This is a genomic window from Fodinibius sp. Rm-B-1B1-1 (assembly GCF_038594945.1).
In the GTDB taxonomy this organism is placed as follows: domain Bacteria; phylum Bacteroidota; class Rhodothermia; order Balneolales; family Balneolaceae; genus Fodinibius; species Fodinibius alkaliphilus.
This window is the reverse complement of the sequence record NZ_JBCFYD010000001.1, coordinates 865,072-922,742: the sequence shown is the minus strand read 5'-3', so window position 1 is coordinate 922,742 and position 57,671 is coordinate 865,072. Positions and strand designations below refer to the sequence as shown.

At 42.4% G+C, this 57,671-nt stretch carries 53 protein-coding genes (2 of these 53 only partly in view); 27 read left to right on the top strand and 26 right to left on the bottom strand.

What is annotated here, in order from left to right; translation table 11 throughout:
• Positions 1-1,715: the 3' portion of an alpha/beta hydrolase family protein gene (locus tag AAFH98_RS04255; RefSeq protein WP_342521438.1), read on the top strand. The gene continues 346 nt to the left of window position 1, outside the view; the window shows 1,715 of its 2,061 coding nt (coding positions 347-2,061); its start codon lies off the left edge, out of view; the stop codon is at positions 1,713-1,715.
• Positions 1,716-1,860: 145 nt separating this feature from the next.
• On the opposite strand, the gene dtd is transcribed toward AAFH98_RS04255, so the two are convergent.
• The gene (gene dtd, locus AAFH98_RS04250; RefSeq protein WP_342521437.1) at positions 1,861-2,301 is read right to left on the bottom strand and encodes a D-aminoacyl-tRNA deacylase; all 441 of its coding nucleotides are present in this window, start codon (positions 2,299-2,301) and stop codon (positions 1,861-1,863) included.
• Between the two features lie 455 nt (positions 2,302-2,756).
• Between dtd and purM the strand changes: the two genes are divergently transcribed.
• From purM to AAFH98_RS04220, 6 genes are all read left to right on the top strand, one after another.
• Positions 2,757-3,761: a phosphoribosylformylglycinamidine cyclo-ligase gene (gene purM / locus AAFH98_RS04245; protein WP_342521436.1), complete on the top strand. Its 1,005-nt coding sequence runs from the start codon at positions 2,757-2,759 to the stop codon at positions 3,759-3,761.
• Between the two features lie 128 nt (positions 3,762-3,889).
• Positions 3,890-4,495, top strand: a complete 606-nt coding sequence (locus tag AAFH98_RS04240; protein ID WP_342521435.1) for a hypothetical protein — start codon at positions 3,890-3,892, stop codon at positions 4,493-4,495.
• Between the two features lie 6 nt (positions 4,496-4,501).
• Entirely contained in the window at positions 4,502-4,801 is a 300-nt protein-coding gene (locus AAFH98_RS04235; protein WP_342521434.1) for a winged helix-turn-helix domain-containing protein, read from the top strand.
• Between the two features lie 13 nt (positions 4,802-4,814).
• A complete protein-coding gene (locus AAFH98_RS04230) occupies positions 4,815-5,009 on the top strand; it encodes a hypothetical protein (RefSeq protein WP_342521433.1) in 195 nt (64 codons plus the stop codon).
• A gap of 87 nt (positions 5,010-5,096) precedes the next feature.
• The gene (locus AAFH98_RS04225; RefSeq protein WP_342521432.1) at positions 5,097-5,675 is read left to right on the top strand and encodes a hypothetical protein; all 579 of its coding nucleotides are present in this window, start codon (positions 5,097-5,099) and stop codon (positions 5,673-5,675) included.
• A gap of 21 nt (positions 5,676-5,696) precedes the next feature.
• Positions 5,697-6,806, top strand: coding sequence for a hypothetical protein (locus AAFH98_RS04220; RefSeq protein ID WP_342521431.1), 1,110 nt, complete (start codon positions 5,697-5,699; stop codon positions 6,804-6,806).
• 88 nt (positions 6,807-6,894) lie between these two features.
• On the opposite strand, the gene katG is transcribed toward AAFH98_RS04220, so the two are convergent.
• Positions 6,895-9,144: a catalase/peroxidase HPI gene (katG, locus tag AAFH98_RS04215; protein WP_342521430.1), complete on the bottom strand. Its 2,250-nt coding sequence runs from the start codon at positions 9,142-9,144 to the stop codon at positions 6,895-6,897.
• Positions 9,145-9,370: 226 nt separating this feature from the next.
• On the opposite strand from katG, the gene AAFH98_RS04210 reads away from it, so the two are divergent.
• The 5 genes from AAFH98_RS04210 to AAFH98_RS04190 all read left to right on the top strand — a co-directional run bounded on the left by AAFH98_RS04210 (position 9,371) and on the right by AAFH98_RS04190 (position 13,977).
• Entirely contained in the window at positions 9,371-11,731 is a 2,361-nt protein-coding gene (locus tag AAFH98_RS04210; RefSeq protein WP_342521429.1) for a glycoside hydrolase family 31 protein, read from the top strand.
• A gap of 73 nt (positions 11,732-11,804) precedes the next feature.
• Complete coding sequence (locus AAFH98_RS04205) at positions 11,805-12,014, top strand: hypothetical protein (RefSeq protein ID WP_342521428.1); 210 nt, start codon at positions 11,805-11,807, stop codon at positions 12,012-12,014.
• Between the two features lie 2 nt (positions 12,015-12,016).
• Entirely contained in the window at positions 12,017-12,499 is a 483-nt protein-coding gene (locus tag AAFH98_RS04200; protein ID WP_342521427.1) for a nucleoside deaminase, read from the top strand.
• A 145-nt stretch (positions 12,500-12,644) separates the two neighbouring features.
• Entirely contained in the window at positions 12,645-13,403 is a 759-nt protein-coding gene (locus AAFH98_RS04195; protein ID WP_342521426.1) for an alpha/beta fold hydrolase, read from the top strand.
• Between the two features lie 43 nt (positions 13,404-13,446).
• On the top strand, positions 13,447-13,977 hold the full coding sequence (locus AAFH98_RS04190; protein ID WP_342521425.1) for a DinB family protein: 531 nt from the start codon (positions 13,447-13,449) through the stop codon (positions 13,975-13,977).
• Between the two features lie 53 nt (positions 13,978-14,030).
• On the opposite strand, the gene fabF is transcribed toward AAFH98_RS04190, so the two are convergent.
• The gene (gene fabF, locus AAFH98_RS04185; protein ID WP_342521424.1) at positions 14,031-15,281 is read right to left on the bottom strand and encodes a beta-ketoacyl-ACP synthase II; all 1,251 of its coding nucleotides are present in this window, start codon (positions 15,279-15,281) and stop codon (positions 14,031-14,033) included.
• 203 nt (positions 15,282-15,484) lie between these two features.
• Positions 15,485-15,850 (bottom strand): nuclear transport factor 2 family protein, encoded by a 366-nt coding sequence (locus tag AAFH98_RS04180; protein ID WP_342521423.1) that lies wholly within the window; start codon positions 15,848-15,850, stop codon positions 15,485-15,487.
• A 153-nt stretch (positions 15,851-16,003) separates the two neighbouring features.
• Here AAFH98_RS04180 and AAFH98_RS04175 point away from each other — a divergent pair, with 153 nt between their 5' ends.
• Positions 16,004-16,354 (top strand): AtuA-related protein, encoded by a 351-nt coding sequence (locus AAFH98_RS04175; RefSeq protein ID WP_342521422.1) that lies wholly within the window; start codon positions 16,004-16,006, stop codon positions 16,352-16,354.
• A gap of 187 nt (positions 16,355-16,541) precedes the next feature.
• Here the strand turns inward: AAFH98_RS04175 and AAFH98_RS04170 are convergent, their stop codons facing one another.
• The 4 genes from AAFH98_RS04170 to trhA form a co-directional block, all read right to left on the bottom strand.
• A complete protein-coding gene (locus AAFH98_RS04170; protein ID WP_342521421.1) occupies positions 16,542-17,138 on the bottom strand; it encodes a MarC family protein in 597 nt (198 codons plus the stop codon).
• A gap of 26 nt (positions 17,139-17,164) precedes the next feature.
• Entirely contained in the window at positions 17,165-17,740 is a 576-nt protein-coding gene (locus tag AAFH98_RS04165; protein WP_342521420.1) for a DUF2911 domain-containing protein, read from the bottom strand.
• Positions 17,741-17,787: 47 nt separating this feature from the next.
• Complete coding sequence (locus tag AAFH98_RS04160) at positions 17,788-20,760, bottom strand: hypothetical protein (RefSeq protein ID WP_342521419.1); 2,973 nt, start codon at positions 20,758-20,760, stop codon at positions 17,788-17,790.
• Positions 20,761-20,827: 67 nt separating this feature from the next.
• Entirely contained in the window at positions 20,828-21,493 is a 666-nt protein-coding gene (gene trhA / locus AAFH98_RS04155) for a PAQR family membrane homeostasis protein TrhA (protein WP_342521418.1), read from the bottom strand.
• A gap of 200 nt (positions 21,494-21,693) precedes the next feature.
• On the opposite strand from trhA, the gene AAFH98_RS04150 reads away from it, so the two are divergent.
• Both AAFH98_RS04150 and AAFH98_RS04145 read left to right on the top strand, forming a co-directional pair.
• Positions 21,694-22,215, top strand: a complete 522-nt coding sequence (locus AAFH98_RS04150) for a ComEA family DNA-binding protein (protein WP_342521417.1) — start codon at positions 21,694-21,696, stop codon at positions 22,213-22,215.
• 3 nt (positions 22,216-22,218) lie between these two features.
• Complete coding sequence (locus AAFH98_RS04145) at positions 22,219-22,653, top strand: hypothetical protein (RefSeq protein WP_342521416.1); 435 nt, start codon at positions 22,219-22,221, stop codon at positions 22,651-22,653.
• Positions 22,654-22,675: 22 nt separating this feature from the next.
• Here AAFH98_RS04145 and AAFH98_RS04140 read toward each other — a convergent pair whose 3' ends face one another.
• Positions 22,676-23,083 (bottom strand): hypothetical protein, encoded by a 408-nt coding sequence (locus AAFH98_RS04140; protein ID WP_342521415.1) that lies wholly within the window; start codon positions 23,081-23,083, stop codon positions 22,676-22,678.
• An 84-nt stretch (positions 23,084-23,167) separates the two neighbouring features.
• On the opposite strand from AAFH98_RS04140, the gene AAFH98_RS04135 reads away from it, so the two are divergent.
• Entirely contained in the window at positions 23,168-24,724 is a 1,557-nt protein-coding gene (locus AAFH98_RS04135) for a S41 family peptidase (RefSeq protein WP_342521414.1), read from the top strand.
• Positions 24,725-24,781: 57 nt separating this feature from the next.
• On the opposite strand, the gene AAFH98_RS04130 is transcribed toward AAFH98_RS04135, so the two are convergent.
• Positions 24,782-25,276: an SRPBCC family protein gene (locus tag AAFH98_RS04130; protein WP_342521413.1), complete on the bottom strand. Its 495-nt coding sequence runs from the start codon at positions 25,274-25,276 to the stop codon at positions 24,782-24,784.
• A gap of 11 nt (positions 25,277-25,287) precedes the next feature.
• A complete protein-coding gene (locus AAFH98_RS04125; RefSeq protein ID WP_342521412.1) occupies positions 25,288-25,653 on the bottom strand; it encodes a nuclear transport factor 2 family protein in 366 nt (121 codons plus the stop codon).
• Positions 25,654-25,848: 195 nt separating this feature from the next.
• Between AAFH98_RS04125 and AAFH98_RS04120 the strand changes: the two genes are divergently transcribed.
• The gene (locus AAFH98_RS04120; RefSeq protein ID WP_342521411.1) at positions 25,849-26,739 is read left to right on the top strand and encodes a DUF72 domain-containing protein; all 891 of its coding nucleotides are present in this window, start codon (positions 25,849-25,851) and stop codon (positions 26,737-26,739) included.
• A 61-nt stretch (positions 26,740-26,800) separates the two neighbouring features.
• On the opposite strand, the gene AAFH98_RS04115 is transcribed toward AAFH98_RS04120, so the two are convergent.
• Positions 26,801-28,105 (bottom strand): Nramp family divalent metal transporter, encoded by a 1,305-nt coding sequence (locus AAFH98_RS04115; RefSeq protein ID WP_342521410.1) that lies wholly within the window; start codon positions 28,103-28,105, stop codon positions 26,801-26,803.
• A 248-nt stretch (positions 28,106-28,353) separates the two neighbouring features.
• Between AAFH98_RS04115 and AAFH98_RS04110 the strand changes: the two genes are divergently transcribed.
• From AAFH98_RS04110 to AAFH98_RS04100, 3 genes are all read left to right on the top strand, one after another.
• Complete coding sequence (locus tag AAFH98_RS04110) at positions 28,354-29,493, top strand: baeRF7 domain-containing protein (protein ID WP_342521409.1); 1,140 nt, start codon at positions 28,354-28,356, stop codon at positions 29,491-29,493.
• Between the two features lie 160 nt (positions 29,494-29,653).
• Positions 29,654-32,269, top strand: a complete 2,616-nt coding sequence (locus AAFH98_RS04105; protein WP_342521408.1) for a M14 family zinc carboxypeptidase — start codon at positions 29,654-29,656, stop codon at positions 32,267-32,269.
• Positions 32,270-32,398: 129 nt separating this feature from the next.
• Positions 32,399-33,088 (top strand): DUF748 domain-containing protein, encoded by a 690-nt coding sequence (locus tag AAFH98_RS04100; protein ID WP_342521407.1) that lies wholly within the window; start codon positions 32,399-32,401, stop codon positions 33,086-33,088.
• Between the two features lie 90 nt (positions 33,089-33,178).
• Here the strand turns inward: AAFH98_RS04100 and metK are convergent, their stop codons facing one another.
• From metK to AAFH98_RS04075, 5 genes are all read right to left on the bottom strand, one after another.
• Entirely contained in the window at positions 33,179-34,327 is a 1,149-nt protein-coding gene (gene metK / locus AAFH98_RS04095; protein WP_342521406.1) for a methionine adenosyltransferase, read from the bottom strand.
• Between the two features lie 162 nt (positions 34,328-34,489).
• Positions 34,490-36,202 carry a fasciclin domain-containing protein gene (locus AAFH98_RS04090; protein WP_342521405.1) on the bottom strand — a complete coding sequence of 571 codons (1,713 nt, stop codon included), beginning with the start codon at positions 36,200-36,202 and terminating at the stop codon, positions 34,490-34,492.
• A 165-nt stretch (positions 36,203-36,367) separates the two neighbouring features.
• Positions 36,368-37,369, bottom strand: a complete 1,002-nt coding sequence (gene ruvB, locus AAFH98_RS04085; protein WP_342521404.1) for a Holliday junction branch migration DNA helicase RuvB — start codon at positions 37,367-37,369, stop codon at positions 36,368-36,370.
• A gap of 72 nt (positions 37,370-37,441) precedes the next feature.
• Entirely contained in the window at positions 37,442-38,263 is an 822-nt protein-coding gene (locus AAFH98_RS04080; protein WP_342521403.1) for a tetratricopeptide repeat protein, read from the bottom strand.
• A 101-nt stretch (positions 38,264-38,364) separates the two neighbouring features.
• Entirely contained in the window at positions 38,365-38,910 is a 546-nt protein-coding gene (locus AAFH98_RS04075) for an RNA polymerase sigma factor (RefSeq protein ID WP_342521402.1), read from the bottom strand.
• A 148-nt stretch (positions 38,911-39,058) separates the two neighbouring features.
• Between AAFH98_RS04075 and AAFH98_RS04070 the strand changes: the two genes are divergently transcribed.
• On the top strand, positions 39,059-39,811 hold the full coding sequence (locus AAFH98_RS04070; RefSeq protein WP_342521401.1) for a segregation and condensation protein A: 753 nt from the start codon (positions 39,059-39,061) through the stop codon (positions 39,809-39,811).
• Between the two features lie 21 nt (positions 39,812-39,832).
• Positions 39,833-41,539, top strand: a complete 1,707-nt coding sequence (locus tag AAFH98_RS04065; protein WP_342521400.1) for a M28 family peptidase — start codon at positions 39,833-39,835, stop codon at positions 41,537-41,539.
• 308 nt (positions 41,540-41,847) lie between these two features.
• Here the strand turns inward: AAFH98_RS04065 and AAFH98_RS04060 are convergent, their stop codons facing one another.
• From AAFH98_RS04060 to AAFH98_RS04045, 4 genes are all read right to left on the bottom strand, one after another.
• Positions 41,848-44,760 (bottom strand): CHAT domain-containing protein, encoded by a 2,913-nt coding sequence (locus AAFH98_RS04060; RefSeq protein WP_342521399.1) that lies wholly within the window; start codon positions 44,758-44,760, stop codon positions 41,848-41,850.
• A 338-nt stretch (positions 44,761-45,098) separates the two neighbouring features.
• Positions 45,099-48,188, bottom strand: coding sequence for a CHAT domain-containing protein (locus AAFH98_RS04055; RefSeq protein ID WP_342521398.1), 3,090 nt, complete (start codon positions 48,186-48,188; stop codon positions 45,099-45,101).
• A gap of 98 nt (positions 48,189-48,286) precedes the next feature.
• On the bottom strand, positions 48,287-49,240 hold the full coding sequence (gene ftsY / locus AAFH98_RS04050) for a signal recognition particle-docking protein FtsY (protein ID WP_342521397.1): 954 nt from the start codon (positions 49,238-49,240) through the stop codon (positions 48,287-48,289).
• A gap of 80 nt (positions 49,241-49,320) precedes the next feature.
• Positions 49,321-49,911, bottom strand: a complete 591-nt coding sequence (locus tag AAFH98_RS04045) for a CDP-alcohol phosphatidyltransferase family protein (protein ID WP_342521396.1) — start codon at positions 49,909-49,911, stop codon at positions 49,321-49,323.
• A gap of 78 nt (positions 49,912-49,989) precedes the next feature.
• Between AAFH98_RS04045 and AAFH98_RS04040 the strand changes: the two genes are divergently transcribed.
• Positions 49,990-50,568 (top strand): NUDIX hydrolase, encoded by a 579-nt coding sequence (locus AAFH98_RS04040; RefSeq protein ID WP_342521395.1) that lies wholly within the window; start codon positions 49,990-49,992, stop codon positions 50,566-50,568.
• Between the two features lie 47 nt (positions 50,569-50,615).
• Here the strand turns inward: AAFH98_RS04040 and AAFH98_RS04035 are convergent, their stop codons facing one another.
• A complete protein-coding gene (locus tag AAFH98_RS04035; RefSeq protein ID WP_342521394.1) occupies positions 50,616-50,909 on the bottom strand; it encodes a hypothetical protein in 294 nt (97 codons plus the stop codon).
• A 181-nt stretch (positions 50,910-51,090) separates the two neighbouring features.
• Positions 51,091-51,501 carry a helix-turn-helix domain-containing protein gene (locus AAFH98_RS04030; RefSeq protein WP_342521393.1) on the bottom strand — a complete coding sequence of 137 codons (411 nt, stop codon included), beginning with the start codon at positions 51,499-51,501 and terminating at the stop codon, positions 51,091-51,093.
• A gap of 354 nt (positions 51,502-51,855) precedes the next feature.
• Between AAFH98_RS04030 and AAFH98_RS04025 the strand changes: the two genes are divergently transcribed.
• The 3 genes from AAFH98_RS04025 to AAFH98_RS04015 are packed head-to-tail and all read left to right on the top strand — an operon-like array spanning position 51,856 to position 55,042.
• Entirely contained in the window at positions 51,856-52,329 is a 474-nt protein-coding gene (locus AAFH98_RS04025) for a DinB family protein (RefSeq protein WP_342521392.1), read from the top strand.
• A gap of 44 nt (positions 52,330-52,373) precedes the next feature.
• The gene (locus AAFH98_RS04020) at positions 52,374-53,678 is read left to right on the top strand and encodes a two-component system sensor histidine kinase NtrB (RefSeq protein ID WP_342521391.1); all 1,305 of its coding nucleotides are present in this window, start codon (positions 52,374-52,376) and stop codon (positions 53,676-53,678) included.
• Positions 53,679-53,683: 5 nt separating this feature from the next.
• Positions 53,684-55,042, top strand: coding sequence for a sigma-54-dependent transcriptional regulator (locus AAFH98_RS04015; RefSeq protein WP_342521390.1), 1,359 nt, complete (start codon positions 53,684-53,686; stop codon positions 55,040-55,042).
• A gap of 15 nt (positions 55,043-55,057) precedes the next feature.
• Here the strand turns inward: AAFH98_RS04015 and AAFH98_RS04010 are convergent, their stop codons facing one another.
• The gene (locus AAFH98_RS04010) at positions 55,058-55,738 is read right to left on the bottom strand and encodes a hypothetical protein (RefSeq protein ID WP_342521389.1); all 681 of its coding nucleotides are present in this window, start codon (positions 55,736-55,738) and stop codon (positions 55,058-55,060) included.
• Positions 55,739-55,752: 14 nt separating this feature from the next.
• On the bottom strand, positions 55,753-56,349 hold the full coding sequence (locus AAFH98_RS04005) for a YceI family protein (protein WP_342521388.1): 597 nt from the start codon (positions 56,347-56,349) through the stop codon (positions 55,753-55,755).
• Positions 56,350-56,727: 378 nt separating this feature from the next.
• Here AAFH98_RS04005 and AAFH98_RS04000 point away from each other — a divergent pair, with 378 nt between their 5' ends.
• Positions 56,728-57,096 (top strand): response regulator, encoded by a 369-nt coding sequence (locus AAFH98_RS04000; protein ID WP_342521387.1) that lies wholly within the window; start codon positions 56,728-56,730, stop codon positions 57,094-57,096.
• 272 nt (positions 57,097-57,368) lie between these two features.
• Here the strand turns inward: AAFH98_RS04000 and AAFH98_RS03995 are convergent, their stop codons facing one another.
• Positions 57,369-57,671, bottom strand: the final stretch of a protein-coding gene (locus AAFH98_RS03995; RefSeq protein WP_342521386.1) for a hypothetical protein. Its footprint extends 1,026 nt past the window's final position; only the last 303 of its 1,329 coding nucleotides appear in the window; its start codon lies beyond the right edge, outside the window — the gene reads right to left on this strand; its stop codon occupies positions 57,369-57,371.

The following is a 57,671-nucleotide window of genomic DNA, read 5'->3' as shown; positions in this document are numbered from 1 at the left end:
GGATTAAAGAAATTGGCCGCGATTCATCCCGACAAATAACAAAAGAGCGTGCAGGAGTACAGCAATTTTCTATCGCTCCTGATGGTAAAACTATTGCTTACACCACGGTAGATATGAAAGCCATGGCAAAAGCAAGAAAGCAGGCCCAATCGCAAAAAATACAGGGAGTAGAAGTCGATCTGCTAACATTCAGCGCTCATAAAATTAATAACCTCCAGCGAAATAGTTCTCCACCTTCTATGCAGGCATTTATTTCAGATCTGGATGGAGGAGGTAAAACACTTATTAGCGATACACTATCCGTTAAAAATTTTAAATGGTCACCAACTGCTAAAAAAATTGCTCTTACCACAATTAAATCGCCGATGCAATCTACTGGCCTTCCTACCCGAAGTAGTGATTTAGCTATTTACCAAATTAATAATGACCAACTTGAAATAATTACTGAAGCCAAACAAAACCCAACCAGCTTTTTTAAGGATGTCATTTCTTTTTCGACCCCCTTTTGGTCGCCATCCGGAGATAAGCTGGGCTTTGTGCGATATGATTTCTCCGATCGATGGTCAACCACAGGCGAAATTGGTTTGTATGATCTTAAAAGTAAAAGTACAAAAATGATTACCTCAGCCAATAAGCAGGAATTCTATAAACCAAAGTTTCACTGGATTGAGGACAATTATATCCATATAGAGCAAACCACAGAGGCGCAACACGGACTTTTTAAACTCTCGATTGATGATGCAAACCTTAGTACCATAAATGTTTCTGATGATCATAAATCAAATTTTTCATTCAGCTCCGACGGACAATCATTGATCTGGGTTCAACAAAGTATTAACCAGCAACCGGAAATATTTTATGCAGATCGGAATTTTGATAATATGAAACAAATATCGGACTTAAATGGAGATCAAAACTTCCAGCTGCCAGAAATAAAATCTATTGTCTGGCAGTCAGATGATGGTACCGAAGTCCAGGGATGGTATATTTATCCTGTAAATCTAAATAATAAACAGTCTCCACCGGTTATTACACTACTCCACGGCGGGCCCGGACTTCCAGTTACTAATAAATTTCATCCCTATCTACAACAGTGGCCTTTTCCTATTCAGAGTTTAACTGCAAAGGGATATGCTATTTTTATACCTAATTATCGACATACCAAATCGTTTGGCAAGGATTTTATGATCCCTTCGAAAATCGATAAAGAACCAATAGAAGACGTGATTTCAGGAATTAAATATTTAGTTAGTAATAACATGGCTGATAAAAATAATTTAGGAATCTCCGGTCATAGTCACGGTGGTTGGTTAGGTCCCATGGTTGCAGCGGAAAACCCTATATTTAAAGCCGCTTCTTTTGCCGAAGGATTTGGAAATTATTTATCTCTGTATGGTCATTTGGACGGTGCGCGTAACAAGGAACTTCATGAATATTATTTAGAATTCGCTCCGTATGATAATCCAGATCGATATTTAGAACTCTCTCCTATTTTTGAAGATAGTTTAACTACTAAAATTCCAACCTTGTTGGAGTTTGGGCAACATTCTCCCGTTGCAAAACAAGGTGTAGAATTTGCTAAAGCATTCTGGCGACAAGATACCCCTCACAAGCTCACTATCTATCCCGGTGAAGGACATAGCATCCGATCTCCAGCCTTACAAGCTAATGCCATGAAACGTAATATAGATTGGTTTGAAAAATGGATGGATTAATAACTATAAGAAATATTGTATCTCCATTTCATCCTGCGTACCCCGACCTTTCGGGGTTTCAGGATCTCTTATATCATGTATGCTGCAGATGCTGAAATAAATTCAGCATGACACTTATCTTTATATACTAAAGTGTAACCTAATCTCACCGCTCCATAACCAATGTTACCGGTCCATCATTATGAAGTTGGACATCCATATAAGCCCCAAATTGACCTGTTTCTATATTGAGGTCGGAGTGCTTTTCAAAATAAGCTACCATATCCTCATAAAGTTGATCGGCTTTATCCGGTCCTGCTGCCTCAAAGTAACTGGGTCGATTCCCCTGCTCATAATCCCCATACAGAGTAAACTGAGGAACTACCAGAATTTCACCCTTCACATCCTGTACCGATAGATTCATCTTCCCATCTTCATCATCAAATACACGCAGTTTCAATATTTTTTCAGCCAGCCACTGCATCTGCTCCTCGGTATCATCCTCATGGACGCCCACCAACAACATCAGGCCATAACCAATCGCACCAACTCGCTCATCATGCACAAAAACACTCGCTTCGGATACCCGTTGTAGTACTATCTTCATATCTAAGTCTGTTAATAACCCTGTGGATAAGTATGTGTATAACTTCTTCTTAAAATAGATCAACCAAAACCAACAAAATTTCTCCACAGCTTTCAACAATAGAATATTATTTTCCACAAGTTATACAGTAAAAATTAGCTGTCGATAACATTTTTTACTTGACATTCATTTTACTGTAGATTGTGGAAAACTCAAATTAAATTCTGCTAAGTCCTTGATTTTATTGATACTCTTATCCACAAAATAATCCACAATTAAAGACCAGTCACTTAAAAATTGTGTGTTAAAAAGTTATCCACTTATCCACAGTAACTACTATGTACTACAAATATTATTTATTTAATGTTATTTATGGTTTCCGGTGGATAATGTGGAGAAATATTTCTTAAAAACGAGAATGAAGTTGGCTATATTTATTTGAGTCAAAAAACTGAACAAATTTTCCCATATCTCCAATGAGCAAAAAGAAATTTACCTACAAAGATGCTGGCGTTGATATTGAAGCCGGAGAAGAAATGGTTGAATCCATAAAAGGCCTTGTCAAAGAAACCCACAGCGATGCTGTATTACATAATATTGGCGGTTTTGGAGGATTCTTTCGTCCCAATTTAAGCAGCTACGAAGATCCCGTATTTGTCAGTAGTGTAGATGGAGTAGGTACTAAGCTGATTGTGGCATTCAAATCCAAGAAGTATGATTCTGTGGGACAGGACCTGGTTAATCATTGTATTAACGACATTGCTGTTTGTGGAGCCGATCCGCTCTTTTTCCTCGATTATTTTTCCACCGGAAAACTTGAGCAGGAGGTTGGATACCAAGTCGTAAAAGGATTCTCAAAAGCATGTAAAGAGAATGGTGTAGCCCTTATTGGCGGTGAAACAGCCGAAATGCCAGATATCTATAGCGAGGGAGAATTTGACCTGGCGGGAACTATTGTAGGTATGGTTGATCGCAAAAAAGTTATTGATGGCTCAGATATAGAAAAAGGAAATATTCTGTTAGGTTTTCGAAGTACTGGTCTTCATACCAATGGATATTCTTTGGCGCGTAAAGTGCTGTTTTCTGAATATGAAGTTTCAGATTACGTGGACAAATTGGGAGCCACTGTGGGAGATGCCATGTTGGAGGTTCATAAATCTTATCTTCCCATCATCCGGAAATTACGGGATTTAGATGGTGTAAACGGCTTTTCTCATATCACTGGTGGAGGTATTATTGGGAATACCAAGCGTGTAGTCCCTGATGAACTAACTATTCAGTTAGACTGGGGGGCATGGCATAGACCCGCCATTTTTGAGCTCATCAAAGACTTAGGTAACGTACCTGAAGACGATATGCGGGCTACTTTTAACTTGGGTATTGGGCTTATTGCAGTTGTTGACCCTAAAATAGCAGATCAAGTAAAAGAAAGTGCTGCCGAGATCGACGAAGATATTATTGAACTGGGAGAGATAAATTAGCAGGCTCTGTTTATCCATAGATTAGTAAAGACTTTTCAATAAGAGCGCTGAAATAGCTAAAATTTAATTTATGAATCTATTGTTTAATTAAAGTATCTGTATTAACTTTGAAATAAAAAGTACTTTGTATGAAAGAAGAACGGGATTACATTCAGGATATCGCAGAGATTCGCTCAATGATGGAGCGTTCATCCAAATTTCTGTCGCTCTCAGGATGGGCAGGGGCAATGGCAGGCATCTATGCATTGGCGGGGGGGTATGTGGCTTACAACATGTTAGACTTTAATCCGGATACCATTTATTACAGCTCCCCCAATCTGTCTGCGGTTATTGCAGTAGCAGTTTTAGTAATGGTGCTGGCAATCGGCACGGCAATTTTTCTCTCCTATCGAAAAGCGAATAAGCGGGACGAAACAGCGTGGAATGCCGCATCTCGAATGTTGTTAGTCAACATGGCAGTTCCATTAATAGCAGGCGGGATATTAATATTGATTTTATTGTCAAAGGGGCTTGTAGGGTTGGTCCCGCCCTTAACGCTGCTTTTTTACGGTCTTGCGTTATATATGGGCAGCAAGTTTACTTACGATGATTTGAAGTTTTTGGGACTCATCCAGATGGGGCTTGGATTGTTAAGTGCCGGGCTTATTGCATACAGCTTGTTTTTTTGGGGGATTGGATTCGGAGTAGTTCATATCGTTTATGGAATTTATATGCATTTGAGATACGAGCGGTGATAAACTGTGAAACTATCAATCGACGATTTACATAAGGCGTTCGAGAGCCGGGTCAGGCTCGGAATCATGTCGGCGTTGGCTGTAAATGACAGCCTTGATTTTACGTCGCTGAAGGAGTTTCTGGATGTGACGGACGGCAATCTGGCCACCCACATCAAGAAGTTGGAGGAAGAAGGATTTATTGAGGTGCAGAAGTCTTTTATCGATAACAAACCCAATACGAGTTACTCCATGACCACAGAGGGACAAAAAGCATTTGAAGATCATCTAAAAGCACTGGAAAGCATTATCAATTCACAAAAATAATGGAGATAAATCTATGAAATTAGACAGTCAGAAAAAGGGAAATACGCATACAATACTATCGATTTTGATTACCGTGATCGGTTTGGCGTTGATGGTATTTATGATCACAGTGGAAAGTGAACCGGGCGCTATTCCATTGTTGCTTATTGTAATTGGTATCGGATGGTATGTTATATCGAGATTCAGAATGCGGTCGCAACAAACATAACCATGGGCCGGTAAAAATTTTTACTTATGTACTTTGTAATTAAAAGTACTTTCAAATAACAAATAAATAAACCAAGAGGTTATTCACATGGAAACAACTAACAAATTATTCAAAGCCGCTAAAATGCCTGCGATCGTTACGGTTTTATTGCTATTGGTGCCTTTAGTGGCAATGCTTTTCACCAATGAGGTCGTCTGGGATGAGACTGATTTTATTGTGATGGGTATTCTCATATTCTTCACCGGCTTTTCCTATAAGCTGGTTACAATGAGTTCGGGGGATTTTCTGTACAAAGCAGCTATGGGATTGGCATTTATAACGGCACTTTTCCTGGTTTGGTCAAATCTTGCCGTTGGCATTATCGGATCTGAAGACAACGCAGCTAATCTGATGTACTTTGGGGTAGTCCTGTTTCTGATCATAGGCTCCTTCATTGCCCGCTTCCAGTCAAAAGGAATGGCGTATGCTTTATTTGGAACGGCCTTTGCCCAAGCATTAACTATCGGAATCACACTTGTAGTCGGAATGCAAGATTATCCGGGAAGCTCAGTATATGAAATCATCATGGTAAATGGATTTTTCATGACCCTGTTCTCGGTATCTGGCGGGTTATTCTGGCTTGCAGCTGAAGAGAATAACGGAATGGATGTGGAAACATCGGCTTAACTCATAAAATAGAGCTATTCGATGAAACTACTTGAAAAATTTCCTAAAACAATAAAGAAATACAACGAGGCCATAGTCGCCTTTGCTCTTGCAGTAGCAGCTGCCGCGTTTATTAAATTGCCGACACTTTTTGGGATTTCACTGGGCCAGAATGAGAGTTTCTACCTCCGCAATATGAGCCTCTTCGTACTACCACTACTGACCGGCTATTTCATCTGGAAACGGCGCCCCGACACCCGTATCCTTCCCTGGATAGCTCTGGTATTTATTGCGGCAGGGATATTTGCCAACGTCTATGCATTCGATCGGCAGAGTGATACTGAGCTACTTTTGGCACTGCACCTGCCTATCACACTCTGGTTGGTCGTGGGCATCGCTTATACAGGTGGCCGGTGGAGCCAGGTTGGCAGGCGCATGGACTTTATACGATTTTCGGGGGAACTTTTCATCTATTACGTTTTAATTGGTCTCGGCGGTGGCGTTTTAACACTATTCATGGCATTGATTTTTAACACCATTGCAATCGATATTGAGCCGTTTTTTGAGTCGTGGCTACTGCCATGCGGCGCAGTCGGAGCCGTCATCATTGCAGCTTGGCTGGTCGAGCTCAAACAGGATATAGTGGAAAGTCTGGCATCTATGTTGGCACGGCTTTTCACTCCTCTGTTTACCATTGTGCTAATCACTTTTCTGGGAACCCTGCTGTGGACCGGACGCGGATTGGAGATCGAAAGGGATGTGCTTATCGCTTTCGATATGCTCTTGATCGTGGTTCTTGGACTTCTGCTCTATTCCATCTCTGCCCGGGCCCCCAACTCCTCTCCTGGTGTGTTCGATGTAGTACAGATCGTGCTGGTGATCAGTGCCTTAACAGCCGACGTGGTGGCGCTGTGGGCCATCGCTGAGCGTATAACGGAACTTGGTTTCACTCCAAACCGTGTGGTGGCTCTCGGTTTGAACGTAATCCTGCTGGTCAATTTGGTTTGGTCTGCAAGACTATATATTCGCTTTCTACAAGGAAAGGGATCGTTTTCAGATATTGAAAAGTGGCAGACCGATTACCTGCTGGTTTATGCCGTATGGGCGGCGATTGTTGTGATTGTCATCCCACCGTTATTTGGATTTGTGTGACTTAATATCACAATAAGATAAGTTATAAATAAAAAAGGCAGCCTGGTTGAAGGCTGCCTTTTCAAATTGAATTGAAGTTGCAATCAGATTACTTCAGATCGAAGCGATCCAATTGCATTACTTTGGTCCATGCATCAACGAAATCTTCCAGGAATTTCTCTTCAGAATCTTTACTTCCATAAACTTCGGCAATAGCCCGAAGCTCAGAGTTGGAGCCAAAGATCAGATCTGCACGGGTAGCCGTCCACTTAACTTCTCCACTATCACGATCCCGACCTTCAAATAAATTACGGTCGTCAGAAATCGCCTTCCACTCATTGCTTAAATCAAGGAGATTCAGGAAGAAGTCGTTAGTGAGTGTTTCTGGCTGATCAGTAAATACGCCATGCTCAGATCCATCATAATTGGTGTCGAGCACACGCATACCACCAAGCAGAACGGTCATCTCAGGCGCTGTCAAGCTCATGAGTTGAGCTTTATCAACTAACAGTTCTTCAACTGTTGCATTGCGATTTGTATCAAAATAATTACGGAAACCATCTGCATCCGGCTTGAGCCATTCAAACGATTCTTCATCTGTTTGTTCGGCAGTAGCATCGGTGCGTCCCGGTGTAAAAGGAACCGTAATATTATGACCGGCTTTTTCTGCAGCTTTTTCAATGGCAGCAGCACCTCCAAGTACAATCAGATCAGCAAGTGAAACTTGTTTGTCACCAGATTGAGTACTGTTAAAATCATCTTGAATACCTTCAAGCGTTTCAAGTACATTAGCTAACTGCTCGGGGTTATTGACCTCCCAATTTTTCTGCGGAGCTAATCGAATGCGAGCACCGTTTGCACCGCCTCGTTTATCTGATTCGCGGTATGTTGACGCCGAAGCCCACGCCGTAGAAACTAATTCAGATACCGTTAAGTCGGTATCGAGAATCTCTTCTTTTAGTTGGTCAATATCTCCATCATTAATTAGTTCGTGATCAACTTCTGGTATAGGATCTTGCCACAGGAGATCTTCTTCGGGAACTTCTGGTCCTAAATATCGAGACTTTGGTCCCATATCACGGTGGACAAGCTTAAACCATGCGCGCGCAAAGGTATTGGCAAATTCATCCGGATTCTCATAAAAATGTTTAGAAATTTTTCTGTATTCCGGATCTACTTTTAATGCCAGGTCCGTTGTCAACATCATCGGTGGGTTCTTCTTGGATGAATCATGGGCATCAGGTACCGTACCATCACCTGCTCCATCTTTGGGCTCCCACTGATATGCACCTGCGGGACTTTTAGTCAGTTGCCATTCATATTCAAACAGGTTCTCAAAGAAACCCATGTCCCATTCAATAGGTTGGTTGGTCCATGCACCTTCCAATCCACTGGTAATTGTATCCGGACCTTTACCGCTACCATAACTGTTCTTCCAGCCGAGCCCTTGCTGCTCAATAGGAGCTGCTTCAGGATCTGGTCCGTTATGTTCTTCAGGACCGGCACCGTGAACCTTTCCAAAGGTATGTCCACCAGCAATAAGTGCAACCGTTTCTTTGTCATCCATGGCCATACGCTTAAAAGTTTGGCGGATAAAGTCGGCTGCTTTTTCTGGATCGGGTTCGCCATTTGGCCCCTCGGGATTAACATAAATCAATCCCATATGGTCAGCTGCAAGGCTTCCTTCAAGATCACCGTCTTCATCATGACGTTCATCGCCCAGCCATTCTTGTTCGGGTCCCCAGTTAATATCTTTTTCGGGTTCCCAGACATCTTCACGTCCGCCACCAAAACCGAACGTTTCAAAGCCCATAGATTCAAGAGCAACGTTACCAGTCAGAATCATCAGATCAGCCCAAGAAAGTTTCTTTCCATACTTTTGTTTAATGGGCCAAAGAAGGCGACGTGCTTTATCAAGGCTTACATTATCAGGCCAGCTGTTAAGGGGGGCAAAACGTTGGTTACCGGTACTTCCACCTCCGCGGCCATCGGCAACACGGTAGGTACCAGCACTGTGCCAAGCCATCCGGATAAAGAGCGGACCGTAGTGTCCCCAATCTGCAGGCCACCAGTCTTTGGAATCGGTCATTAACTCATGAAGATCTTCTTTTACCGCATCCAGATCTAATTTTTCAAACTCTTCAGCATAGTCAAAATCCTCATCCATAGGATTAGATTTAGAAGAATGCTGTCGAAGAATATCCAGATTTAATTTATTGGGCCACCAATCACGGTTTTTAGTACCTCCCCCCGCTGTTTGTTTGGTTGATCCATTATGAAATGGACACTTACTTTCATTGCCATTTACGTTATAGCTTTCAGTATCGTGAGATGAATTCTGATTTTTTTCGTTAGCCATGCTAAACTGATTTATCTATTTATATTTGTCCACCCTAAACTTACTAAATCATTTAAAGACATCTCTTATAGAAATTTACTATAACTTATATTCATGATACTTATGATATAACCCCTTTAGCCATTAGCAGGGCATTTAAAATGCTACTACTTTGGTACTCTGTAGATATTCTACCATAAAAAATTAATACTGATACCGACGAATGAAAAAGTATTGCTATTTATTTTTGTTTTTGTTCACCGCACAGTTGACGGTGGCGCAAACAACATCCCGTGAATTCAGAGACTTCTCCCATCAGCAAAACGAGTATATAGTTCGTGTCAGTGACGGGACTTACCGAATACAGTTTTATACGCCGAATATTGTAGAGACATCTTTTATTCCAGAAGGGGAAAGCTATAAGAAAAAATCCCACGCCGTAGTATTAAAACCTAAGGAAGTAAGTGTTGATGTTACTGCGGCAAATTCATTTGTAAAGCTTAAATCGGGTGGGTTATTAGTTGAAATACAAAAAGAGCCTTTTCAGATATCGTATTACAGAGATAACAAGTTGGTAATTAAAGAAAATGGTTATCATGAAGATTCTCTGAAAACAATACAGTTTGAAATTTCTGAAGAGGAGGCTTTATACGGGGGTGGAGCTCGGGCACTGGGTATGAAGCGACGCGGCCAGCGGCTGGAATTATATAATAAAGCACATTATGGCTATGGTAAAACAAGCGATCTGTTAAATTATACCATGCCGGTGGTATTATCTTCAAAACAATATTTACTGCATTTCGATAATGCTCCGATTGGGTATCTGGATTTAGATAGCTCATCAAATAATATACTTAGTTATGAAACTATTGGTGGGCAGATAACTTATCAGGTAGTTAGTGGTAGTTCATGGCTTAATATAATTGATAACTATACCGATTTAACCGGTAAACAGCCGATGTTACCACGCTGGGCGATGGGTAATTTTTCCAGCCGATTTGGTTATCATTCACAAAAAGAAGTGTTAGAGACCACCAGACTTTTTAGAGATGAAGACATTCCACTGGATGCGATTATCCTGGACCTGTTCTGGTTTGGGAAGGAGATGAAAGGCAACATGGGCAATTTTGAATTTTATGCTGATTCTTTTCCCGAGCCTGAGCAGATGATTAGCGATCTGCACCATGATCGGGTCGAGACTATTTTAATTACTGAGCCTTATGTGCAGACGAGCTCCAAGCGATGGGATGAAGCGGTTGAGCAGGGTGTGCTGGCCAAAGATTCGCTGGGTAATCCCCTCACCTTTGATTTCTTTTTCGGTAATACTGGCATTGTTGATGTATTTGATAAGAAGGGGTACAACTGGTTTAAAGAGATTTATAAAGAGTTATTAGAAATGGGTGTTGCCGGAATATGGGGTGATTTGGGAGAACCGGAAGTACATCCCGAGGAAGCTGTTCATGCGATTGGAACAGCGAACGAAGTGCACAATATTTATGGCCATCAGTGGGCCAAGTTGGTGGATGAAGCCTTTTACGAGTATGATCCGGATATGCGTCCCTTTATCTTAATGCGGGCTGGGTATTCGGGTTCGCAGCGCTTTGGAATTATCCCGTGGACGGGGGACGTAGCTCGAAGTTGGGGCGGATTGCAAAGTCAGCCCGAAATATCGCTGCAGATGGGTATGCAGGGTATTGGATATATGCACAGCGATCTGGGTGGATTTGCCGGCGATAATCTGGATGATGAGTTGTATGTACGGTGGATGCAATATGGAGTTTTTCAACCGATATATCGCCCCCACGCTCAGGAAGCCGTGCCCAGCGAGCCGGTCTTTCGAAGTGATAGCGCCAAGAGGTTATCTGGAAAAGCGATAGAGTTGCGATACCGGTTGTTGCCCTACAATTATAATTTAGTATATCAGAATCATAGAACTGGAGCCCCACTCATGCGTCCACTGTTTTTTGAAGAGCCGGATAATGAAAAACTATTTAACTATGATGAGGCCTATCTGTGGGGCCATGATTTTTTGGTGGCTCCTATCGTAGAATCTGACCAAACGGAAAAGGAAGTCTATTTTCCGGATGGATCAAACTGGTATGATTTCTATACGGATAAAAAATACGAGGGTGGTAAATCGGTGAAAGTAGCAGTAAATGATACGACTATTCCCACTTACGTTCGCGGAGGGACATTTATTCCTATGACTGAAGTAGTGCAAAATGACAAGAAATATACTGGGGACAACTTGATTTTGCATTACTATGTGGATGAGAGCGTAAACAGATCGCAATCGGAGTTATATAATGATGATGGATTGACAAGAGGTGCTGTGGATAAAGGGAAGTATGAAATATTAACGTTTGAGGCTGAGAAAAATAAAAATCGCTTGGACATTGAATTTCAGGCTAACATTGGAGAAAATTATTCACCATCAGAGAAAAATATTGAGCTGATTGTTCATAATTTAGAAGCCCGGCCCGAAAAAGTAATTGTTAACCAAAAGAAAGTTTCTGCCAGTTGGGATCAAGAAAATGAGCAAGTGCGTGTTCCATTTCGTTGGAATACGCAGGAACCGGCATCTATAAAGATTTACCGATACAAATAGTGTATTTGATTACTTAAAGAAATTATCGATACTACTTTTGAATTAAATGTATAAGTAATAAATAAGAGTGGTTATGGATTTTATTAGTGGATTATTTGTAGATTTAAGTTTATTAGGCGGGATAGTACTATTTATCATGAGTTTCTTTAAGAAGTATGAAAAGTATCGGTATAAAATGATGATTGTCGGAGTGGCACTAATTGTTATTTGGATAGCATTTGTCGATACTGCTTCATTACAGGAAGCTTACCGAGAAGGATATGAAGCAGCACAGGGGATTTAACAATGATAACTGAAAGGGACTTAACCCATTTACAGCGTTGCATTGAGCTGGCCGAAGAAGCAGTAGAGGCTGGAGATGAACCATTTGGATCAATACTGGTTTCAAAGGATAATAAAGTACTCTTTGAGGATCGCAATCGTGTAAACACAAAAAATGATCCAACTCGCCATCCAGAATTTGCAATTGCAAGGTGGGCAGCAGAAAACCTTGATCCTAAAGAACGAGTAACAACTACGGTTTATACTTCGGGAGAACATTGTCCCATGTGCGCTGCTGCGCATGGGTGGGTTGAGTTGGGACGTATTGTGTATGCAAGCTCAAGTACACAGTTGACTAAATGGTTAGATAATATTGGGGTGGGGCCGTCTATGGTGCAGTCGTTGTCCATTGCAGAACTTGTGCCGAGTATTGAGGTAGAGGGACCAGTGCCTGAACTTGCCAAGAAGGTCAAAGCTCTGCACAAGCAATTTCATGGTTCAAAATAATTGGATAGTTCCCTGTGTTCTCGTTACGCCAACTGGAGAGATTATTTTCCTATCTTGCCCTACCAGAAATAATATTAGTTTTTAGTATTATTCCACAAAACAGGGAGCAACAGAAGGATCAAAATTACCTTAAGATATAGTTTTTATGAAACAGAATAATCGGCCGTCACTGCTATTACTACACGGGGCACTGGGCACGTTGGAGCAATTTGATTTTTTAGTCCCGCAGCTAAAAGAACACTTTGTTGTACACCGAATAAATTTTGAAGGCCACGGGGATGCAGGTCCCACCGACAGCCCTTTCCGTATTTCCTATTTTGCTGAAAATGTTTTGGGGTATATGGATGAACACGGCATTGAAGCTGCTAACTTTTTTGGATACAGTATGGGCGGGTATGTAGCGCTGGTATTGGCTAAAAACCATCCACAAAGAGTAAAAAAAGTGGCTACGCTGGGGACGATTTTGCAGTGGAATGAAAAAATAGCAGAACAGGAATGCCAATATCTGCATCCGGGTAAAATAAAGGAAAAGGTGCCTCATTTTGCAGAGCAGCTCAAAGAACGCCATCTGTCTGGATGGGAGCGCGTGGTAAACAATACACGTGATATGTTGCAATATTTAGGTGTGAATCCCGAAATTGAATCAGAAGATTGGAAGCATATTACTTGTCCATTGCGTTTTCATATAGGAGATCGGGATACTACGGCCGGACTTGCTGATACGGCGGAGATTTATCAGAAAACGGAAAAATCTGAGTTAGTAGTGCTGCCCAAAACCGGGCATCCTATTACAGAAGCGGATAAAGATTATCTTATGCTATCGCTTGAAAAGTTTTTTAATGAAATAAAAAAGACTGATCTGGATGACCGGGCTCAGAAAAAGAATGGCAGCAGAACGGAATAATTAATTGATGAAAGATGGTTTAATCCCAATAAAAGGACATACTATGAAAAGTATAACAGGTTTTGCGTTGTCAATATTGGCAGTGTTTTGCATGGTTCAGCCGTTACAAGCACAGCAGTCAAATAACTTTAAGGATCAATTTACCCGGCATTTCGACTATGCTTCTCGCGTATTGTCTCTGGCTGAAGCAATGCCGGCAGAGAAATATTCCTGGCAACCGGAAGAGGGGGTCTTTTCAGTGGAAAGAGTGTACACACATATCGCCCGGTATAATTTCTATTATCTGGAAAATTCGCTCGGCATCCCCGCCCCCGATGACGTGGATGTAGAAAATATAGAGTCTATAACAGGCAAGAAAAACGTAGTGGATATCCTGGAGCATTCTATAAAGCATGTCAAAGATGCTATTAAAGAAATGCCAGAGTCAAAACTGAGTGAACAAACAGAAATGTATGGGCAAACAGTTAACGGACAAGCTGTTTTGATGCAACTTATCACGCATAAGAGTGAGCACGTAGGTCAGTCAATAGCGTATGCCCGTATGAATGGGATTGTACCGCCGTGGAGTGAATAGCTTATGGTAAAATGAGTAACGAGCATAATTACTCGTTACTCATCCTTTATTTATCAAACCTTTTTAAACACTACAATACCATTGTGGCCCCCAAAGCCAAAGGTGTTGCTCATTACCACATCTATATTTTTCTCTCTGGCTTCACCCAGCACGATATCCAGTGAGGAGGGGATTTCTTCATCAATATTTTCGGTATTGATGGTGGGGGGCACCAGGTTATTGTTGATGGCTTTAATACTGGCAATTGCCTCGATAGCTCCAGCTGCCCCTAAGAGGTGTCCCGTCATTGATTTGGTAGCCCCAATGGATAAGTGATCGGAATCTTTTCCAAAAACGTTGACTGCGGCTTTAATTTCACTGATGTCTCCCACAGGGGTGGAAGTTGCGTGTGTATTCAGGTAATCCACATCCTCAGCATTGAGCTCACTGTCATTGAGTGCTTGTTTCATCGCTGCGGTAGCTCCCTTTCCTTCCGGATGGGTAGCCGTCATGTGATAAGCATCGGCCGTCATGGCAGCACCGGTAACTTCGGCATAAATATTAGCACCGCGTGCCTTGGCGTGTTCATATTCTTCCAAGATAAGCGTTGCAGCTCCCTCTCCCATTACAAAACCGTCGCGGTCTTTATCAAATGGACGAGAAGCTGTTTTGGGATCGTCGTTGCGCTGTGACATGGCACGCATAGCCGAAAATCCGCCAAAAGAAGCCTCTGTAATACCCGCTTCGGATCCACCGGTAATCATTACTTTGGCCTTGCCCCAGCGAATGTAATTAAGCGCATCCATAATAGCTGTATTAGAGGTTGCACAAGCCGAGACAGTGGCGTAGTTGATACCCATTAGTCCATATTTCATAGAAATCATTCCAGGCGCCATATTGATGATCAGCTTGGGGACGAAGAACGGGTTAAAACGCGGGTTGTAGTCGCGTTCAGCATAATTACGTACTTCTTCTTCAAAGGTTTTCATACCGCCCTGACCACTGCCCCAAATAACGCCGGTATCGAAGGGATCCATCTCATCAAAATCGAGTCCCGAATCTTCAACCGCCTGATTGGTGGATACTAATGCGTACTGACTGTAGGGATCAGAACGACGAATGGTATTATGTTCTAAATGCTCGCTGACGTCAAAATCTTTGAGCTCACAGGCAAAATGTGTGCGAAATTGAGAAGGATCAAAATGGGTAATGCGATCGGCTCCACTCATACCATTGGATAGGTTTTCCCAAAAATCGGGTACGTTATTTCCAAGCGGAGATATGGCTCCGAGCCCAGTTACTACAACTCGTTTAGGCTTGCTCATTATAAAAAAGAGTAAATTTTATTGCGATGAAAAGGTCAATATGCAGAAATAATTGACAAGATAAGTCGCGTGGAAATTACGGATTCTTTAAGCTTCCACCAATTTGTTATCCAGAGTCGGAATTTTTGAAGCTACAAAGTATCATAAATTAAAAAAGCCCTCCCGAGAGAGGAGGGCTTAAGTAACAGGACTATCGGATTGTGTTAGTCTGTCTGTGTTGCATAAAAACGTTCGGTATCAATTTCGTCTCCATCCCAGTGCTGTACCGCAACCTGTTCAAGATCCATGGGGCCATCGGCTCCTTTGAAAGTAACAGTCATAGTAGATTCTACAGCTGTTATTCCTTCGTCTTCATTAGAAGTAATGCCGGAAACTTCGATACCGTGAAATTTTTCAACACTGCTAAAAAATTCTTTCTCGCGTTCGCGGTTTGCCTCTTTGCCTTCAACAGTTGTTCCATCTTCCAAAATCATGGTTACGTCGTCGGCATAATATTCTTCAAAAGCATCCATTGCGGTGCCTTGTGCGATATGGTTATAAATGTCGTTGATCTTATCAAAATAATTCATAGATGTAAAATAATTTAATATTGAAGTATTGGTTAGATGGTGTAACGATGGCCAGGAAAAAATAGTTTCTGAAAAAGAATTTTTTTGGTTGCGGGGAGGGCTGCATCAATCTATCTTTACATTCAACAGCAAACCGAATATAGTTTAAGGATTATGGCCAAGGTTAAGCTCATCGATATAGCACATGGAAGAAGTGGTGACAAGGGGGATGGCAGTAATGTGGGAGTGATTGCCCGCCATCCTGATGTGTATCCCTTCCTAAAAGAGAGGTTGACTGCAGATGTCGTCAAAGATCACATGAAGCATATCTGTGAAGGCGAAGTAGAACGCTATGAATTACCCAATATTGGCGCGCTTAACTTTGTGCTACATGAAAGTTTGGGCGGCGGGGGCACGGTATCCCTAAAACTGGATGCCCAGGGAAAAACGCATGCCTCAATGTTGCTACGGATGGATATTGAAGTACCTGATGGGCTGCTGGAGAAAGTAAAAGAAACAGCATAGAAATTTTTGTGATGTTCTGTGTTACATTCAGATCATATTGTTACACTTCTACATCTCGTGCTATAGCATTATTCACCCGATCACAAAAAAAGTGGTCGGATGATGTAATTTACGAATGTAGAATCATGACACATCGTGTTTCTATATTACCCCGTTCTTCTAATCTTTTTTAGTGTGTCTAAAAAAATCACCCGGCCATTTTTCTTATTCCATCGTAAATAAATTGTATCGACAGGGCCGCCAAGAGCACACCTAAAAATCGACGGAGAATTTCATCGCCAGTTTTGCCAATTATTTTTTTTAGATAGGCTGAGGTCAGCATCAGAATAAATGTAAGTAGTAAAATAGTAACAATGGCAGCTACTACAGATAGGTTAGCTGTTGTCTCAGAAGCGTTGGAAAATAAGAGGATGGCCAGTGTTAGTGCACCCGGTCCTGCCAGCAGTGGAATGGTCATGGGAAAGACGGATATATCTTTTTTGATTGTGGTATCTTCATACTCTACTGCTTCAGTAATCATATTAAAAGCGGTATAGAATAAAAGTAGTCCGCCTGCAATCCGCAGGGAGTTGATGTTAATGCCCAGCTGATCGAGCAATGCTTCGCCGTAATTTCCAAATACGATGAGCAGTACTACCGAAATCAAAATTGATTTTAGGGCCATCATACGGCGGTGGCGTTTTGCCCCTTCTGGGATAAGAGAGTGAAAAACTAATGCTGCTCCAATGGGGTCAATAATGACAAAGAAGCCAGTCAAAGCATTTAAATAAACTGCTAAATCCATGGTGATTACAATTCTTTCCTAATTAACTAATTAGTGAATTCAATAGGAATGGTTACTTTGGTTTTATCCCATTCCATGATGATGTTTGTTTCGTCTTCAAAGGTTTCAGAAAATCGGATGGTTAGGGCTTCGGTACTTTTCTCGGCCGTTTGTTTTGGAACGTCAACGCGGAGGACATCTTTAGAAGTATCGTAATCAAATGCACCCCACTGCCCCAATGCACTATTTAAAATGACAGTCCACATATTTTCTTTTTTAGGGATAGTAAAAACCGAGTAGGTTCCTGCATCAAGGGGTTTTCCTCCGAAGATAATATTATTCGTTGTGGTAATTTCGGTAGCTTCATTAGCTCCTGTTCGCCATACTTCGTTATAGGGAACGAGCTCACCGAAAATTTCGCGGTTGTTTTTATAAGGCTGACCGTATACGATTTTTATATAGGTATTACTTGGTTCGTGGCTGGTTTTTGCAATGGCGATGGGGCTTTTTCTTCGTTCAGAATTTAGCTCTTGGGGTTTGGGATCGGTACATCCGGTAAAAAGAAAAAGTCCGACGAATAGATAAAAAGGAATATTTTCAGAGAGATAAAGGGGGATACTCATATCGAACAGGAATAGATAAATCTGTGATGTGAAGCTGAAGTATACGTTTAAAAATCTCCTATAAAAAATTGATGCTGCTTGCGAGTTGGCTCATACCCAACACCCACGCCAATATTGAATCCGATGTTACCAAAGCGAAAATTTACGCGCAGACCAAGTCCAAATACAGATCGGGAATCGTGGTGCCAATCTGAAAAGGTGGGATCAACAACTGTATTCGAAAAAGCCACCAGGTAAATATTACTTAAGTAAAAAGGAAGCAAAAGGCCTCCATCATCAACATATGTTATGGGAGCAGTATAGCGAGTGCTAAAGCTTAGCAAATTGCGGGAACTGGGAAAAATAGATTCTGAAAATCCATTTGAAACCAAACTTTGATTGTCAAAAATAAAGCCCGATTGAGTTAATCCCCTCATTCCCAATCGCAGCGATTGATTCCATTGACGGAGGGGAGAAATATAAGCAAACATCCCTCCTTGCCAGGCGGTCTGTGCGGGTGCAGAAAATTGGAAGTCACGTTCTGCGGTAGAAAATGAAACGGTATCCCCCGATAAGTAATGCTCAATCTCTGAAAATAGTATAACTCCTGTATTTGGTTGAATATCCCGAATATTTTGCTGTAAGCGGTAGTTGAATCGGACTAACATGTCGCCAACCGTTGTATTAGCAAATTCCGAAATAGCGTTCTGAAAATTTGTATCCCAAAATCGTATTTGTGACTGACGAAGTTCTGGGCTTATTGACAGAGAAGTGTTATAAATATTTTGATTGAACCGTATGCTAAAAGGAACGCTAAAAGCCAGGCTACGTTCCTGTCTGCCCAAGAAGGCGTTGTTGGAAACTGCTCGATATGATGGTTCATTGAAAGCACGAAGTCTAAATCCTGGCCAAAACGTTTTATTTTGATATGAAAAATCGTACCAGCCACGTTTTTTAAAATAGGTAACTTCTCCCGAGTACGCCTGGGTAGATAATGTATTTACGCTATGCAGCGAAAGACCTACCTTATATTTGTTTTGATTCGACACCTCTTCGGCATTAGGCAAAATCGTACGGGGCTTTAGCCAGCTGGCGCTTGATGAATAGGAGTCCGTTTCCCATGATTGCGAAGCTGTTGTAATAGAATCAGAAATAACACTGACGGGTTCGAGATTTCGTCGTGTCGTTGTTTTCCAACGCTGTTCCGATATAGGCCGATTGAAAAAATCGTTTCGTTCAATCAGCGCCGGAAGCCGCTCATTTTTATCCTGCCGGATAAAGGCAACCCGGTTGCCATCGGGATTGTAACTGCCTTCAAAAGCATTAAATTTCATATTCGTAATTTGCAGAATTTCCTGCTGCGATAAGTTGTACTCGTAAAGCTGCATCGTCCCCGAAAAGTCGCTGCTAAATAGAATTTTGTCCTCATTGGGGTGCCACTCGGGATCAAAAACTGAGCCGCTCTCAAAAGCTACATCTGGTTCTTGGTCCAGCTGCTTGGCAACATTACTCCGGCCTGTAATCCAAAGAGCTTGCTGTTCTTTTTTGTTGGATATAATAGCTAACTGCTTTTGGTCAGGGCGTGATGCCACGGCTTTTATTTCATGGTTTGGGTCCGAAAAAACCTCTTGTTCATCATTAAAGTTGGTGCTTGGAAGAGCTATCAGCTTCGACCGACCAGGATGTGATTTAAGGGCAAATAATCCATCCTCAAAAAAAGTAGGAGCATACAATCGTGATTGTTGCGTTAGCTGTTGCTTTTGTTGGGATTCAAAATGGTAGCTTACTAATTCTGTTTTGGCCGTACTATCATAAATAGGATCTGTTTCGTAATAGCTGAATACCATCTGTGAGCGATCATTAGACAGCGTGTATTGAAAGTCCCGCACCGAGTTGGTTGCAATGATATGATTCAGGCTGTGGTTGTTCAGATCATAGCTATAAAATCCTGGGCGGGCATTATAAAACGAGCCATAAAAAATAAGTCTTGAGTCGGAGAGCCACTTTGGCCGACGAATTTCCCGACCTCTAAATGGAAGGTTCAGTTCCATAAACCGGGAATCATGCTCATCGGCATTGAGCTTATTTTTGTGATGCTTCTCGAATTGATCATAGAGTTTTCCAGGCCAGGAACCGGTAACACGACGGAGCGCGAAGCCGTATCCCAGAAAGGGAAAATCCATATAAAAATCGAGCACTTTCCGTGTGGTTTTATCACCATAGGTGGTATGAAGCCAAGTGATAAATTCATAACCGCCTATATAGTGCCGGCCAAAGGGACGTGTGTAGTCGGGTGGCTGAATGAGTTGCCTCATTGACCAGCGTTTATTGCTATCAAATGTGGCATCAAACTGATTGGTGAAAAAGGGATAATTGCCACGTCCTCCGTGTTCGGCAATATTTGTTGTCTCGTGATAAACAGCAATGCCTTCGGTAGCCCCGGGTGGTAAGGCCCCGTGAATAGAGCGCGCCAGGTCAGGTGAAAAAAGGCTCACAAATTGAGGAATATTGTAATCACCGAGATTGCTGAATTGCAGTGCGTGGACCAGTTCATGTGGGCCCACATTGGTCAGCCAACTACCCGTTTGTGGATTTAGCGACTTGCCTTTGATAGGTGGTAGCTCAATTTCTGACCGGAAGTTAAAGGGGGTTACAAAACCGTTAGAACGGTCGTTGTAGTTATTTAATATGATGGGAAAGTTTTGGAGCTGCCCTCCTACCAACCGTTGTACCTTGGGATATTGTGATTCTAAAATCTGTGCCATCTCTATTGCCTGCCTGTCATTCTCAGGTGCATAAACAAATTTGAAATGAGCAGTTTTCAGCTGTTGCCAATGTTGATTGGGTGGGCGGTATTGAGTGGGATACAGCTGGGCAAAACAGTTGGCATGCAACAAGAAGAGGAAAATAAAAGAGTATAATAGTTTGGAAAACATGCCACTTTGTATTGATTGAATGATGAGCCAATCTAACAAAGATTGATGGCTATCATCAACAACAGTTTTTTGGCCCTCTTTTGGTTTCTCCTTTAGCTCCTCCATAAAAGGGCTAAATTTGCAATCTAATAAATATTTAAGATCATCTTGTTACTGTCTTGAACAGCGAGGTTTATCCCCCGTAACCCGGCAGGTAATAGTAAATGGCCCAAAAGTGTGAGAAGGTACCAGCCATTACAAAAAGGTGCCATATTTCATGGTGGCCAAACCAATTGGGTATGGGGTTCGGTTTTTTGATACCGTAGATAATAGCGCCGAGCGTGTAGGCCAGCCCGCCAATGCCAATCCAGACTAAAAAGGCCATGGGCAGTTTTTCCATAAGAGTGGGAAAAATGATGATGGCCAGCCAGCCCATCCCCAAATAAAATAACGTAGAGAGCCAGCGCGGGGCATTCATCCAAAGAAATTTTTTAATGATGCCAATGATTGCGAGGCTCCAGATGGTGGTAAAGAGTCCCCATTTCCATCCTCCTTCAAGAACCAGTAAACAAATAGGCGTGTAGGTACCGGCAATGAGCACATAGATCATGCTGTGATCAAGTTTCTGAAGGAGCTCCAGAGTTTTCTTTTTAACTGGCAACGCATGGTATAATGAGCTGGCAGTGTAAAGTAAAATCATACTGAGGCCAAATATGGAAAAGGCAATCAAATGGCTAATTGAGCCGCTTTGAATAGCTTCGAAAACAAGCAGGACGAGCCCGATTACCGCGAGCACAGCCCCAGCGGCATGGGTCAATGTATTAACGGGTTCTCGAATGTTAGTGAAGATCTTTTTCATGGGTAAAATTTTATATCGTAATATACGAAAAATACCAACGTATTAGTGTGATGAATAGTTTAATAATACTTCTTTATACTTTCTTTTGTATGAGGTAAAGGTGTTACAATTTTTAATGTGTTAAAGGGTGGAAATCCTGGTTATTCTTATTTAGATTTATTCTATTCTTTTGAAGCATATTTAACTACAAATATATACCGATGAAAAATCTATTTAGACAATATTTTACCAAGACATTTTTGATTTTATTTCTTGCCGGAGGTCTTGTGGCCTGTGGTGGAAGTGGCGAAGAAGAATCTGCTAACGAAAAAAGCCAAGCCACTGCTGAAACTGATACGACATCTGCCCCAACCGAGAAGCTTAACATAAATACGGCATCCGGCGATCAGTTTCGGACGATCCCCAATGTGGGCGATAAGATGGTTCACGAGTTTGAGGAGTATCGCCCGTATGTAAGCATTCAGCAGTTCCGTAAAGAAATTGGTAAATATGTTGATGAATCACAGGTAGCGGCATATGAGGAGTACATTTTCGTACCCATTCACCGTAATGATAGTGATGTCTCAACGTTGACGCAGATCCCGGGTTTGGATGAATCTGCAGCCCAAGAGATTGCCAGTCAGCGTCCCTTTGATACTAATGAAGCCTTTTTTGAAGCTCTTTCTTCTGTAGTAGATGAACAGCAGTTGGCTACAGCCAAAAGTTACATGAAAGCTGAATAACCGATGGAAGAAAAATCTATTGAACATCAGTTGCGGCGATTCCTGTTGGGAGTCGCCGCCTTTATTTTGATTGGTACCATCGCCGAACTACTGCTCATAGAGCATTATGAGGAAGGCTTGCAGTGGCTACCTTTTGTCTTTTCGGCGATTGGATTAGTAAGCATTGGGGGCGCCTGGTATTATCCCACAACAAATACTTTGAAAGCTATGCGAGTTATAATGGGCTTGGTTGTGTTAAGTGGTGTGGTGGGAATTTATATTCACTTTAGCCGAAACCTGGCATTTACACGCGAAATTAATCCGTCATTCTCATTGGCCGAAGCTATCCTTCCGGCCCTAAAGGGATCGTACCCGCTTTTAGCTCCGGGCGTACTCTTTTTAGCGGGTATTTTGGCGTTGGCTGCTGCTCATCGACATCCCAAGCTGGAGAAGTCCTAATTTATATACCCCAGCTATGGTATTAATTTCGTTGCCAGTCTTCGATTAGGACGTGATTCGTATTCCCATCAGAATCTGAAAATACCAACCGATCGCTCTTTTCGGTAGAGTCTGATGTTTTTGGAAGTTTGGATGAGGTCCGAATAATTCGTCCGGTGATTATAATATTATTGTCAAGGGTATCGCTTATTGTAGCAGAAAGTGACTTTCTGTTGTTAAAAATGATATGCTGGGGCGTAAAGTCAGAAGACCAGTTTTTTACTGTTACAGAGAGGTCGGTCCCCACTTCTGGTACATCAGAACTCCCTATGGGAGAGCGGGACCAGTTATCATATGTCGCATTTAAAATCTGAATATTTTGATTACTTACTGTATTTTCAGTTGAGGAACACCCAGATGAAAACAGTAATATGGGTGTTATAAACAACATTATAATCTTCATTGGGAATAAAAGTAATCAGAAATTAGTTTTGTAAGTATATAACAGCTATTGTGTAATTTTAGTACAAAAGTTATGAAAAATTTGCGATTTATTTGTATTGCATTTTTAGTGATCATTATTGGAGGCTGTGAACTTTTAACGGGTTCAGATTCGGATGATGAAATAGAAGAACCCTCTGATGAAAAGCAATTTGTATGGAATGCCATGAACTACTGGTATTATTGGCAGGGTGATGTTTCGGCGCTTGCCGATAATCGTGATGACAATGAGGGGGAATTTTGGAGATATCTTAATGGGTTTTCTGATGCAGAAGCGTTATTTGAATCGTTTCGACATCCCGATGATGACTTTTCCTTTTTTATTGATGATTATGAAGAATACCAAAATGAGCAAGATGGTATTTATGCGGCCTTGGGACTGAATTATGGATTCTATTATAAAGATCAGCAGCAAACGGATTTAGTGGGATATGTGCGTTATGTTATTCCAGGTTCTCCAGCAGAAGACGCCGGTCTTGAGCGGTTAGATTTATTTACAAAAGTAGATGGTACTACCATAACGGTAAATAATTACCTGGATCTTTTGACAAACGATTCGGCCCATGATTTAACGTTGGCAAAAATTGATACCTCGGGAAGTAATATTCAATATGTAGAAGATGAAACCGTTACCGTGGAATCTCAGGAAGTTATTGAAGACCCAGTATTTGCCAGTGAGGTTATAGATACCAGTGGGGTAAAGATTGGCTATTTGATGTACAACTCTTTTCAAACGAATTCACATCAAGCCCTCAACGACGTATTTTCAGATTTTAAAAACCAAGCCATAAATGAGCTTGTGTTAGATTTGCGCTACAATGGCGGTGGAGCTGTAATAACCAGCCAACTGTTAACAAGTATGATCTCCGGGCTCGGAAGTTCAACAAAATTTGGAGAGTTTGAATACAACGAAAAACGATCTGCAAATAATAATCGGGAGGTATTTTTTTTAGATGAAGTGCCCTTGGAAAATGAAGACGGCGATATTAAGCGAGATAATGAAGGAAACTTTGAAAATTCTGAATCTATGAACCGCTTATCGTTAGATAAAGTGTATGTGTTGACCAGTTCGGGGACGGCTTCTGCCAGTGAGACGGTGATCAATAGCCTGCTTCCCCATATAGACGTAACATACATCGGTTTGAAAACGGTAGGTAAAGATGAAGGGTCCCTAACGTTGTATGATGCTCCGTCTCCTTATCTAAATAGCGATGAAGCCAATTCGGATCACAAAAAGGCTATTCAACCAATTGTACTAAAAATAGTTAATGCTGATGGGGAAGCCTATCCAACAGGATTTGCGCCGGAGGGATATACGTCTGATGGCTGTCCCGATGATGATTCTGATAACTGCGTTAGTGAGATAACGCTGGATAATATTTTAAATAAGCCAAACTTAGGTAATCCTGAGGAACCTCTTTTTTCTCGGGCTATTGATATAATACTTGGTCAACAAACGAAACGGCGCGCAGGTGTTAAACAGATCAAGATGAAAGAAGCCCCACTACCTACTGGTTTTGATGCCTTTAAGTTGCATAGACAAGGCATGTTTGTAGAGCCTTATATGATGCCAACAGGTGAAAAGCGGTAAGTAAGCTAACACAAAAATTAGTAGAGGGAATCAGGGCTAATTGCCTGATTCCCTTTTTTATTTAGCGGAAGTGTTAAGATAGGCATTTAACTTATCGAACGATTGATTCCATCCTCTTTTGGTTTCTTTGGTCATGTCACCTGCCGGGATACCAATATGCTTCAGCGTCATGCGAGTTTTAGAGTTTATTTCGTCAAGTTGTAGTACGATCTCCATAGTCAGGGGAAAGTCTTCTTCAAATCCATAGTACGAAGCGGGGACGAGATTACCCTCGGAGTCGGCAAAACTGTCGGTACAAACTAACTTAGAGGGGGCGTTTATTTTTTTGTAGGTACCCGTAGACCAGAACTCTTTGCCCTCGGGCGAACGCATACAGTTTAAGTAGCTACCTCCTTTTCGCAAATCGATGCTGGCATGGGGACAGCTAAAATCTTTTGGCCCCCACCATTGTTTTATTTTTCCAGGATGGGTCCATGCCTCCCAAACCAATGCCCGGGGAGCATCAAAATGGCGGGTGATAACCAGCTTATTTGTGGTGTCAGTTTTTTTCAAAGGATTACCTCTTACGCTTTTACTGGTTTTTTCTCTAACGAAATTACATAGGATGTCATCTTATTGATCATGGGAACATCGGTATCACTAAAAACATAACTATCACAGAAGGCATATGTTTTGCCATCTGGCGATGACATTGAGCCTTCAACTATGCCTTTATTTTTGTGTATGATGATATTATCAATAGAAAGTTCGAACGGTTCATCAGCTTTCATCTCCTTGAGCGCAGTGGTAAAGTTACTTTTACCTATGATGGCATCGTCGCCTTTGATGATCCATTGAATATCATCTGCAACAAATTTTGAAATATAATCTATATCGCTGTTGGCAAAAGCGTTATTAAAATCACGCAAAAATTGCTCTTTGGTACTCATAATTATTCCCTCTTATTTAATTTGGGATAAATCCGATATTCACTCATAATTATTAGAATATATATGTAATTTACTGGTTACAGTTTTTCCATTGATAGCAATTTTGGAGGGTACTTTTGTAGGTAAGCTTCCTATTCTAATTTGTTCCTTATTTCTTATGAATCATCTAATTCAACTAAGATTTAATAACTTGTTATGAAATTTGGCAGTATTGATAATCCCGGTGACCAGAACCTATCTCTTCCCGATGATCATCCCCGAACAAAAAACGTACTTTCTACTTATGGGGATAAAGAAACCCCTTCGGTTTATGTAGGATGTGCCAAGTGGAATAAGAAAGATCTCAAGAATTTTTATCCGGATGGCGTAGGAGATGAACTCGAATACTATGGAAAAAACTTTAATTCAGTAGAGCTCAATGCCACCTTTTATAATACTTTTGATAAAGACCAGATAACAACCTGGTACAACAAAGTACCTACAGACTTCAAATTTTTTCCGAAGGTCAACCGGTATATTAGTCACTTAAAATGGCTTAATGATATTGAAACCGCTACTGAGGATTATTATGACAGTATTATTCATTTTAAAGAGAAACTGGGAACAACCTTTTTACAGCTGCGTGGCAATTTTAAGCCTAAATATTTTGACCGGGTTGCTCGGTTTATAGGACGTTGGCCCGAGGGCGTTCCGCTGGCCATAGAATTTCGTCACCCCGATTGGTTTGCTGATTCTGAAGTAGCCAATGAGCTTTATCAACTGTTGGAGGAAAACGACGTAGCTAATCTAATTACGGATACAGCCGGAAGGCGCGATCTGCTGCACATGCGTTTGACCAATAATGAAGCTTTTGTACGGTATGTTGGAGCTAATCACGAAACAGATTACAGTCGGCTTGATGAGTGGGTGCAACGTTTAACAAAGTGGAACGAGCAGGGACTGGATAATATCCACTTTTTTGTCCATCAAAATAAGGAAAAAGCGTCGCCCAAGCTGTCGGCCTATTTTATTCAAAAACTGAATGCGTCATTGGGAACAGATTTGGAACCGCCAAAGTTACCAGGTGAACAAAATGATCTTTTTTAAGAAACGAAGTGCTATCTTATAATGAGGTAGAATTAGTGTTGTTATTGGATTTTGGTGCCTCTTAAAGTAGGATGATCCAGTACAGGTAAACGAGTGCAAAGCCTGTTAAGAACACCATCCCACTCCAACTAAGCCATTTTAACCATGGTTGAGGTCGACAGTCGTCGGGCATGTGATCGGCGGTAACCAGCTTATAGTTTAGATAGGCAAGAACCGGGGCGGTCAGAAAAGAAAGGGTTGTGGCAAGATCAACCATTAGGGTAAAAGAATCTCCTAAGAAATAAAGTACACCGAGAGAAAACAGGGAGATAATCACAATTAGAACCCGGTATATTGGTAAGCTGTCTTTTTGCTCTATGCTTTCTGGAAGCAACACTTCGATCATGCGTCGACAAACTCTTGGATAAGCATCGGTGACGGTAAGCGTGGTGCTAAACATGGTGGTAAACGCGCATATAATAATGACCGGATACAGCCAGTCGCCCAAGCTTTCGGTGTACAGACTCAGTAGTTGTCCAGCAAATACGCTGCCACTGCTTGCATAGTCGGCTCCGCTGCCGTACATAACTATAGCCCCCAGTAGAAGGAATCCCAATGCCAGCAAAGCCGCTCCAATATATCCAATATTAAAGTCAAGGAGTGACTCTTTCAGCTTGGGACGATATTGGGTTTGTTTTTCGCGCTCGAGTGTCCACAGCGAATGCCAGGCCGCGGCATCAATGGGGATGGGCATCCAGCCCATGAGGGCAATCAGGAAGGAGACACCGGCGACATTCCAGATGCTGGGATAATAGTTAGTGACCTCGTATTGACCTCCCTGGAAAAGGGCGGCACCCAGCGCAACGACGGTTGAAACAGCAAGGACGACCATAATAAGTTTTATAGCTCCATCGAGGGCGGAATATTGTCCCGAAATGAGTAGTAAAATACAGATGGATAAAAGAATGGCACTCCACACCAAGGGAGAAAGAGCAATACCAGTAAGCTCGGCCGCCAGGCTGGCACTGACAATAGTGACGGCGGCTTGTACGGCAAACATCGTTCCCAGCGTAAAAATCACAAAAATACCAATGGCCCATTTACCGAGCCGGTTATAACCTTCAATCATGCTTTCGCCAGTAGCAATAGCGTAACGAGGACCGTATTCCAAAAAGGGGTATTTAAAAAAGTTGGCTAAAATAACAGCCCAAACCAGAGCAAAACCATAGGTGGCACCGGCACGGGTCGATTGTACGAGATGCGAAACCCCAATGGCAGCGGCGGCCATGAGTAAGCCCGGCCCTAAGCTTTGTTTAAGTCCATGCCACTTGTCTTTGGTTTTGTCTGATGTAACCTGTTCCGAATCTTTTTCATTTGATTGAGCCATACACCTTATGTTTTTATCCCGCAGTTTGAAACAACGATAATAAAAATTGGTTGGGAAATTAAATCAAATTAGTATATGGTAAAACAAAATATAACATACGCGGTATCATACGTTATAAAACCCAGATAAATATTGACAAAAACGCCAATCAGTATTTAGTTAGAAATACAAGCTGAATTTTCAGCATTGGAGAGTTGTTACTCAATCCAATATTCGAATTAATATTCATTTTATTTCCGGAGGTATTTATGATTACGCGTGATGATATACTCGAACTTGCGAATAAAGAAGGTGACCATTGCATTTCTATTTATTTGCCGACGCATAAAGCCGGAGAAGAAGTACAACAAGATCCTATTCGCTTAAAAAATTTATTGAGTGATGCGGTTCAAAAATTGAAGGGCCGGGAAGTGAAAGAACAACAAATTGATGAGTTACTAAGTGATGCCCGGGATCTCTTGGATAAACCATTGTTTTGGCAGCATAATGATAAGGGATTAGCATTATTTATCAGCGATGATGAATTTGAATACTATCGCATACCCCATGAGTTTAAGGAGCGGGTTATGGTTGATGATCATTTTTTAATTACGCCGCTGGTACCGATGATTACGTTAGAAGGTACGTTTTGTATTTTGGCGCTGAGTCAAAAGAAAATACGGCTGCTCAAATGCACCCGCGCGAATGTGGAAGAGATTGAACTTGAAGAGTCTCCCGACAGTCTCGAAGAGTTTTTGAAGTATGATGTAAACGAAGATCACCTGCAGCACCACTCCGGACAAGGAGGTAACGCACAGGCGATATTTCATGGCCAAGGGGGATCGCGTGATACAAATACCGAAGAGATTAAAAATTATCTCAAAGCTATCGAAAACGAGGTGACTTCCATTCTGAGAAAACGTAACGACCCGCTTGTTTTAGCGGGTGTTCAGGAGGCTGTCGCCGAATATCGGAAAGTAAATAACTACAGCCGGCTTATGGATGAAGCGGTATTGGGTAATCCCGATCCTAAAAGTGATACAGAAGTGAAAGATGAGGGCTGGAGTGTTATTAAATCGTACTTTCTGCAAAGTATGTACGATGATATTGAGCGTTTTGGGGATTTGTCCGGATCTGATAAGCAGTCGGATAATCTATCACAAATTGTGGAGGCGGCCTACTATGGGAAAATTGAATCCCTTTTTGTACCTATTGGGGAACACAGCTGGGGATGGTTTGATATGGAACGCGATACCGTGCACCATAGCACTGAACCCAAAAATGGAGAGCATGATCTTATAAATATGGCAGCGATCAAAACCTTGACCCAAAGTGGAAATGTGTATGCCCTGGATAAAGAGGACATGCCAAATGGTTCATCGATTGCAGCCATATTCCGTTATGCATAACATATAAACAGATAGGTCGAACAACTTCTTCGACCCCAAATATAAATTTACATTAAGGCATCGGCTTAACGGTCGATGCCTTTTATTTTTTAAAACATTTTTCATTCATAACCTTTACACTTAAGGCCTACATAAACTCTTGCTAAATAAAGGACCTGCTATGAAAGTACGAAGCCTCATTTTGTTGCTCTTTGCAGTAACGATTTTCGGAAATGCTTACGCTCAAAATCCTGCTGATGCCGAGGCATCTATGGAATACTACCTGCCCCAGGATGTTGAGTATGATGAATCTATTCCAACGCCCCAAGAAGTGCTGGGGAATGTCCCCGGCGAATGGCACGTGCGTCATGATCAACTTTTGCAATACATGCATGCCGTGGCCGAAGCTTCTGATCGCGTGACCCTTCATAAGTTTGGAGAAACGTACGAAGACCGCGATTTGGTGTATCTGACGATCACTTCACCGGAGAATCAAGACAATATTGATCAGATTCGCGAAGAACATGTTGCGCTTACCAATCCCGAACGATCTGATGAGCTGAATACCACTGATATGCCTATCGTGTTGTATATGGGATATAGTATCCATGGCGATGAATCGAGTGGCTCAAATGCCTCGATGCTGGTAGCCTACCATATGGCAGCAGCACAAGGAGAACAGATTGAAGAGAAGCTTCAGAATAGTGTTGTTTTGCTCGACCCAAGTTTAAATCCCGATGGGCTAAGCCGATTTGCCAGCTGGGCGAACACGCACAAAAGTGAAAATATGGTTGCGGACCCCAATAGTATGGAACTCAACCAGCGCTGGCCCAGTGGACGTACCAATCATTATTGGTTTGATTTGAATCGTGATTGGATGTTGGTACAGCATCCCACAAGTCAGGGCCGCATCGATAATTTCCATAAATGGAAGCCCAATATTCTGACGGATCATCACGAAATGGGCACTAACTCTACATTCTTTTTCCAGCCGGGAATACAGTCCCGAACCCATCCCAATACGCCTGAGATGAACCAATCGCTTACGAAGGCTATTGCGGATTATCATGCAGAGAAGTTGGACCAAAACGATCGCCTGTATTACTCGCAAGAAAGTTTCGACGACTTTTATTATGGAAAGGGGTCAACCTATCCCGATATTAATGGTAGTATTGGTATTTTATTTGAGCAGGCCAGCTCACGGGGACATGCTCAGGAAAGTGAGCACGGCGTATTGAAATTTCCGTTCACGATTAAAAACCAGTTTTTGACTTCTCTTTCAACGTGGGAAGCTTCACAAAATCTGCGCGAAGATATTCTGAATTATCAGCGTAGCTTCTACCAGGAGTCAAAGCGCGAAGGTGATCAGTCAGATATTGAGGGATATGTATTTGGGTCCGAGCATGATAACGCGCGGACGTATCATTTTGCGGAAATGCTTAAGCGCCATAAGGTAGAACTATACAATTTGAGTCAAGATATAACGGCTGATGGAGAGTCATTCAAAAGCGGTTCCTCATATATTATTCCCTCCGACCAAAGGCAGTATCGATTTGTACAGTCATTATTTGAGCGTCGTACTACTTTTACCGATAGTCTTTTCTATGATGTATCGGCCTGGACAATGCCCTACGCTTTTAACTTGCCATTTGCTGAGCTCGAAGGTCGCGATTTCAGTAATAATTTGTTAGGCGAAAAGGTTGAAGGCTTACCTGCGGAACCCAAAGGAACGGTGTTGGGTGGTACCAGTGATTATGCGTATGTGTTTGAATGGGATGAGTATTATGCCCCACGCGCAGTTAATCGATTAATGGAGGCGGGCGTTCGTGTGAAGGTGGCCTCGAAACCATTTACTGGCGTTACCAGCGACGGAACTCAAGAGTTTGATTATGGAAGTATTTTGGTTCCCATGGGCCCGCAAAAAGTTGACCGCAATAAGATCCATAATGTTATTCGCGAAGCGGCCGAGGAGGATGGATTAACGATATATTCTGTAGGAACAGGATTAACGCCCAAAGGTATTGATTTGGGAAGTGGTTCGTTCGAAGATCTCGAAAAGCCAGAGGTTGCCGTACTTGCTGGCGATGGCGCCAGTTCGTATGAGGTTGGCGAAGTATGGCACTTGCTTGATCAACGGTTTGAAATGCCGCCTACCCTTTTCCCCATGGATCGATTAACCCATACCGACATGGGTAGGTATAATGTGATTGTAATGGTAAATGGAAGTTATAATAACTTATCAAAACAGGAGGTAAACAGAATCAAACGGTGGGTTCAAAATGGTGGCACGCTGATTACAACAAAGTATGCCAATAACTGGGCGGAACGTAATGACTTGGCAAATATCAAATTTTTGTCTGAGGAGGATAGCTCAGATTCAGGTGAAGAGGTTACGCCCAAGCCGTATGCTGATATGAGTAATGCTCGCGGCGCGCAGTATATCGGCGGAACCATATTTCATACCAAGCTCGACCTCACACATCCTCTTGGGTATGGATATAATGACGAAGACCTAACGGTGTTTAGAAATAGTACACTCTTTTTAGAGAAAGCAGAAAATCCATACGCAACGCCATTGTATTATACCGAGGATCCGCTGGCCAGTGGCTATGTTTCAGATGAAAATCTGGATAAACTTTCAGGAACGGCGGCTATTATTGTAAGTGATGTGGGTAGTGGACGTGTAATTTCCATGACGGATAACCCCAACTTTAGGGCATTCTGGTTTGGTACGAACAAGCTGTTTATGAATGCCATCTTTTTTGGTCAAACGATTGATGGTGGGTCTGGCAATTAAACTCGGTTAATAACGCTATATCAACAAAAAGGCATGGAAATCGTGAGGTTTCTGTGCCTTTTTATTTTCTCAAATATTTTGATTGAACCCTCTTATATTTCACCAACAAAAAATTAACATAGGGACAGCATGGGTTTGTTTTCATCAAAATTAGATTTAAAGCCTGTTTTTCAGGTGCTTTTTGGAATTATTGTAATAGTTGCTCTTGGGGCGTTAGCACTCTCTTTTAGTATTGATGGGATGGTAAAATCCGGTTTAGAGGATACGACCACTGAAATGATGAATACCTCTGTGGAAGTTGATGATGTGTCAATATCACTGGTAGATGGCTCAGGAACAATAAGCGGAATTACTATTCATAATCCCGAAGGCTTTAGTGATCGTCCGGCTATAAAGCTACAGGAGATCCGTATTAAGATAAATATATCTTCCCTGTTGGCCGATACCGTTATAGCTGATGAAGTGCATATTCAAACTCCAGAACTTTATTTCGAGCAAAAAGCATCGGGGAATAATTTTGATGCTCTTACCGCAAATATGGATGGATCTTCTTCGTCGGATACTCATTTAATTGTAGATTATTTATTGGTCGAAAATGGAACCGTGATGTTAATGGCAGATATCGGAGAAGGGGAATCTGTCAAAGGGGAGTTTAGCCAAATAAAACTTGAAGGCATTGGACGCAGTGGCAGTAATACCATGGAGCAGACGCTTCGCCAAGTACTGGAACCCGTGCTGCAAAAAGCATTGCAAGAAGCTATTGAGCAGGGGCTGATGGATAAGGCGAAAGATGCCTTACAAGATGTGTTAGATGGATAAAGGGTTTTTGAATATAGCTTATAAATAAAAAGAGCCCTCTCAATCAGAGAGGGCTCTTTTTTATTTGTAATAAGATTTGGGAGCTAAAACTTATAAGGCATTAGCAAGTTTATCAGTATAATCCAGCTTTTCCCAGGGAAATTCGTTGCGACCAAAATGTCCATAAGCCGCTGTTTTTGAATAGATGGGTCGTTTTAAATCAAACCGATTAATAATTCCAGACGGTGTTAAATCGAAAGTTTTCTTAATAGCTTCAGCTAACTCAGCATCGCTAACCGTTCCTGTACCATAAGTATTTACATTAACAGATACGGGTTCTGGAATGCCAATAGCATAAGCCAGCTGTATCAGGCATTCATCAGCTAATTCAGCAGCGACAACGTTTTTGGCAACATGTCGCGAAGCATAGGCAGCACTGCGATCTACTTTTGAAGGATCTTTTCCGGAAAAAGCTCCTCCTCCATGCGAACCACGTCCGCCGTAGGTATCAACAATAATTTTACGTCCTGTCAAGCCGGTATCTCCATGGGGGCCGCCAATAACAAACTTACCGGTGGGATTTACATGAAAGATTGTTTCGGCATCCATCAAATCCTCAGAAATAACTTTTGGAACCAGATGCTTTTTTAAATCCTTTTTGATTTGGATCTGATCAATGCCCTCATCGTGCTGGGTCGAGATAACGATCGTATCTATTCGCTTTGGATTTCCTTCGTCATCGTATTCAACCGTAACCTGACTTTTGCTGTCGGGTGCCAAGTATGGAAGCAGGGCTGTTTCTTTGCGGATGTGCGCAAGTTCCCGAAGCAAGTCATGAGAATATTGAAGAGTCATGGGCATATAGGTGTCAGTTTCATTCGTGGCGTACCCAAACATCATGCCCTGGTCGCCGGCGCCCATTTCTTTGTCTTCGCCTTCATCTACTCCCTGCGCAATGTCGGGACTTTGCTGGTGGATGGTTGTTAAGACGCCACAAGACTCCGAATCAAAACGATAAGAGTTTTTTGTATAGCCAATACTTTTGATGACTTCACGAGTGATTTCCTGAACATCTACGTAGGCATCGGTAGTAACTTCACCTGATATTACAGCAAGGCCCGTGGTAACTAACGTCTCCACAGCTACTCGAGAATCTGGATCCTGTTCAAGCATGGAATCAAGGATAGAATCAGAAATTTGATCCGCAACTTTATCGGGATGTCCTTCTGATACTGATTCGGAGGTAAAAAGGTTTTTCATCGGAATAAAAAATTCGTGTCAGTAGTGATTAATTTGAAGCCTTGAAGCTACAAAAATCTGTCTAATTATGCAGAACGATCTATTAATAGAAAAAGCCGAGTTTTAATTAGGAAAACACGGCTTTTTCGGGTAGTGGCAAAGTAATACTACTTAGCTTGTTGATTAACTTGGAAGTAATACTCCATCAATAATGTGTACTACTCCGTTGGTTCCTTGTAAGTCAACCGTGATGACGGTAGCGATATTTCCGGCTCCATCTGTCAATGAAACACTGCCATCATTATTAACGGTAACTTCAAGGTCGGCCCCATTTACAGTTGTTACGGTACCTGATTCGATGTCACCAGAAAGTACTTCTTGTGGCAGTACATGGTATTCCAGAATATCTTGCAGTTCTTGATCTGAAAGGCCGCTGGTATCTACTTCATCAAAGGCTGCGTTGGTGGGAGCAAAAACCGTAAAGGGGCCATCACCCTGAAGTGTGCCTGCTAAACCAGCCTGCACCACAGCATCTTCTAAGGCCTGTAGGTTATAGCGCTTCGAGACAATACCAACAACATCTTGATAACTGTCGGGAAGTAGTACGTTGTCGACAGCGTGGATAGTACCATTTGAAGCACTAATATCAGCGTTAATAACAGTTGCTGCATCGTTGACGACCACCTCTCCATTGACAGTCACAAAAAGACTATCTTCTGATAATGCCGCAACTGATTGTTGAGTTTCTAAATCTGAAGACAGAATATTTGCATTTACGACATGGTACTGAAGTATTTCCGTAAGCTGTTCATTGGTGAATCCACTTAGGTCAACGCCAGAAAAAGCATCATCGGTAGGTGCAAATACAGTAAAGGGACCTGCTCCTTGTAGAGCTTCATCTAATCCTGTTTGACCAAGAGCGTCAACAAGTGTAGTGAAGTTGCCTGCTTCAGTAGCAACATCAACGATATTAGGTGCAGGATTTAGTACTCCATTGATGATGTGTACTATCCCATTGGTACCTTGCAAGTCAGCTTCGGTAACTTCGTAGGTTTGGCCGGAATTATCCGTAATAGTCACCGAACCGTCGGCAGCTTCAATGGTTAGTTCCTCTCCCTGTAGGGTTTCGACGGTTTGAACTGCTTGGAGGTCGCCTGAAAGCACTTCATTTGGTATTACATGGTACTGTAATACTTCTGCTAAGTTTTGGTCACCGAGTTCAGCATTGTCAAACGCATCGTTAGTGGGAGCAAAAACGGTAAACGGTCCGTCTCCCTGTAGGGCAGCAGTCAGCTCCTCACTGACCACGGCATCTTCGAGAGATTGCAGGCCATACCGCTTAGAAATAATACCAACTACATCTTGATAGCTATCAGGAAGTACGACTTGGTCGATGGCATGAATAACACCATTGGAAGCTTCGATATCAGCGTCTACAACCGTAGCGTTATCATTGATACGAACTTCGCCATCAGCCGTAATAAAAAGGTTACCACCGGCAAGGGCTTCCACCGATTGCTCAGCACTGAGATCTCCGGATGCTATATTTCCAGAGACAACATGATAGCTAAGAATTTCTACCAGCTGATCCTCAGTAAACCCACTTAGGTCAACGCCAGCAAAAGCATCATTGGTGGGGGCAAAAACCGTAAAAGGTCCATCGTCTTCAAGCGTAGATACCAGTCCGGCATTACTAAGTGCAGATACCAAGTCGCTAAAATCATCATTGGACTCTGCTACTTCAACAATGTTACCGGTTTCACTTGGTGGGTCTGTTGGTCCGTTTTCGTCATCATCGCCACATGCTTGTAAAGCAAATACAAGCAGTACAGCAACAAAACTTCTGAGCAAGAATTTACTCAGATTTTTATAAGGATTGTGAGTTGTTGTTTCCATTGTAATGTATGATTAATTAATGGTAATGATACCTTATAATCACACATTGAATAGGTTTTGTTCCCTAAATGAATAAAAATATTTAATAAAATAATTTAATTTTATTATGGAACGAAGGGATATATTGTTTGGTTTTTAAGTGTATTTTTTTGTTGGTTAATTTAATTAATACTCCTCCTTGTCAGGATTGACTCCTAAATATTCAAAAGCTTTTCGAGTAGTAACTCTTCCCTTTGGAGTTCGCTGTAGAAACCCTTCCTTTATCAGATATGGTTCATAAACTTCTTCAATCGTTCCTTTATCTTCTCCTACTGCAACGCCAAGCGTTCCCAGCCCAACAGGACCTCCCTCATAATTTTCAATAATAGCTTTCAAAATTCGGATGTCCATTTCATCAAAGCCGTTTTGATCAACATCAAGGGCGTTTAGAGCTGTATCCGCAATTTCATCATTAATGGTATCCATATCTTGTACTTGGGCAAAATCACGGGTGCGACGCAAAAGCTTATTAACAATACGAGGTGTGCCCCTGCTACGGCGCGCAATTTCGTGAGCACCGGTATCTGTGATACCCATATTCAGGATGTCTGCCGTTCGAAGGGCAATGCGCTGAAGCAGCTCTACATCGTAATAATCCAACCGCATATCAATGCCAAAACGGGCTCGGAGCGGAGCTGTGAGTAAGCCTTTTCGTGTGGTGGCTCCTACCAACGTAAACCGGTTTAGTTCAATTTGAATGCTGCGGGCATTAGGCCCGGAATCTATTACGATATCCAGCTGATAGTCCTCCATAGCAGAATACAGATATTCCTCTACAACAGGATTCAGGCGATGGATCTCATCTATAAATAGGACGTCCCCTTCTTCAAGGTTGGTGAGCATACCCGCAAGGTCACCCGGCTTTTCAAGTACAGGCCCGGTGGTAGGCTTGATTTGCACCCCCATCTCGTTAGCAATGATATGAGCCAACGTAGTTTTTCCCAACCCCGGAGGGCCGGAAAGGATAACATGGTCTAACGCTTCGTTTCGCTTTTGTGCAGCTTTAATAAAAACAGAAAGATTTTGGATGACTTTCTGTTGTCCTATAAACTCACTGACACGTGTAGGACGCAGGGAACGTTCAAACTCTTGGTCGTTATCAGAAGCGTCTAACAGAGGATTTTGCAAAATAAACAGGGTATGAGTTAACCAACTTTTACGGCAAGTAAATTAACTCATTATTTGCAAAGTATCGAAAGCTTATTGCCCTTCTTTCATTTGTTCTTCAAAGTTATCGTAATCTACATTCCCCAACTTGTAGTCCAGTTTTCGCAGAAGACGGAATGAGGGTTTTCGATATATACCATCCATAGAATAAACGGTATGAATGGCTTCGCGGGCTTTTTCCAGCTGTTCTAAATTGACATACGCATTCCCCATATACCAATAAGCTTTCTCTTCGAGGGTTTTACGATTCGTCTTTCGGTCGATAACCGCCTTGAACGAGCGAATTGATGTTCCAAAATTACCGCTGTTGTATTGAATAATTCCTTTATTTAAATAGGCTTTTGTTGCAGCAGGTTTGTCCTCATATTTATCAATAATCTCATCATAAGTATCAATAGCCTTAGAGATATTACCTGAAAGAGCTGCTTGAAAACCATTGTTAAGCAAAGAATCCGAAGGAGTTGTTTCTCCTTTTTGGTTCCGGAAAACTTCAGCTGATGAAAGGTTGTCAGCTAAGCTAAACTGGGCTGGTACCTCACTTTGTAATGATGTGGTAGTATCCAGGTGAAAAATATTGAGCGAAACAACTAATAAGATTACAGCTGCTGCCGCTGCGATCCATTTCCAGGAATCTTTAATTGAATAAATAATATTCTTGTTTTCGTGGGCAGAATTTGAATAGCCTTCAGAAGAACGTTTTTCAAGAATAGATTTTACGCCCAATTCTGTTTTAAGAAGGTCAATGTAATCGGGTCGCTGTAATAGCTTTTCCCAAAGTTTTTGAGCCTCTTCATCAGAGAGTTTGCCCTTAACATAGGCATCAATTTGCTTTTCGAGTTCTAAGTCTCTTGACATTTTGTGCATTCTAAAATTCTAAATTTGTACTTCAGCCAGTTTAAACCGGCCTTCTTTCGCCAGATCTATTAGTAAGACCCTTTCAAAGCCTAATCCTTACATTATAATTTACTTTTTTCTTGATAGCATTCGCTTAGCTTTTGGATTAGGCGGTGTTTCCGTGTCCAAACATTATTTACGCTGATGTCAAAATGCTCGGCTACTTTTTTGGCATGGGAATCAGGATGGTCGAACCAATAGGCCATAAAATCCTGATATTTTTGTTTGAGTTGACTTAAGCACCATTCAAGTAATTGCTCTTGTTCTTCATCCAGTAACGTTTGTAACTGGTTAGGGGGCTGTTGGTGACTTTCCGGGATTTCATCTGTTGCTTCAGGACGCTTTTTCTTCTGCATTTTGAGGTAGTTATTTCTGCAGATCGACATGATGTATGATACAACTTGGTCTGGGTCATTAATGCGATCTTCTTTTATGACTTCCAGTGAGGTAAGAAGAGAATCCTGAGCACAATCTTCAGCGTCCGACCGATTTGCATTCATATGTATTTGTAAAAATGCAATTAACCGCGGACGAAGGGCTTCAATAATTTTATTCGTCTCTTGTGTTTTGTTCTCTTGAACAGCGGTAACTAAATTTGCGTAATCCATATTTAATAATCCCATATAGCCAAAATTGGTATAAAAACTATAAAAAGTTAGGCAATAAACAACAGTTACATTAACTTTGGGTGCAAAAGCTATCACTATTTGCTTTTATCCTATTTGAAGTCAGGGAATTTAACATTGATCGTCATTAATGTATCGCGTCCAGCTTAAAAATTTTGAAGGTCCGCTCGACCTGCTGCTTTTCTTTATTAAAAGGGACGAGCTTGATATTTATGACATTCCCATCTCTTATATAACCAATCAGTTTTTAGAGTATATAAATTTGATGGAAGAGCTGGATTTAGATGTTGCCAGCGAATTTATTTTGATGGCCAGCATGTTGATGTCGATTAAGGCCAAAATGATGCTTCCACAAGAAGATTCGGATGACGAGCTCGACGAGCACGATCCGCGTTATGAGCTGGTACAGCGGTTACTTGAATACAAACGCTACAAAGAGATGGCCGGCAAGATGGAAGATGTGGCCGAAGAAGCGCAAAAGGCATACTTTAGAGGCAATACTAAGGTTGATCAAGTTGATAAACAAGCTACCGGCGAAGCTCTGCAAGATGTAACCATGTTTGATTTGATGGCTGCCTTCAAAAAGGTGCTATCAGATATCAAAAAACAGGAAAGCATACACCATGTCGAGAAAATTGAATATACGATTGAAGAGCAGAGCGAGTATGTGCTTGACCGCCTTCAGCAAGGCGGTCGCACCTCATTTCGGACGATGTGTGAAGAGCTCAAAAACACTACGAAAATCGTGGTAACCTTTTTGGCTATTTTGGAAATGCTTAAAGAGCGTCAGATAAATTTGTATGTCGAAGATGATGATCCCACCGCTTTTTATTTAGATCTTAAACCCGTCGATGAGATTATTGGAACACCCGAAACCAATTAGAATTAAACGTTAATACCCTTTATGCAGTACCGGATTATACTATTTTTTGTTGCCCTGCTATTTGTAAGTTGTGCCGGATCCGAGCCTTCATCCCAACAAAATAGTCAATCCCCTAAAACCGATACCGAGGCTCTGTTGGCATACCAAGATTATATTACTACGGATTTTCTGAAGCCTCACCTCACGGCTTTTGCCCATGACACGATGAAGGGTCGGGAAACGGGAACGCCATCCGAAGATAAAGCGGCCGCTTATCTTGCCAGGGAGTACAAAAAAATGGGATTAGTACCGGCTGGTGATAACGGAAGTTATTTTCAGCATTTTGAACTTAATGCGTCAATTAATGATAGTGTCACATTTGAGCTTTACCAGAAGGCAGAAAATGAGAAAAAACTCATAAGCCGTTCTACTTCGGATAGCAAAAAATCAGCACAATTTGTACGTCTTTTTGGAGGTATTGATAGCCTGAGCGGGGATATTGCTTTTGCCGGCTTTGGAATTACCGACGAGGAAAAAGGCATTGACCACCTGGATGGAACGGATCTGACAGATAAGTGGGTGATGGTATTTCAGGGGATACCCAATGTGGTAGATGGTGATACCTTAATTAATCCCAATATGGAAGCGCAGGCGCGGTTTCAAATGATAATGGATAAAGGAGCCAAAGGGATATTGGTGATTCCAGTTGAGGAACCGGATCAGTATGGACAGGTGGCACAAAAAATGCAGGGATCGTTTGGCGAAGCCGGTCGGCTTACGCTGGCTTATCGGGATAAGGAACGTAATGACTCCAATGGTTTTAGAGGTGGATACAATATGGTTAATCCCGAATTGGCAGTTGAGATGTTGAGCGTATCCTCGGTAGAGAAATTAGTGAGCTATCGTCAACAGCTGATCGATGAAATTGCGGACTTTAAAGCTGTGGATACCGAATATAGCTTGTCACAAACGCCATATACCTCAAGGGAGACCATTACCTCGAAGAATGTATTAGCCCTTGTTGAAGGTGGGGATCCAAAACTAAAAGATGAAGTGGTTGTATTAACGTCGCATTACGATCACGTGGGAATTGGAGAACCAGATTCTACGGGAGATCATATTTACAATGGCGCCGATGATGACGGCAGCGGTACGATTGGATTATTAAATATGGCGAAGGCATTTTCGGAGGCCGAAAAAAATGGGGTGAAACCCAAGCGTTCTATACTATTTTTGAATGTATCAGCTGAGGAAAAAGGATTATTGGGATCACGTTATTATTCCGATCATGCGATATTTCCGATGGAGAAAACCATTGCCAATTTAAATACGGATATGATTGGCCGCATTGACTCCAAGCATGAAAAGGAAGGCGTTGAAAAGTACGCCTATATTATTGGGGCAGAGCTCATTTCTTCGGAATTGGACAGCGTTATCAAGGTCGCTAATGAGCAATCGGGACAAATTCAGTTAGACAAAACTTACAATGATCTTAACGATCCCAACCAGTTTTACCGTCGCAGCGATCACTGGCATTTTGGTCGTTACCGGGTACCTTTTGCATTCTTTTTTACCGGCGTACATGAAGACTATCACCGCCCTTCGGATGAAGTACACAAAATCCGTTTTGATAAAATGACTAATATCCTTCAAACAATGTATGCGACTACGGTGATGTTGGCGAATGGAGAAGCCAGACCTGCCGTTGATAACCAGCAGTTTATTGAGATTACAAAGGATGATAATTAATTAAGGGTAATGAACTAAGATGGAGAGGATGATGAGATTATCTTGGGTAACAGGCTAACCTGTTACTTTATCTTGATAATCATATGATTTTGAAAATGTTGGGCCCACTCTCCTATATTTTATTCACTCATTATTAAAAGAGTTTCTTGGGTCACAACGCGGAGCATTGTGACCAGAGACAAAGAATATCTTCATCGGGCAACTGGGGTTCTCGTCCGGTGAATAATAAGGGGAGCCCATCCGAATTCTGGAGTTGAAGTCGGATGGGTTTAGTTATCTCCTCATCCTGTAAATTCCAGTTCAAACGCTTACCGCCCTACCACAATAAATGGTGCCCAATAAACAGGATGATTAAATAGTGGGTGCTTGATCATCTGTAGCTTGGCTTCGCGCATGGCTTTGGCCTTGGCACCAAACGGGATCGACTCTTCCCACCCAATCCACCGAAGGGTGTTGTCAATCCAACTCTCGTCCGTATCTTGCTGTAACAGCGATTTGTAAAATTCATTCATAAAGGAAGCCGTGGATCTATCGTATACATTCCACAGACTTACGACCACCGTGGATGTTCCGGCGTAGAAAAAAGATCGCTGCATGCCCAGCATCCCCTCTCCGTTCACGAGTTTACCGAGGCCCGTATTACAAGCGCTGAGCACGACCATATCTGAAGTAATATTCATCCCAAAAATCTCGGAACTGCGCAGCATCCCGTCTTCGGTAGAGGCGGCAGAAAGTTCACCGCTCGTGGAAAAAGCGAGTCCACTTCGATTGGGTTCCTCCTCGTCAATAAGTCCATGCGTGGCTAAGTGTATATATTGGTAATTACTTTCTCTCAACAAGTCTTTAAACCGCCCTTCCGAAACTTCTTCATCCTTAAGTACCGAGTGATCTTGAAAATGGGTGGCGATGGAATCAACCTCGATTAAGGTGGAGGGTAAATTGCTGAGATTCCCGCGTTGAAGGTTTCCATCTTCCCCAACTGTAAAATTAGATCCCGCCACGGCCAGCAGATCTTTGCGGTTAAGGCCTTGAGGATCTTTGAGCAGGGTAAGACTGGTGAGCGAGGGAACGTACTTGATATTAAAGCTCTCGATCAGGTACTGGTCGCCCTGTGAAATCGCCTCAAAAGGGAGGTAGGCCAGTGCTCCGTCGGGAATAACAGTAAGGTTCTCATAGGCCTGCAACTCTTTTTCAAACGGTTTTAGCAGCAGGTTATAGAGTTCGGTAGATTCTGCTCGCAGTCGCGTGCGTGCCGCATTTGATAAGATGGCATCCTTAAAATCAGTGACCATGGTTGTAAGTTCGGTGGCCAGTGTATCGGTCTCTTTTTCTTGTGACAACGTTTCTATATGAACGTTATCACGGGTAATTAAAAAGGCCAATAGCTGGTGATCACTGAGAGCATATTCCAGGATAGCTGATTGTTCATCGAGGCTGTTTTGGGCCTGTTTGAGGGTAACCGGTTCGGGTGACTGCAGGTTTTGGAGCTGGGGATGTTGATTCTGGAGCTGATTTTCATAAGAGGCGTATTCCAGCTCGGCCATCCGTATTTTTTCAAGCAATGCTTCTCGCGCCTGGGCATTCACGGTATTTTCGAGATCGGAATAGAGCTGGTCAATGCGCTGCCGCTTTTGGCTGCGTGCAATGCGCACCTTCTCCGGTAGTTGCCCGTTAATATTTTGAGCCGCCTCGGTCAGCTCATCGCTGAGTGCCCGCGCCTTGGATTGCTCCACCAGCGTATAAGCACGAGCAACATCCGATTCGTAGGTCAATACCCATGATGCTACTTCGGAATAGAAATCAGAATGCTGACCAAAATAGCCGGACTTTAAATCGGAAAGGGCTCCGGCGTTGGAGCGGTGTTCCTCGATGATATCGATGGCTTTTTGTCCATAAGTAACTGCGCTGTCGGAGCCTAAGGTATGGTACTGGCGGGCCAGTTCTTTAAGCGGGGCAAGCTGACGACGTTTTGATAGATACTGGCTATAGCTGTATGCTTTTTTGTAATGGGTAAGTGCTTCTTGGTTGCGCCCCTGATCCCGATCGATCCGCCCCAAAAATATTGAGGCTTTCTGCAGCATATCGTAGTTGTCGGTGGAATCTCCCATGGCTTTCAGGCGGTTGGCATAGGTCGTGGCCTCGGCAAAGTTTTGGCGATCTATTGTCAGCCGCAGCATGGAATTTAAAGAAGAAGCAATATCACTATTATTGCCATGTTGCTCGCGCAGTTTAAGCGCCCTGCGATAGTATCGTTCGGCTTCTTTCTTGTTATCTTGATCAAAATAGAGCTGCCCGATATTGTTGACGGTGGTAGCAATAGAACCGGGCCCGGATGTTTCTTCTTTTATAGCTAAGCTGCGTTGGTAATAATCAATAGTCGTATCGTATTCATTTAGCCTTTTGTAAACAAGGCCCAGGTTATTGAGAATGGAAGAAGTAAGACTGGGTGTAGAGGCTTGCTGACTATAATCCAAACTTTTTTTGTAAGCAACCAAAGCCTGATCGTGATTGCCCAAATTACTTTGCATAATCCCCATCTGATTATATCCATAGGCTAATAAATAAACGCTGTCAATTTCTTCACGAAGTTTCAAACTTCGGTTGGCATATTCCAAAGCTCGATCGTAAAGGGATAAATCATAATATATTGAGCCAATATTAGATAGCGTTGTAGCCCGATAACGATCATTGGTATAATAGTCAAGAGCTTGCTCGTAATACTCCAGTGATTTAGAGCTGTTACCTTTACGGTTGTATAAACTACCCAAATTATTATAGACGGTTCCAATGAGCAGGCTGTCTCCCGACTCCCGTGCCAAAGGTAAGGCCTTGTTGTAGTATTTTTCTGCAAGATCTCTGTTGCCTACCCGGTTCGAGGACCAGCCCATGCTGGTATATAAATCCCCGCGGTTGTAGGCATCATTGGCGGGATGGTCAACGTCTAACAACATCTTGTATAGTTCCATAGCCTGCTCATTTTTGGAGCGGTACACCATGGCACTGCCGTATTCTTTGCCGGCTTCCAGCCACGAAGCGGTATCCTGGAATTGCCGGTACAATTTATAGGCTTCGCGGTAGTAAAATTCTGACTCGGCCATCTTTCCCTGGTCATCAAAGTCCTGTCCCGTTTGGAAGAGAGAGTCAGCCAGTTGTATACTTTGCCCTAAGGCCGAGGTAGCGAAGCCAATAAAAAAAGCAATACAAATGAGAAGCCGTTTCATACCCTAATAGTCCATAGCACCAAGTATTCGAGTGTCATTTTAACCCCTTGAATATATACACAGAATCTGCCAAAAGGTAAAAAGTTTGGGGTTTATCTGTAATTATAAAATATTAAAGAGCTTCTTCATTGAGGAGGGGCGTTCACAATCAACCGAAAATAAAAATCAGGAGATCATTATGTTTGATTTCAACGCAGAGCAATTTTCACTGGCAATACCTGATCAGGATGGTGGAAGTACAGAAGATGATGACGACGATGCAGGTAGTGTTACTTAAGTAAACACTACAGATGTTTTTAGCCATGTCTTTTTATTAAGGCATGGCTTTTTTTAATGCGTTATTCACCGATAAGTATAAAAGGAGCCCAGTACTTTGGGTGAGCATATTCGACGTTTTCAATCATTTGTTGTTTGGCCTGTTGTAAGGCCTCGTTCATCGTGTGCCCTTCCTTATGGTGGAGCTGGTAAAAATCGATCATCAGCTTGGCGGTAGAGCGATCGTTAACCCGCCAGAGAGATACCAACAAATTTTTTGCCCCCGCATATTGGAAGGCGCGACTGAAACCGATAAGCCCTTCCCCCTTTTTGAGTGTTCCCATGCCCGTATTGCAGGCACTTAGGGTGACAAGCTTTGCCTGAAGGTCCAGGTTATAAATTTCTGAAGTGTAGAGGGTGCCGTTTTCATTTTCATCTGGCGTAGAAAACAGGATGCCCGACTGTCCAGGGTTTTCTTCCCGTAAAAAGGCGTGGGTCGCCAGGTGAATATAGCGGTAATCCTGCAGGTGCTGGGCTTTAAACGTACTTTCCGTAGCTTTTTGATCTACAAATGAGTCAGCTACCTTCTTTTTTGATCTAAGGAAGGAGAACAACCCACTTCGATCGTTAAACAGCTCTTCTAATGTTTGGACTTCCGTTTTGTTAAATAGCAGTGGGGAAAGGGGACGATCTTCTTCGGGGAAACGCTCACGCTGTTCTGCAACGGATGTATTATTGAATGCAGGAGCAAAGCCAGCCAGCATTTTTTGAGAATCACGGTCTGGCTGCTGGTTTTGTAATTCCAGGTAGCCCACCGATGGCACATAGCTTATGGAAAAGTCATTGACCAAATAGGATAAATCCTGAACCCGTTTGTTGCTGGGACTTTCTACAGGCTTAGTAAGCAGGGCCTCAAAAGGCAGGTAATGAAGTGGACCGGCGGGAATAACCAGTAGTTGGTTGCCGGAAATATTGTTCTTTAAAGGGGCTATAAGCTGCTGGTATAAATTGTAGCTTTGGGTTGCCCAAGGATCTATTGTTTGGCTATTCGTGAGGGCATCGCGGAAACTCCGAACTTTATCTTCTAACAGGGTATCACTGTTAACTTGTTGGATGTCGAACGAATCCCGATTGATGATGAATGCCCAGAGATGGTCATCCCCCGAAAAGTATGAGATGAGTGTTTGCGAGGAAGAGAGGTGCTGCTTTTGTATTTCTTTTATTTTGGCAACGGGCGGATGGTATTTCAATCCATAATATTTTGGATAGTTTTGTTTTAATTGCTTGAGATGGCTTTCCAACGACTTTTGAGTGTGAAAAAGGGAATCCCGAAGCGAAAAACGTTGCAGCGAATCACCTATCTCTTTTCTATTGGTGTAGGTCGAAAGCTGCTGCTGGAGATCCGTAATCGTTGTACGCAAATGGTGTTCCTTGTCAATTAGTGAATCAGGAAGTTGGGCAAAACGTTGGTTCTGCTCGCTCTGAATTTGTTCAAGTAACACCTGGTTGCGACTCTTTTGTGAAAAGTAAAACAGGTGCTCTTTGTATTCCGGTGAACCAGTATGTTCCCAAAGGGCATGGGCTGTTTTAAAACCCCCGCTATAAATATCAGTCGTACGTTCCCGAAGCAGAAACTTGGACTCTTCGCGATGGAGAGATTGCTGTAAATCATCAATAAAATCCACGGTTTGCAAATAGGTGTGGAGGGCCTTCTCCAGTTCTTTTGGGGCCGCAGGTGTATTTCCGAGTTTGTAATGGGATTCTGCTTTCAGTCGCAGGGTGGTAAGGACTAATTCCGGGTAAACCGTATTGGAAAGTGACAAGCTGCGAAAAGGTGCTTCCCAGCTAAAATCGGTAATAAGTATATTTAAAGCCCGCGTATAATATTGTAGTGCTTGTTGATGGTTTTCCATATTGGCATACACTTGTCCAACCTTGGAATAGGTATCTCCTATAAATGGATGGTCCTCCGATAACATCCGACGATTGATGTCCAAGTCCTGAAAGTAAAAGTCCAGGGCTTTATCGTAGGATCCTTTCTGCGTGTAAGCCTGACCCAAATTGGCATATACATTAGCCAGTTCGGGGTGCCCATCGGGAAAGTTTTGGAGATGTATTTGCTCGGATTTTTGGTAAAAAGTAATGGCTTTATCGTATTGTTGGATATCAAAATGCAGGGCCCCAAGATTTTGATATCCAATGGCAAGTTCCGGGTGATTTTGTCCTAATACGTTTTCTTTGATCGTGAGGGATTTTTCGAGGTGCTCAGCCGATTTTTGCATTTCCCCTATTTCGGAATAGACAATCCCAATATTATTATGCCCTGCCGCTACCAGCCGATGGTTTTCGCCGTGAAACGAGCTCAGGACATCGGTAGCATTGATCATATACTCAAGGGCACGCTGGTAATCACTTTCATAAAAATAAATTAGTGCCAGGTTATTAAACCCTTTGGCTATTTCCGGATGAGGATGTGGGAGCCGCTGTTGATCAATTTCAAGGGAGCGTGTGAAGTATTCAAAGGCATGCTCGTAGGCCCCCATCTGTTGATGGGCTATTCCCCGGCTGTTATAAATACGACTAATCACAGTACGGTCATCCAGGTTATTACGGTGATATATATCCTGAGCTTCCGAAAATACTGAGATCGCCTGATCGTAATTTCCCTGGGAGGTATACACTTCGCCAATTCCGGTTTTGAATTGTGCCACCCAGTATTGGTTACGAAGTGAGTCAGCCAGGCTAAGGCCATCACGAAAGTGCGTTAGCGCCGTTTCGTATTGGGCCCGACCTTCTGCAAGCCGTCCCTTTTGATGCAAATATGGCAATCGAAAGCGTTGATCTTCGGGAAAGTGTTGCTTGGATATTTGCCACGACTGTTCAAGAAAATCAGCTGCAGCGTCGTAGCTATCTTGGGTTCTCTTGTTTTTGCTAATTTCGAGCAAAGCCCGTCGTTGTTGACGGAACTTATTCTGTTTTTCATAAAGCTTTGCTGCTTGCTGGTAGAAGTGCGAAGAAGAATCGTACCGTGCGGCGTGTTGCAGGGAATCTGCTTTTTGCAGAGCGTTATCTGCAGAAGAAGTATCATTGGGATGCTCCTGGGCCCATCCCAAAAATGGAATTGCCGAGAATAGTGCGAAACAAAGGAATACAGAGACGATCTTTTTTGCCATGTGGGTATAGCCGTTAATCAGGTATTAGGCTAAGAACCTTCAAGCAAATGGTATCACATAAAGTTGAAAATAAAAAGTGATAGCGAAAAAAAGATAAATTAGTCTTTAAACATCGAGTTGACGAACAACTCGCGGTCAAATACCTGCAAATCTTCAATTTCTTCGCCCACGCCGATATATTTTACTGGCACATCCAGTTCGTTCGAGACGCCAATGACAATACCGCCCTTGGCCGTACCGTCAAGTTTGGTGAGTACAAGCCCGGTGACATCTACAAAATTAGTAAATGCTTTGGCCTGTTGCATAGCATTTTGTCCTGTAGAGGCATCGAGTACCAACAGCACTTCGTGAGGAGCGCCATCAACGACCTTGCCCATGACGCGCCTAATTTTGGCAAGCTCGTTCATCAGTGACTTTTTATTGTGGAGGCGTCCGGCCGTATCTACCAGCGCAATATCGGCGCCTTTGGCCTTGGCTGATTCTACCGTATCGTATGCCACAGCGGCGGGGTCAGCATTTTGTCCCTGTTGGATGATGGGCACATCGGCACGTTCGCTCCATATTTTAAGCTGGTCAACAGCTGCTGCCCGAAAGGTATCAGCCGCCCCCAGCATCACTTTTTTGCCGGCCTTTTTATAGAGATGAGCGAGTTTTCCAATGGAGGTAGTCTTGCCCACGCCGTTGACGCCTACCACCATCACGATATGTGGCTTTTGGGGAAACTCTGCATCAAATTCAGCGGGTTTGTCGGGAGCGTGATCTTTGAGCAGGGCAATGATCTCTTCTCGAAGAATACGCTGCAGCTCGTCGCTGTTTAAATACTTGTCCTCAGCAACGCGTGCTTCGATGCGATCAATTATTTCGAGGGTTGTTGAAACACCTACGTCCGAGGTGATCAAAATTTCTTCAAGTTCATCGAGCACGGCGGCATCTACCGTATCTTTACCGGCAATGGCCTTGCCGATTTTTTTCATGATGCCGGAGCGACTTTTTTCAACGCCCTTTTCAACTTTCTCTTTCTTTTTAAGGCCAATTTTTTCTAAAAATCCCATAGTAAATACTTCGTATTAAAACATTCATGTTATCCTGAATGTATTTCAGGATCTATATAATGTCCGCAAGGTGGTACTTATCAATTAAATTTTACGCCTTTGCGTATCAGATTGAAACGATGAAGATAATCAAAGAAGGAGTAAAACATAAGGGTTAGTGAAGCGCCCATCAGCATAGACTGTACGTCTACGGCCTGGGGAAAGAAAAAGGCCGCTATCCAGTACAATCCCAATACGTTAACGCTTATTTTGCCCGACATAACCGCCATAGCCACTTTGCCGCGCAGTTTTTGAATATAGGCCGATCCCAGCACGATAATTGTGTCGCGGGCAATTTCAATCACAAAAAACCACAGTGGGATGATGTCGATATAAACGGCATACAGAAACAGGAAAAAGGCACAGAATTTATCCGCAACGGGATCCAAAATTTTGCCCCATTCCGAAACTTGGTTGGTCCACCGTGCTACAAGGCCATCGAGATAATCGGAAATAATGCCATAGAGCACAAGCGCGGTGATCAGCCAGGTTATTTGCTGTCCATTATTATAGTGCAGATACACAACTGGTATGGCGACCAAAATCCGCGACAGCGAAATGAGGTTCGACCACGTAAACAGATCCTCCTTTACATCTATTTGTTTGTGATCAATGTTAAATGTCTCTGACAATGGAAACCTATTTCTTTCTTATTATTAGGATCGTTTTCTAATTTATGTAAGCCCTAAAAGATACATAAAATTTTATCTATGACCGACTCGGATCAACTGGTTGAACGGAAAATTACCTCCCAAAAGGTGTTTAGCGGTCGGCTGCTGCATGTTTATTTTGATGAAGTGCAGCTGCCCGATGGCACAACCTCAACCCGTGAATGGATTAAGCATCCCGGAGCATCTGCAGTCGTACCCATTTTTGAAAACGGGGATGTTATGATGGTAAAGCAGTTCCGTTATCCGATGTCCCAAATATTTTATGAGGTGCCGGCCGGTAAGATTGATCCCAATGAAACGGCCGACTCAACAGCCCAGCGCGAGCTGCAAGAAGAGGCCGGCCTCTCTTGCAAAAGCTTTGTGTATTTGGGGCACTACTATCCCGGTATCGGTTATTCGGATGAAATTATTCATCTTTACACAGCGTGGGATATTACCTCTTTTGATCAACAGATGGATGACGATGAATTTGTCATTAATAATCGCATCCCTTTTAAGGAGGCGGTTGATATGGTGCACTCCGGCGAAATATCAGATGGTAAAACGATGGTAGCTATTCTGCGAGCCTGGCACTGGTGGCAAAACGAGGGACCGTTTTCAGTGTCGAGTGACCAGTAAACAGTGTTCAGTGCTTAGGATGCAGAGTTATGGTATTAATGAACTGTTTACTGAATAATCTCCTCGTCGACGGCCAGATCGTAGAGTGATTGATGCAAGTTGGTATCAGTAATATCCCCTCGGTTTATTAGCTCCTCCACTTCGTCGCCGCGCAACAGCAGAATGCAGCCCATCTCGTTAAGGACTTCATCGAACTTTCGGGGATCAGCATTAGAAAGTTTTTCTAAGTCAATGCCATCGGGATTCTTGGCAGTATTGACCAAACAGTAAAAAGTATCTTCGTCGGCATCGTCATCGCCAAATCCAAAAATTTCGAGTTTCGTATCGTTTTTATTGAGCATAATGTTGTTTCAGTTAAAAGGTTTTTGATATATGATAAGAAGGCTTTGAATTACTATCTCATCCGATTGCTGAATTCGCGATCAGATAGATCAACAAAGCTTTCCATCGAATGGGTTTTACAAAGGGTTCTGATAAAATAAGTTACTTTTTGTGGAATCCCCATTGTGGTAATAGCGGATGTTAGCTATGTCGCTCCAGGAAATCGCGTGCTTTCACCAGCTCTTCAACTTCATCGGTGTCATCGTTGATGATTGCTACTTGAAATAGGCTGATAATAGCCTGTTCATCGATGCATGCAATGGTTTCTTCGATGGTATCGCATTCTTCCTGCTCACTTACCAAGTCGTTAATACCCTTCACTACATAGCGGTAATTTTTAGGTTTCTTTTTTTGATTAGTGGCTGTATTTGCGCTGGATTCATTAAAATATTCACGCAAAGCTTCTTCAGTGACATACCATTTTACCCCCAGCTTACGGGCCCGGATTTTACCCTCTCGTAAATACGCCCGTATTGTCATTTTGCTGAGCCCTAATTGCTCGTGCAGGTCATCAACTGAATAAAGCGTAAGATTACCAACTTGTTTAGGCATGGCGCACAATTGTAGATCTTTCAGAGAAAATTATTGTGGATACTCTTAAGTATAAAGATAATAACAATAGCCTATTAGTTAAAGATTAATAACTGTTACTTATAGATTAGTTATATATTAGTTGCAAACTATCAAAAATACTTGTTCTGTATAGGGTGATTCCGTTATATTGTAAACAGTTGATTGAAAAAGAGCTCTGCAACCGCAGGGCTTTTGTTATTTTTGCCTCTCTTTTTACTTCTGTTCTCTCCCCTTTCTTTTAGGGAATACGTCCCTTTTATTCTGTCTAAGAACTTTTACCTGTTGGTTATTATTTTTATCCCTTGAAATGATTATAGAATTCAGCATCAGGCTATGAAATCAAAGAAAGATATACGAACATTATTGTTGGAGCAGCTTGAAGGACGTAATACTCATGTCGCCTTTGACCAGGCTATACAGGGACTAACCTTTAAGCAGGTAGGCATTCGCGTTGAAGGTATTCCCCATACGATTTGGGAGCTTATTGAACACATCCGCATAGCACAGGATGATATCCTGGAGTTTTGTAAAAATCCCGATTACGAAGATCTGGATTGGCCCGATGAGTACTGGCCGGCAGAGTCAAAGCCAGAAAGTAAAGAAGCATTTGAGCAATCGTTGCAGTTGGTGAGGGATGGCATTAATGAGATGCGTGAGTTGATTATGGACCCCACAAATAATTTACAGCGACCTTTTGACCATGGTGATGGACAAACCTTGTTCCGAGAAGCTATGCTAATTGTTGATCATAATGCCTATCATATTGGACAAATTGTATTAATTAGGCGCTTGCTTGGAAGCTGGTAATTGCTACCTTATTGCCACACTGAAATGAATAAGCCACGTATTTTATGAAAGAGGTAATCCGCTTTTTACGAGAGGCTCGTATGGGGTATTTGTTGTTTACCTCCTTGCTGATACTTGGTGTGGTATATGGTTCGTTCGAGATTGTTGATCAGACGATACTTTCGTCGGCCGATCAGCAAACCATGCGATGGATGTATTTTAGCCGGGGCGTGATTGTATCGCTTATTCTGATGGTTTGGGCGGCGTGGACTGTTTACAATTACCGGGAGTATTACGAGGACCAGCTGGAAGCCACTAAAATGCGCTATAGTGATATTATTGAACATTCGGCTGATGCCATTATTTCTTTGGATCTGGATAATATGATCACATCGTGGAATAGTGGTGCTGAAAAAATGTTGGGTTGGCAGCGGGATGAAATCATTGGAAAACCCATTAGCGATATTATGCCGGAAGAGCTGATTGAAATGCAAGAGCTTCAGCGCATAAAATCCGACATGCAACGCCGAGGTCATGTTAGTAATTATGAGACCGAGCGCCTGACTAAAAATGGCGAAAGGAAGCTGGTAAACCTTACCGAATCTTATATACGGAATAACAAAGATGAGATTATAGGACGGTCACAGATTTTGCGTGATTTGACGGATATCAAAATGAAGGAGGAGCAGATTCAGCAGTCGGAACGCCTGGCTACAGTAGGTCATATGGCGGCCGGGGTTGCCCATGAGGTAGGTAATCCGTTAACGGCTATATCTTCGCTGGTGCAGGTGTGTCAGCGTAAGACGGATGATGCGTTTGTACAGAATCAGCTTAAAAAAGTGCGTGAGCACATCCAGCGGATAAATAAAATTGTCCGGGATTTAGTCGACTTTTCGCGTCCGTCAAAGATGCAGTCTGAGAATGTGCAAATTAACGAAATTATTGAGTCGGCAGTGGGATTGTTACAGCACGATGCTCGCTGTAAAGATGTGACGTTTGAAATGAATCTTTCCAAAGACTTGCCCTTAATCTCTTGTGTGCCCGATCAAGTCCACCAGGTATTGGTAAATCTGTTGTTAAATGCAGTGGATGCGATGGAAGGGGAGGAAGATCCCAAAGTGACCGTTAAAACAAAAAAAGAGAATGACGCTGCATGGCTTACCGTTACTGATAACGGAAAGGGTATAAAGGAGGAGCATCTGTCTCGGATTTTCGAACCGTTTTTTACCACTAAAGAAGTGGGTACTGGCACGGGGTTGGGACTTTCGGTAAGTCACGGTATCGTCAATAAAATGGGCGGTTCTATTAGCGTGGAGTCGACTTATGGTGAAAAAACAACATTTATCATTCAATTACCGACCAATAATTAGTGTTTATGAATGCATCTATTTTAATAGCGGATGATGAAACAAGTATCAGGGAATCGTTAACTATTGTGTTGGAGGATGAGGGTTACGATTGTACGGCTGTAAAAGATGGCCAGGAAGCTATTGAGGCAATCGACAAGGCCAGCTATGATATCGTTATTACAGATTTAAAGATGCCAAATGCGGATGGTATTGAAGTATTGGATTACGCCCTGAAACACTCTTCTGATACACTTACCATTATTATTACGGCCCACGGTACCATTGAAACAGCTATACAGGCACTCCGAAAAGGAGCAGCTGATTATATTTTAAAGCCGCTCGAATTTGATGAGGTGCTCATCCGCATACAGAACCTGCTGGAGCAAAAAAGTTTAGCCCAGGAAAATAAGTACTTGCGGGAGCAGATCGATAGAGAATACAACTTTAACCATATTATTGGTGAAAGCAAGGCCATGAAGAAGGTTTACAAAATGGTTGAGCGGGTTAGCCAGGCTTCCAGTAATGTGTTGGTAACGGGCCAAAGTGGTACTGGCAAGGAGTTGGTTGCCCGGGCGATTCATTCTAATAGCAAACGATCCAAGAAGCCATTTCTGGCAATCAATTGTGGGGCCATTCCCGAGAATTTGGTAGAATCGGAACTCTTTGGCCATAAGAAAGGGGCGTTTACTGGGGCGAATGAAGATAAGGATGGCGTTTTTGTAGCAGCCCATGGTGGGACGGTCTTTTTGGATGAGGTGGCGGAAATTCCGCTGAATCTACAAGTGAATTTGCTGCGGGTTTTGCAGGAGCGCGAAGTAAAGCCGGTAGGATCTAACAAGCACGTTTCATTTGATACGCGCATTATAGCGGCAACAAATAAGAACCTTGAGAAAGAAGTGGAGGAAGGGAATTTCCGCGATGATTTATATTATCGCCTTAATGTGGTGGAGATTCCCCTGCCGCCGCTTGAGCAGCGCAAAGAGGATATTCCGCTGCTGGCTCATCATTTTCTGCAAAAATATAATAAAGAGCTCAAACGAAATATAAAGGGTATTACCAGTGAAGCCATGGGTGCTATGATGGGATACCAGTGGAAGGGGCAAGTGCGGGAGCTCGAAAATGTTATAGAACGCGCAGTACTGTTAAGTGAAGACGATTTTTTGAGGATTGAGGATCTGCCGGCATCGCTGCGTAAAATATCTGAACACGATGACTTTGAGATTGACAGCGATAAGCTGGATGAGGCTACCCAGGTATTTGAAAAACATCATATCCAAAGTGTGCTTAAACGAACGGAAGGGAATAAGTCGGAGGCGGCGCGCTTATTGGGGATCGATCCCTCTACGTTGTATCGCAAAATGGAACGGTTGGGCGTGTCGGATTAATCGGGCTTAGTTATTCTATTCTTTATTAAGCCTAACGATGACATCAAAATGGACAGTCAGGTTCTTGTCGGCCTTTATTAGGCCAAACATCGCTCGGGGCGGGTCAATATTGTAGGTATCCATGTGGATGGGCTTGCTGCCTTTCACACGAAAGCGCTGGTCATTTAATATTTTACCCTGCACGTTAAATGTTGTGGTGTCCTGTTCTCCTGCAATTTTCATAATACCGCGAGTGCGAATATTCATCCAGCGGGATAAGCTGTCGGAGGGAATTCCTTCCTGTTCCGTTAACGTGGCTTCTAATAACTGATAGCCTATTGTAGAATGCTGCTCTGCTTTTAGTGCTTCATACATATCTTTATTCATAGCACGTTTGCCACAATCAAGTGCGTCAACAGGCAAGATAATGGCGATGCTAACAGTGCCCTGTCCCTGAACGGTAGTTTCAGGATGTTCGGTATTTCCAATTTCTCCTACTCCTGATAGCTGCTGGGCTTTGCATTTAAAGTTGACCATGCTGGCCGATCCCTCAATCCAGAGTTGTGCTCCCTCTTCAATACTTAGGTTGGATGATAAAGACTGCGCCCCGCTTTGGGAAGTGTTCAGAAAGGAAATTAACAGGGTTGATGACAGCAGGAATAGCCATCTAATAGCTGCTAATTTGAAGGAACATTGTGGATATAAAGCGGGACGCATATGAATGTATATGATTAAGATTGTGCTACATAGAACTCAAACGAGATCGTAACTTTTTCGCCGGATTTGATAGTGCCCAGCATAGCAGAGGGAGGATCAACATTGTAATCCTTCATGTTGATTTCGTATTCCCCGGTAAACTTATAAGATTCATTGCCTTGTTGTTCTCCGGTTACAGGCAGTGTTATGCTTTTACTCGTTCCGGCGACAGTAAGGGTTCCATTAATATTCAATTCAATAGTTGATGATGAGTCAGCCGTCGTGAGTTCGGCATTATCCATCTGGAACATGATATTTGGGAAGTCATCAGATTTTAATGCTCCATACATTTTACGGTTCATACCGCCCTTCCCGCTTTCAATACTTTCAACTGGAATGGTCAAAGAGAGGGATTTCACGGGATTATTTTTTGTATCCCCTTCGAGGGCGGAGGCATCGAAATTAATATAAGAACTGAATTTTTCGACATCGGCCGTCCAGTCGTGCAGGGTAGATGTACCCTCGATCTGCATAGTGCTTTTATCTATAATATTGTAGCTGTTCGATTGGGCAAAAACATTTCCGGATAAAGTGAATAGAGCAATTAATAATGTGGTAAATAAAGATTTCATAATAACTCCTTTTGCGATGATTTATGAGTGGTTTGTGTGTTTAGGTTTTATTATTGCAATCACCGTTCCAAACTATATCTACCACCCATTTAATTATGATAATCAGCCTTGTTGGGTTATGGAACAATATTTTGGTGTAGAAAAATTCATTAAAGTAAATTGAGAAAAACGGTCACCTTGCATGCTTGCAAATAATCAGTATCTGTTTTTTTGCAATGCTGCAAAGGCCTTTAGGTATCCATCTATTAGAAGGAATCAAAAGTGGGGGTAACTACTATATAAACGGGGATTTAAGAAAGTTATTAATGATAACTAAAAGTGGTCTCGTAATTGCATTACTACATATGTAACCAGCAATTTTGATGGACTACTCTTTTCATGACGCCTCAATCAATTCTTATTATCGACCAGGAGCAAGCCGTTTGTGATTCGCTTGCATTGGTATTGGGCGAAGAAGGTTTTCGCTGTTTTATCTCTTATAATGCGATTGATGCGCAAGAGGTTCTTACCTCATCAGATATTGATATGGTTATCGTGGACAGCCAGCTGTTAGATCGTAATGGTCTGTTTTCGTATTTGCAGTGCTATTACCCTGCTATTAAGATAATATTGATGAGCTCATATGTTGAGATTGAGGTTACGCAGAAAGCGCTGATAGCTGGTGCTCACGACTTTGTTATGAAGCCCCTCGATTTTAACGAGCTTATCGGTAAGGTTAATTACTACTTCCCTTCTGTGCATCGCTGATTAGGTTGAATGACTCTTTATAGATGGGAATCTTCTCAATGCTATTAGAATAACTCATGCCTTATTTACAGGCAGATGGCATTGTTGTAAATACTTTATTACCTCAGAGGTTAATAATACTTGAATAGATCTCCAGCAAGTAATATCAATTGAAAGGTTACAATAGCCATCAAATAAAAAACGGTGTCGCCTTTTCACAGGCGACACCGCATCAGGGGAATTGGAACTTAGACTTAGGGATAAGTCGGTTGCTCCTCATGGTTAAATACTTGTTAGAAGCTAATTACCGCTTCAAGCATCACACCGTCAAAGTTACCGTCTTCATATTTAGTTCCAACATAGCCATCACCGTTGTAAGATTGTGTTACATACTCCAGTTTAGCCATGACGTTTTTGGTTAAAAACCAGCCGCCACCGATATTGAATCGATCAATTTCGATGTCGCCATTGGTCATTTCACCATCAACCAAGTTGTAACGAGCACCGAGATAGAAATTTTCATTAGCTCCAAAACGATAGAGGGCTTCTGCACCATACTGGTTAAACGTTCGGCTATCGTTTCCTTTGACATTTCC

Excerpts from the sequence above, each read along its gene's own strand:
- dtd (WP_342521437.1), bottom strand. The coding sequence starts at position 2,301 with ATGAAGATAGTACTACAACGGGTATCCGAAGCGAGTGTTTTTGTGCAT.
- purM (WP_342521436.1), top strand. The coding sequence starts at position 2,757 with ATGAGCAAAAAGAAATTTACCTACAAAGATGCTGGCGTTGATATTGAA.
- AAFH98_RS04240 (WP_342521435.1), top strand. The coding sequence starts at position 3,890 with ATGAAAGAAGAACGGGATTACATTCAGGATATCGCAGAGATTCGCTCA.
- AAFH98_RS04230 (WP_342521433.1), top strand. The coding sequence starts at position 4,815 with ATGAAATTAGACAGTCAGAAAAAGGGAAATACGCATACAATACTATCG.
- AAFH98_RS04225 (WP_342521432.1), top strand. The coding sequence starts at position 5,097 with ATGGAAACAACTAACAAATTATTCAAAGCCGCTAAAATGCCTGCGATC.
- AAFH98_RS04220 (WP_342521431.1), top strand. The coding sequence starts at position 5,697 with ATGAAACTACTTGAAAAATTTCCTAAAACAATAAAGAAATACAACGAG.
- katG (WP_342521430.1), bottom strand. The coding sequence starts at position 9,144 with ATGGCTAACGAAAAAAATCAGAATTCATCTCACGATACTGAAAGCTAT.
- AAFH98_RS04205 (WP_342521428.1), top strand. The coding sequence starts at position 11,805 with ATGGATTTTATTAGTGGATTATTTGTAGATTTAAGTTTATTAGGCGGG.
- AAFH98_RS04200 (WP_342521427.1), top strand. The coding sequence starts at position 12,017 with ATGATAACTGAAAGGGACTTAACCCATTTACAGCGTTGCATTGAGCTG.
- AAFH98_RS04195 (WP_342521426.1), top strand. The coding sequence starts at position 12,645 with ATGAAACAGAATAATCGGCCGTCACTGCTATTACTACACGGGGCACTG.
- AAFH98_RS04190 (WP_342521425.1), top strand. The coding sequence starts at position 13,447 with ATGAAAAGTATAACAGGTTTTGCGTTGTCAATATTGGCAGTGTTTTGC.
- fabF (WP_342521424.1), bottom strand. The coding sequence starts at position 15,281 with ATGAGCAAGCCTAAACGAGTTGTAGTAACTGGGCTCGGAGCCATATCT.
- AAFH98_RS04180 (WP_342521423.1), bottom strand. The coding sequence starts at position 15,850 with ATGAATTATTTTGATAAGATCAACGACATTTATAACCATATCGCACAA.
- AAFH98_RS04175 (WP_342521422.1), top strand. The coding sequence starts at position 16,004 with ATGGCCAAGGTTAAGCTCATCGATATAGCACATGGAAGAAGTGGTGAC.
- AAFH98_RS04170 (WP_342521421.1), bottom strand. The coding sequence starts at position 17,138 with ATGGATTTAGCAGTTTATTTAAATGCTTTGACTGGCTTCTTTGTCATT.
- AAFH98_RS04165 (WP_342521420.1), bottom strand. The coding sequence starts at position 17,740 with ATGAGTATCCCCCTTTATCTCTCTGAAAATATTCCTTTTTATCTATTC.
- AAFH98_RS04160 (WP_342521419.1), bottom strand. The coding sequence starts at position 20,760 with ATGGAGGAGCTAAAGGAGAAACCAAAAGAGGGCCAAAAAACTGTTGTT.
- trhA (WP_342521418.1), bottom strand. The coding sequence starts at position 21,493 with ATGAAAAAGATCTTCACTAACATTCGAGAACCCGTTAATACATTGACC.
- AAFH98_RS04150 (WP_342521417.1), top strand. The coding sequence starts at position 21,694 with ATGAAAAATCTATTTAGACAATATTTTACCAAGACATTTTTGATTTTA.
- AAFH98_RS04145 (WP_342521416.1), top strand. The coding sequence starts at position 22,219 with ATGGAAGAAAAATCTATTGAACATCAGTTGCGGCGATTCCTGTTGGGA.
- AAFH98_RS04140 (WP_342521415.1), bottom strand. The coding sequence starts at position 23,083 with ATGTTGTTTATAACACCCATATTACTGTTTTCATCTGGGTGTTCCTCA.
- AAFH98_RS04135 (WP_342521414.1), top strand. The coding sequence starts at position 23,168 with ATGAAAAATTTGCGATTTATTTGTATTGCATTTTTAGTGATCATTATT.
- AAFH98_RS04125 (WP_342521412.1), bottom strand. The coding sequence starts at position 25,653 with ATGAGTACCAAAGAGCAATTTTTGCGTGATTTTAATAACGCTTTTGCC.
- AAFH98_RS04120 (WP_342521411.1), top strand. The coding sequence starts at position 25,849 with ATGAAATTTGGCAGTATTGATAATCCCGGTGACCAGAACCTATCTCTT.
- AAFH98_RS04115 (WP_342521410.1), bottom strand. The coding sequence starts at position 28,105 with ATGGCTCAATCAAATGAAAAAGATTCGGAACAGGTTACATCAGACAAA.
- AAFH98_RS04110 (WP_342521409.1), top strand. The coding sequence starts at position 28,354 with ATGATTACGCGTGATGATATACTCGAACTTGCGAATAAAGAAGGTGAC.
- AAFH98_RS04105 (WP_342521408.1), top strand. The coding sequence starts at position 29,654 with ATGAAAGTACGAAGCCTCATTTTGTTGCTCTTTGCAGTAACGATTTTC.
- AAFH98_RS04100 (WP_342521407.1), top strand. The coding sequence starts at position 32,399 with ATGGGTTTGTTTTCATCAAAATTAGATTTAAAGCCTGTTTTTCAGGTG.
- metK (WP_342521406.1), bottom strand. The coding sequence starts at position 34,327 with ATGAAAAACCTTTTTACCTCCGAATCAGTATCAGAAGGACATCCCGAT.
- AAFH98_RS04090 (WP_342521405.1), bottom strand. The coding sequence starts at position 36,202 with ATGGAAACAACAACTCACAATCCTTATAAAAATCTGAGTAAATTCTTG.
- AAFH98_RS04080 (WP_342521403.1), bottom strand. The coding sequence starts at position 38,263 with ATGTCAAGAGACTTAGAACTCGAAAAGCAAATTGATGCCTATGTTAAG.
- AAFH98_RS04075 (WP_342521402.1), bottom strand. The coding sequence starts at position 38,910 with ATGGATTACGCAAATTTAGTTACCGCTGTTCAAGAGAACAAAACACAA.
- AAFH98_RS04070 (WP_342521401.1), top strand. The coding sequence starts at position 39,059 with ATGTATCGCGTCCAGCTTAAAAATTTTGAAGGTCCGCTCGACCTGCTG.
- AAFH98_RS04065 (WP_342521400.1), top strand. The coding sequence starts at position 39,833 with ATGCAGTACCGGATTATACTATTTTTTGTTGCCCTGCTATTTGTAAGT.
- AAFH98_RS04060 (WP_342521399.1), bottom strand. The coding sequence starts at position 44,760 with ATGAAACGGCTTCTCATTTGTATTGCTTTTTTTATTGGCTTCGCTACC.
- AAFH98_RS04055 (WP_342521398.1), bottom strand. The coding sequence starts at position 48,188 with ATGGCAAAAAAGATCGTCTCTGTATTCCTTTGTTTCGCACTATTCTCG.
- ftsY (WP_342521397.1), bottom strand. The coding sequence starts at position 49,240 with ATGGGATTTTTAGAAAAAATTGGCCTTAAAAAGAAAGAGAAAGTTGAA.
- AAFH98_RS04040 (WP_342521395.1), top strand. The coding sequence starts at position 49,990 with ATGACCGACTCGGATCAACTGGTTGAACGGAAAATTACCTCCCAAAAG.
- AAFH98_RS04035 (WP_342521394.1), bottom strand. The coding sequence starts at position 50,909 with ATGCTCAATAAAAACGATACGAAACTCGAAATTTTTGGATTTGGCGAT.
- AAFH98_RS04030 (WP_342521393.1), bottom strand. The coding sequence starts at position 51,501 with ATGCCTAAACAAGTTGGTAATCTTACGCTTTATTCAGTTGATGACCTG.
- AAFH98_RS04025 (WP_342521392.1), top strand. The coding sequence starts at position 51,856 with ATGAAATCAAAGAAAGATATACGAACATTATTGTTGGAGCAGCTTGAA.
- AAFH98_RS04020 (WP_342521391.1), top strand. The coding sequence starts at position 52,374 with ATGAAAGAGGTAATCCGCTTTTTACGAGAGGCTCGTATGGGGTATTTG.
- AAFH98_RS04015 (WP_342521390.1), top strand. The coding sequence starts at position 53,684 with ATGAATGCATCTATTTTAATAGCGGATGATGAAACAAGTATCAGGGAA.
- AAFH98_RS04010 (WP_342521389.1), bottom strand. The coding sequence starts at position 55,738 with ATGCGTCCCGCTTTATATCCACAATGTTCCTTCAAATTAGCAGCTATT.
- AAFH98_RS04005 (WP_342521388.1), bottom strand. The coding sequence starts at position 56,349 with ATGAAATCTTTATTTACCACATTATTAATTGCTCTATTCACTTTATCC.
- AAFH98_RS04000 (WP_342521387.1), top strand. The coding sequence starts at position 56,728 with ATGACGCCTCAATCAATTCTTATTATCGACCAGGAGCAAGCCGTTTGT.